The 57,671-nt window shown below is 61.7% G+C and carries 55 protein-coding genes and 1 tRNA gene (2 of these 56 running past the window's edge); 22 read left to right on the top strand and 34 right to left on the bottom strand.

The annotated features are described in order from the left end of the window. Positions 1-1,672: the 3' portion of a DEAD/DEAH box helicase gene (locus CJ178_RS23190; RefSeq protein ID WP_095888115.1), read on the top strand. 617 nt of this gene lie to the left of the window's left edge; the window shows 1,672 of its 2,289 coding nt (coding positions 618-2,289); its start codon lies off the left edge, out of view; it ends in the stop codon at positions 1,670-1,672. Here CJ178_RS23190 and CJ178_RS23185 read toward each other — a convergent pair whose 3' ends face one another. Genes CJ178_RS23185 through ssd form a run of 7 tightly spaced genes read right to left on the bottom strand, consistent with a single transcriptional unit; the run spans position 1,673 to position 6,302 of the window. Further along, complete coding sequence (locus CJ178_RS23185) at positions 1,673-2,023, bottom strand: Rv3654c family TadE-like protein (RefSeq protein WP_095887761.1); 351 nt, start codon at positions 2,021-2,023, stop codon at positions 1,673-1,675. Then, entirely contained in the window at positions 2,023-2,376 is a 354-nt protein-coding gene (locus CJ178_RS23180) for a TadE family type IV pilus minor pilin (RefSeq protein ID WP_045066572.1), read from the bottom strand. Before CJ178_RS23180 ends, CJ178_RS23185 begins: the two co-directional genes overlap by 1 nt. Then, entirely contained in the window at positions 2,376-2,576 is a 201-nt protein-coding gene (locus tag CJ178_RS23175) for a DUF4244 domain-containing protein (RefSeq protein ID WP_033235950.1), read from the bottom strand. Before CJ178_RS23175 ends, CJ178_RS23180 begins: the two co-directional genes overlap by 1 nt. Positions 2,577-2,636: 60 nt before the next feature. Next, positions 2,637-3,221, bottom strand: coding sequence for a type II secretion system F family protein (locus CJ178_RS23170; RefSeq protein WP_373557465.1), 585 nt, complete (start codon positions 3,219-3,221; stop codon positions 2,637-2,639). Continuing rightward, on the bottom strand, positions 3,218-4,006 hold the full coding sequence (locus CJ178_RS23165; protein ID WP_095887760.1) for a type II secretion system F family protein: 789 nt from the start codon (positions 4,004-4,006) through the stop codon (positions 3,218-3,220). Before CJ178_RS23165 ends, CJ178_RS23170 begins: the two co-directional genes overlap by 4 nt. Then, positions 4,003-5,205 (bottom strand): TadA family conjugal transfer-associated ATPase, encoded by a 1,203-nt coding sequence (locus tag CJ178_RS23160; protein WP_045066569.1) that lies wholly within the window; start codon positions 5,203-5,205, stop codon positions 4,003-4,005. Before CJ178_RS23160 ends, CJ178_RS23165 begins: the two co-directional genes overlap by 4 nt. Next, positions 5,202-6,302: a septum site-determining protein Ssd gene (ssd, locus tag CJ178_RS23155; protein ID WP_095888113.1), complete on the bottom strand. Its 1,101-nt coding sequence runs from the start codon at positions 6,300-6,302 to the stop codon at positions 5,202-5,204. The genes CJ178_RS23160 and ssd overlap by 4 nt, the downstream gene beginning before the upstream one ends. Before the next feature lie 335 nt (positions 6,303-6,637). On the opposite strand from ssd, the gene CJ178_RS23150 reads away from it, so the two are divergent. Further along, positions 6,638-7,456: an HAD-IB family hydrolase gene (locus tag CJ178_RS23150; protein ID WP_033235947.1), complete on the top strand. Its 819-nt coding sequence runs from the start codon at positions 6,638-6,640 to the stop codon at positions 7,454-7,456. 446 nt (positions 7,457-7,902) lie between these two features. Here the strand turns inward: CJ178_RS23150 and CJ178_RS23145 are convergent, their stop codons facing one another. The 5 genes from CJ178_RS23145 to CJ178_RS23125 form a co-directional block, all read right to left on the bottom strand. Further along, positions 7,903-8,655, bottom strand: a complete 753-nt coding sequence (locus tag CJ178_RS23145; RefSeq protein WP_033235946.1) for a hypothetical protein — start codon at positions 8,653-8,655, stop codon at positions 7,903-7,905. Between the two features lie 56 nt (positions 8,656-8,711). Further along, positions 8,712-10,436, bottom strand: a complete 1,725-nt coding sequence (locus CJ178_RS23140; RefSeq protein WP_095888112.1) for a dipeptide ABC transporter ATP-binding protein — start codon at positions 10,434-10,436, stop codon at positions 8,712-8,714. A 5-nt stretch (positions 10,437-10,441) separates the two neighbouring features. Continuing rightward, entirely contained in the window at positions 10,442-11,398 is a 957-nt protein-coding gene (locus CJ178_RS23135; protein WP_019746638.1) for an ABC transporter permease, read from the bottom strand. Continuing rightward, entirely contained in the window at positions 11,391-12,317 is a 927-nt protein-coding gene (locus CJ178_RS23130) for an ABC transporter permease (RefSeq protein WP_033235977.1), read from the bottom strand. The genes CJ178_RS23135 and CJ178_RS23130 overlap by 8 nt, the downstream gene beginning before the upstream one ends. 125 nt (positions 12,318-12,442) lie before the next feature. Then, the gene (locus tag CJ178_RS23125) at positions 12,443-14,059 is read right to left on the bottom strand and encodes a peptide ABC transporter substrate-binding protein (RefSeq protein WP_033235976.1); all 1,617 of its coding nucleotides are present in this window, start codon (positions 14,057-14,059) and stop codon (positions 12,443-12,445) included. A gap of 364 nt (positions 14,060-14,423) precedes the next feature. Between CJ178_RS23125 and acs the strand changes: the two genes are divergently transcribed. Then, positions 14,424-16,355: an acetate--CoA ligase gene (acs, locus tag CJ178_RS23120; protein WP_095887759.1), complete on the top strand. Its 1,932-nt coding sequence runs from the start codon at positions 14,424-14,426 to the stop codon at positions 16,353-16,355. Between the two features lie 68 nt (positions 16,356-16,423). Here the strand turns inward: acs and CJ178_RS23115 are convergent, their stop codons facing one another. After that, complete coding sequence (locus tag CJ178_RS23115; protein WP_033235943.1) at positions 16,424-17,809, bottom strand: MFS transporter; 1,386 nt, start codon at positions 17,807-17,809, stop codon at positions 16,424-16,426. A gap of 240 nt (positions 17,810-18,049) precedes the next feature. Between CJ178_RS23115 and nhaA the strand changes: the two genes are divergently transcribed. From nhaA to CJ178_RS23100, 3 genes are read left to right on the top strand one after another with little or no spacing between them, the layout of a single operon-like run. Further along, positions 18,050-19,285 carry a Na+/H+ antiporter NhaA gene (gene nhaA, locus CJ178_RS23110; protein WP_033235942.1) on the top strand — a complete coding sequence of 412 codons (1,236 nt, stop codon included), beginning with the start codon at positions 18,050-18,052 and terminating at the stop codon, positions 19,283-19,285. Next, positions 19,282-19,791, top strand: a complete 510-nt coding sequence (locus CJ178_RS23105) for a phage holin family protein (RefSeq protein ID WP_033235941.1) — start codon at positions 19,282-19,284, stop codon at positions 19,789-19,791. Before nhaA ends, CJ178_RS23105 begins: the two co-directional genes overlap by 4 nt. A 10-nt stretch (positions 19,792-19,801) precedes the next feature. After that, on the top strand, positions 19,802-20,734 hold the full coding sequence (locus CJ178_RS23100; RefSeq protein ID WP_095887758.1) for an alpha/beta fold hydrolase: 933 nt from the start codon (positions 19,802-19,804) through the stop codon (positions 20,732-20,734). Positions 20,735-20,738: 4 nt separating this feature from the next. Here the strand turns inward: CJ178_RS23100 and marP are convergent, their stop codons facing one another. Genes marP through nth form a run of 4 tightly spaced genes read right to left on the bottom strand, consistent with a single transcriptional unit; the run spans position 20,739 to position 24,077 of the window. Continuing rightward, on the bottom strand, positions 20,739-21,929 hold the full coding sequence (marP, locus tag CJ178_RS23095) for an acid resistance serine protease MarP (protein WP_033235939.1): 1,191 nt from the start codon (positions 21,927-21,929) through the stop codon (positions 20,739-20,741). Then, entirely contained in the window at positions 21,926-22,645 is a 720-nt protein-coding gene (locus CJ178_RS23090; protein WP_045066561.1) for an NUDIX hydrolase, read from the bottom strand. The genes marP and CJ178_RS23090 overlap by 4 nt, the downstream gene beginning before the upstream one ends. Further along, positions 22,642-23,295, bottom strand: coding sequence for a TlpA family protein disulfide reductase (locus tag CJ178_RS23085; RefSeq protein ID WP_095888111.1), 654 nt, complete (start codon positions 23,293-23,295; stop codon positions 22,642-22,644). Before CJ178_RS23085 ends, CJ178_RS23090 begins: the two co-directional genes overlap by 4 nt. Positions 23,296-23,300: 5 nt before the next feature. Next, the gene (gene nth / locus CJ178_RS23080) at positions 23,301-24,077 is read right to left on the bottom strand and encodes an endonuclease III (RefSeq protein ID WP_095887757.1); all 777 of its coding nucleotides are present in this window, start codon (positions 24,075-24,077) and stop codon (positions 23,301-23,303) included. An 80-nt stretch (positions 24,078-24,157) separates the two neighbouring features. Between nth and CJ178_RS23075 the strand changes: the two genes are divergently transcribed. From CJ178_RS23075 to CJ178_RS23060, 4 genes are all read left to right on the top strand, one after another. Beyond that, the gene (locus CJ178_RS23075; protein ID WP_033235936.1) at positions 24,158-24,421 is read left to right on the top strand and encodes a hypothetical protein; all 264 of its coding nucleotides are present in this window, start codon (positions 24,158-24,160) and stop codon (positions 24,419-24,421) included. Positions 24,422-24,701: 280 nt separating this feature from the next. Continuing rightward, complete coding sequence (locus CJ178_RS23070; protein ID WP_003943506.1) at positions 24,702-25,376, top strand: Crp/Fnr family transcriptional regulator; 675 nt, start codon at positions 24,702-24,704, stop codon at positions 25,374-25,376. 162 nt (positions 25,377-25,538) lie between these two features. Then, positions 25,539-26,816 carry a carboxylesterase family protein gene (locus CJ178_RS23065; protein ID WP_095887756.1) on the top strand — a complete coding sequence of 426 codons (1,278 nt, stop codon included), beginning with the start codon at positions 25,539-25,541 and terminating at the stop codon, positions 26,814-26,816. A gap of 37 nt (positions 26,817-26,853) precedes the next feature. Continuing rightward, entirely contained in the window at positions 26,854-27,780 is a 927-nt protein-coding gene (locus tag CJ178_RS23060; protein ID WP_033235933.1) for a LysR substrate-binding domain-containing protein, read from the top strand. A gap of 54 nt (positions 27,781-27,834) precedes the next feature. Here CJ178_RS23060 and CJ178_RS23055 read toward each other — a convergent pair whose 3' ends face one another. From CJ178_RS23055 to CJ178_RS32870, 9 genes are all read right to left on the bottom strand, one after another. Continuing rightward, a complete protein-coding gene (locus CJ178_RS23055) occupies positions 27,835-29,181 on the bottom strand; it encodes an MFS transporter (protein ID WP_033235932.1) in 1,347 nt (448 codons plus the stop codon). A 158-nt stretch (positions 29,182-29,339) separates the two neighbouring features. Then, positions 29,340-30,335: an amidohydrolase family protein gene (locus tag CJ178_RS23050; RefSeq protein ID WP_095887755.1), complete on the bottom strand. Its 996-nt coding sequence runs from the start codon at positions 30,333-30,335 to the stop codon at positions 29,340-29,342. A 3-nt stretch (positions 30,336-30,338) separates the two neighbouring features. Then, positions 30,339-30,860 (bottom strand): 3-hydroxyanthranilate 3,4-dioxygenase, encoded by a 522-nt coding sequence (locus CJ178_RS23045; RefSeq protein WP_095887754.1) that lies wholly within the window; start codon positions 30,858-30,860, stop codon positions 30,339-30,341. Beyond that, entirely contained in the window at positions 30,857-31,309 is a 453-nt protein-coding gene (locus CJ178_RS23040; protein ID WP_095887753.1) for a RidA family protein, read from the bottom strand. Before CJ178_RS23040 ends, CJ178_RS23045 begins: the two co-directional genes overlap by 4 nt. Then, positions 31,306-32,079 (bottom strand): 2-keto-4-pentenoate hydratase, encoded by a 774-nt coding sequence (locus CJ178_RS23035; protein ID WP_095888110.1) that lies wholly within the window; start codon positions 32,077-32,079, stop codon positions 31,306-31,308. Before CJ178_RS23035 ends, CJ178_RS23040 begins: the two co-directional genes overlap by 4 nt. Before the next feature lie 43 nt (positions 32,080-32,122). Further along, positions 32,123-33,598 carry a 2-hydroxymuconic semialdehyde dehydrogenase gene (locus CJ178_RS23030; RefSeq protein WP_095887752.1) on the bottom strand — a complete coding sequence of 492 codons (1,476 nt, stop codon included), beginning with the start codon at positions 33,596-33,598 and terminating at the stop codon, positions 32,123-32,125. A 97-nt stretch (positions 33,599-33,695) separates the two neighbouring features. Further along, a complete protein-coding gene (locus CJ178_RS23025) occupies positions 33,696-34,481 on the bottom strand; it encodes an MBL fold metallo-hydrolase (RefSeq protein WP_095887751.1) in 786 nt (261 codons plus the stop codon). Then, positions 34,481-34,951: a RidA family protein gene (locus CJ178_RS23020; protein ID WP_033235926.1), complete on the bottom strand. Its 471-nt coding sequence runs from the start codon at positions 34,949-34,951 to the stop codon at positions 34,481-34,483. Before CJ178_RS23020 ends, CJ178_RS23025 begins: the two co-directional genes overlap by 1 nt. Beyond that, positions 34,948-35,121: a hypothetical protein gene (locus CJ178_RS32870; RefSeq protein ID WP_092805866.1), complete on the bottom strand. Its 174-nt coding sequence runs from the start codon at positions 35,119-35,121 to the stop codon at positions 34,948-34,950. Before CJ178_RS32870 ends, CJ178_RS23020 begins: the two co-directional genes overlap by 4 nt. A 53-nt stretch (positions 35,122-35,174) precedes the next feature. Here CJ178_RS32870 and CJ178_RS23010 point away from each other — a divergent pair, with 53 nt between their 5' ends. Both CJ178_RS23010 and CJ178_RS23005 read left to right on the top strand, forming a co-directional pair. After that, the gene (locus CJ178_RS23010) at positions 35,175-36,191 is read left to right on the top strand and encodes an ArsA-related P-loop ATPase (RefSeq protein ID WP_095887750.1); all 1,017 of its coding nucleotides are present in this window, start codon (positions 35,175-35,177) and stop codon (positions 36,189-36,191) included. 35 nt (positions 36,192-36,226) lie between these two features. After that, on the top strand, positions 36,227-37,381 hold the full coding sequence (locus CJ178_RS23005) for an ArsA family ATPase (RefSeq protein ID WP_095888109.1): 1,155 nt from the start codon (positions 36,227-36,229) through the stop codon (positions 37,379-37,381). Between the two features lie 31 nt (positions 37,382-37,412). On the opposite strand, the gene CJ178_RS23000 is transcribed toward CJ178_RS23005, so the two are convergent. After that, a complete protein-coding gene (locus CJ178_RS23000; protein ID WP_033235923.1) occupies positions 37,413-37,739 on the bottom strand; it encodes a WhiB family transcriptional regulator in 327 nt (108 codons plus the stop codon). 300 nt (positions 37,740-38,039) lie between these two features. Between CJ178_RS23000 and CJ178_RS22995 the strand changes: the two genes are divergently transcribed. Continuing rightward, positions 38,040-40,382, top strand: a complete 2,343-nt coding sequence (locus CJ178_RS22995; RefSeq protein ID WP_033235922.1) for a penicillin-binding protein — start codon at positions 38,040-38,042, stop codon at positions 40,380-40,382. Positions 40,383-40,470: 88 nt separating this feature from the next. On the opposite strand, the gene CJ178_RS22990 is transcribed toward CJ178_RS22995, so the two are convergent. Next, a complete protein-coding gene (locus CJ178_RS22990) occupies positions 40,471-40,947 on the bottom strand; it encodes a GatB/YqeY domain-containing protein (RefSeq protein WP_033235921.1) in 477 nt (158 codons plus the stop codon). Positions 40,948-41,004: 57 nt separating this feature from the next. On the opposite strand from CJ178_RS22990, the gene CJ178_RS22985 reads away from it, so the two are divergent. Next, the gene (locus tag CJ178_RS22985; protein WP_033235920.1) at positions 41,005-41,973 is read left to right on the top strand and encodes a metallophosphoesterase; all 969 of its coding nucleotides are present in this window, start codon (positions 41,005-41,007) and stop codon (positions 41,971-41,973) included. A gap of 54 nt (positions 41,974-42,027) precedes the next feature. After that, positions 42,028-42,101: transfer RNA gene (locus CJ178_RS22980), tRNA-Pro, on the top strand. A gap of 229 nt (positions 42,102-42,330) precedes the next feature. On the opposite strand, the gene CJ178_RS22975 is transcribed toward CJ178_RS22980, so the two are convergent. Both CJ178_RS22975 and CJ178_RS22970 read right to left on the bottom strand, forming a co-directional pair. Beyond that, positions 42,331-42,738, bottom strand: coding sequence for a RidA family protein (locus tag CJ178_RS22975; protein ID WP_095887749.1), 408 nt, complete (start codon positions 42,736-42,738; stop codon positions 42,331-42,333). Between the two features lie 15 nt (positions 42,739-42,753). After that, positions 42,754-44,364 (bottom strand): phytoene desaturase family protein, encoded by a 1,611-nt coding sequence (locus tag CJ178_RS22970; protein WP_179300801.1) that lies wholly within the window; start codon positions 44,362-44,364, stop codon positions 42,754-42,756. Positions 44,365-45,126: 762 nt separating this feature from the next. Here CJ178_RS22970 and CJ178_RS22960 point away from each other — a divergent pair. From CJ178_RS22960 to CJ178_RS22945, 4 genes are all read left to right on the top strand, one after another. Next, positions 45,127-45,900 (top strand): cyclase family protein, encoded by a 774-nt coding sequence (locus tag CJ178_RS22960; protein WP_095887746.1) that lies wholly within the window; start codon positions 45,127-45,129, stop codon positions 45,898-45,900. A 10-nt stretch (positions 45,901-45,910) separates the two neighbouring features. Further along, positions 45,911-48,073 carry a thiamine pyrophosphate-dependent enzyme gene (locus CJ178_RS22955; protein WP_095887745.1) on the top strand — a complete coding sequence of 721 codons (2,163 nt, stop codon included), beginning with the start codon at positions 45,911-45,913 and terminating at the stop codon, positions 48,071-48,073. Next, the gene (locus CJ178_RS22950; RefSeq protein ID WP_095887744.1) at positions 48,073-49,713 is read left to right on the top strand and encodes an indolepyruvate oxidoreductase subunit beta family protein; all 1,641 of its coding nucleotides are present in this window, start codon (positions 48,073-48,075) and stop codon (positions 49,711-49,713) included. The genes CJ178_RS22955 and CJ178_RS22950 overlap by 1 nt, the downstream gene beginning before the upstream one ends. 74 nt (positions 49,714-49,787) lie before the next feature. Beyond that, entirely contained in the window at positions 49,788-50,111 is a 324-nt protein-coding gene (locus CJ178_RS22945) for a hypothetical protein (RefSeq protein WP_095887743.1), read from the top strand. Here the strand turns inward: CJ178_RS22945 and CJ178_RS22940 are convergent. After that, on the bottom strand, positions 50,092-51,405 hold the full coding sequence (locus CJ178_RS22940; RefSeq protein ID WP_179300800.1) for a wax ester/triacylglycerol synthase domain-containing protein: 1,314 nt from the start codon (positions 51,403-51,405) through the stop codon (positions 50,092-50,094). The two genes, CJ178_RS22945 and CJ178_RS22940, sit on opposite strands and share 20 nt — an antisense overlap. Positions 51,406-51,496: 91 nt before the next feature. Beyond that, positions 51,497-53,053 (bottom strand): acyl-CoA synthetase, encoded by a 1,557-nt coding sequence (locus CJ178_RS22935; RefSeq protein WP_095887741.1) that lies wholly within the window; start codon positions 53,051-53,053, stop codon positions 51,497-51,499. 168 nt (positions 53,054-53,221) lie between these two features. On the opposite strand from CJ178_RS22935, the gene CJ178_RS22930 reads away from it, so the two are divergent. Together CJ178_RS22930 and CJ178_RS22925 are read left to right on the top strand one after the other, a co-directional pair. Further along, entirely contained in the window at positions 53,222-54,253 is a 1,032-nt protein-coding gene (locus CJ178_RS22930; protein ID WP_095887740.1) for an ABC transporter substrate-binding protein, read from the top strand. Positions 54,254-54,331: 78 nt separating this feature from the next. Continuing rightward, positions 54,332-54,898, top strand: a complete 567-nt coding sequence (locus CJ178_RS22925; protein WP_095887739.1) for an AAA family ATPase — start codon at positions 54,332-54,334, stop codon at positions 54,896-54,898. A 36-nt stretch (positions 54,899-54,934) separates the two neighbouring features. Here CJ178_RS22925 and CJ178_RS22920 read toward each other — a convergent pair whose 3' ends face one another. Then, on the bottom strand, positions 54,935-55,369 hold the full coding sequence (locus CJ178_RS22920; protein ID WP_230590308.1) for a MarR family winged helix-turn-helix transcriptional regulator: 435 nt from the start codon (positions 55,367-55,369) through the stop codon (positions 54,935-54,937). Between the two features lie 162 nt (positions 55,370-55,531). Between CJ178_RS22920 and CJ178_RS22915 the strand changes: the two genes are divergently transcribed. Beyond that, entirely contained in the window at positions 55,532-57,148 is a 1,617-nt protein-coding gene (locus tag CJ178_RS22915; protein ID WP_095887738.1) for a DHA2 family efflux MFS transporter permease subunit, read from the top strand. Between the two features lie 25 nt (positions 57,149-57,173). Here CJ178_RS22915 and CJ178_RS22910 read toward each other — a convergent pair whose 3' ends face one another. Continuing rightward, positions 57,174-57,671, bottom strand: the final stretch of a protein-coding gene (locus CJ178_RS22910; RefSeq protein ID WP_257013329.1) for a cholesterol oxidase substrate-binding domain-containing protein. 1,248 nt of this gene lie beyond the right edge of the window; only the last 498 of its 1,746 coding nucleotides appear in the window; its start codon lies beyond the right edge, outside the window; it ends in the stop codon at positions 57,174-57,176.

The raw sequence follows: 57,671 nt of genomic DNA, 5'->3' as shown, positions 1-57,671 counted from the left end.
ACGCATCGCGGCCCGATACGGCGCCGAGCCCACGTTCATCCTGGCCAGCGCCACCACCGCAGACCCCGGAACAGCGGCTTCCCGGTTGATCGGGGCGCACTGCACCGAGGTCACCGACGACGGATCACCCCACGGGCCACGAACCGTCGCACTCTGGGAGCCTCCACTCGTGCCGGCACTCACCGGCGAGAACGGCAGTCCAGTCCGTCGCCCCGCCGGCGCCGAGGCCGCCCGGATCATGGCGGATCTGATGATCGAAGGCGCACGCACCCTCACCTTCGTACGCTCACGCCGGGGCGCGGAACTGACCGCCATGACCACCAAACGGCTACTCGCAGAAGTCGACACCGATCTGGCCGAACGAGTCGCCTCGTACCGCGCGGGATACCTCGCCGAAGACCGCCGCGAACTGGAAGCAGCACTTGCGGACGGCACTCTGCTTGGTGCGGCAACAACCAACGCGCTCGAACTGGGCGTGGACATCGCAGGGCTCGATGCCGTTGTCGTAGCTGGTTTCCCGGGGACCGTTGCCTCGTTCTGGCAACAGGCCGGACGCTCCGGTCGACGCGGCGAGGGGTCGCTGGTGGTCCTGATCGCCCGAGACGATCCCCTCGACACCTACCTTGTTCACCATCCTTCGGCCATCCTCGAGAAACCCGTCGAGGCAACCGTGACGGACCCCGGAAATCCCTACATCCTGGGACCACAATTGCTCTGCGCAGCAATGGAACTCCCACTCTCCGACGCCGAGGTCGACTCGTTCGGAGCCATCGACGTCCTCACCAAGCTCGCCGAAGAAGGCAAGATCCGGCGGCGCACCCACGGTTGGTTCATCACGGCAGACGCCAACCCCCACGGCTCACTGGACATCCGCGGCGGCATCGGCACCCAGGTAGCAATTGTCGACGGCGAATCCGGGCGGATGCTGGGAACCGTCGACACCGGACGGGCACCCGCCACCGTCCACCCCGGTGCGGTCCACATTCACCAGGGCGATGCGTACGTGGTGGACGAACTCGACCTCGAAGTCGGTCTGGCACTGGTCCATGCGGAAAATCCGGACTGGACCACCTCGGCGCGCGAAACCACCGAGATCATCATCACCGAACAACTCGAACACAAGAATTACGGCGACATCACCGTCGCACTCGTGCGCGTCGAAGTGACCCATCAGGTTGTCGGGTACCTCCGACGCCTCAACTCCGGCGAAGTCCTCGATTCCATCGAATTGGATATGCCCGCACATACGCTGGAGACCAGGGCCGTGATGTACACGGTCACACCGGAACTACTCGAATCCGTCGGCGTCTCACCCGAGCGGTTCCCCGGGGCGCTGCATGCGGCAGAGCATGCAGCGATCGGACTCCTGCCATTGGTCGCCATCTGCGACCGAGGCGACATCGGCGGAGTGTCGACGGCAATCCACGCCGACACCGGTCTGCCCACCGTGTTCGTCTACGACGGCCACGCCGGTGGCGCGGGATTTGCCGACCGGGGGCACAGTGAACTCTCACGCTGGCTTTCCGCAACCCGCGACGCAATTACCTCGTGCGAGTGCGCCAACGGTTGCCCATCGTGCGTCTACTCCCCCAAGTGCGGCAACGGAAACGATCCACTCGACAAGGACGGCGCCGTGAAGATTCTGACGGCCGTCATCGACACCATCAGCTGACTAGTCGACCGGGCCCGCGCGCGCCGACGCCTCCGCATCGCCGACCCCGAAGCGGGACAACAATACCGGCGCCCGCACCTGAACAATGACATCCCAGTCCTCGACAGTGCACTCCGCGAGCACTGTTCGCATCCGCGTCGCAACGTCGATTGCCGCGGCGCAGCCTGCCTCCGCGCCGCGCTCGAGCGCTCCGGCCCCCGCCAAGGCCGAGAGATCCGCAGACGACTGGGCGGTGTGACGAGCGGTGACCGCCGAACCCACGTGCAGCAGCCCACCCGTCACCGCGACGATCCCGGCCAGCACAATACACGAAAACACTGTTGCGATACCGTCGTCCGCCTGCAGAGTCATCAGTCCGCTCCGGGTTCCACGGCTGCGACTGCTTCTGCGGTGATGTCCAACATCGGCAGCAAAACACTGTCGGCGCTCACCACCGCCACGGCAAATCCGTCCACGATCTGCACGGAAATCCGGGCGTCGGATGGTGCGATTCGGCGCGACGTGGTGACCGCGTTGTCCCCATCACCGCGGGCAGTCAATCTCGCCGCCTCACGAGCAGCATCCACACACCGAACCTGCATCGTCACCGCCAGAACCGCGCCGACGCACAGCACCACCACAGTGATCATCGAGGCGAGCGCAATTGCTGCCTCGACCGTGACTGCACCGTCATCAGCCTCGCGGATGCTACTCGTGGACAACATCACACAGCCGTCTTGAGCGCTTTGTCGATAATCCCGGTGAGCGCCGTGACAATGGAATCCCCGGTGACCACCGAATAGAGAACCGCTCCGAATGCCGCGGCCGCAATGGTCCCGATTGCATATTCTGCCGTGGACATTCCGTCGTCCTCGGCGACGAGCAACGTCAACCTCGCTGACAACTTTCCCATCATTCCGAACATCGTTTTCCCCTCCTGTAAGACCACGACAGTTGTTCTGCCGCGGAAGAATCGTGGTTCTTCTCAGATAAGCCCGTCGCCGAGTACCGACGACGCCAATCCGATCACCACCGGCACTATCCCCAGCGCGAGAAACGCAGGCAGGAAACAGAGTCCGAGCGGACCACTGATCAGCACGCCCGCACGTTCGGCGGACGCGGCAGCAACATCCTCCGCGTCATCTCGACGGCGTTCTGCAAGTTCCGCCATCGAGACGGACAGCGACGTCCCCGACCGTGACGACCGGCGCGCCAGTCGGGCAAGTGATTCGGTGTCGGGATCCAACGCAGCTTCACCCCAGGCCACCTCCGGATCGGCGCCAAGGGTGAGCAGATCCGATACACGCCGCAAAGCGGCGTCCATCGGCGCCGGCGCAGTAGCGGCAACAGCCCCCACTGCTTCGGCAACCGGTAAACCGCCACGAAGGCATGCAGCTAGAAGGTCGAAACTTGCTGCGACTGCCAGAGGATCGCCGACCGGTGGCTCGTCCGGCAGAACTATATCCACGGCACTTCTGTCGAGCATTGTTGCCATGCGTGGCAGTGACATTCGCGTGTCCGGAACTATCCATAACGACAGCGCGATCGTCACTACTCCCAGCCAGATCACGAGGTAACCTTCGACGTGATCTTGTCGGTCCACAGGAGGCCGAGAGCTACCAACCCCGTTCCGACTACCAGCATCACTCCGCCGGCGCCACCCCCGAACAGCACCTGCAACGGCGCCGCCCCCATCAGCTCACCCAATCCGATGCCGAGGACCGGTAACCCTGCAAGCACCGTCGCGGTAGCTCGCGCGCCGGCCAGTCCAGCCTCGGTGCGCTGACGGAAACGGTTGCGACCCAACATATCCGTCCGCACAGCTCCTAGAAGTTCGGCCAGCGCCAGACCGTATCGTTCAGCGACAGACCACGCTGACGCAACACGCACCAACTCCCTGTCGACGAGCGAACCACCGGATCGGAATGCATCGGCTGCACTGCCACCCAACCGAGCTCGCGCCGAACCGCGACGGAATACTTCCCCCACAGCGCCCGAGCACTCCTCACCGGCAATGGAACACGCGGACGCCGGGTGCGCACCGATCCGCAACTCTGCAATCAGGACCTCCAATCCGGCAAGCAGCAACGCCAGTTCCGAGTCCCTTGCCAACGATGCCTTCGTCCGCCGAGCACGAAAGAGCGCAGTTCCCACTGCAATCGCGGCAGCGACCAATGCAGAGATACCTCCGAACAACGCACCCAGTACCAGTGGCAGTGCAGCGACAATCAACGTCCACGGCACGGTGAATGATGCCTTCCCCCGCGAATCTGCGAATTCGAGGAGCCTGGAACGCGAATTCACCGTCGGAGCAACCATCACCGACAGCGCGCACAGCAGCAATGTGGCGCTCATGCCGGCAGCCCGTCCCGATCACTGCGCCCGTCCCGATCACGGAGGCGCAGCATTCTTTCGAGTTGATCGCGCCCCGGACCAGCAGCCGGCCATGCCTGGTTGATGTGTACGAATCCGTCTGCGCCGCGGTTGATGACCCCGATCTGCTCGAGTCGCCGAGAACCGTCGGCGGAGCGATGCACGTGTAGAACCACCTGGACTGCGGCTGCAAGTTGACTGTGCAACGCATGTCGATCCATTCCTCCCAACGCGGCCAAGGCCTCCAACCGCGCCGGCACTTCCTCGGGCGAATTCGCGTGGATGGTGCCTGCCCCGCCGTCATGGCCCGTATTCAGGGCCGTCAGAAGGTCGATGACCTCGGCTCCCCGCACTTCGCCCACGACAATGCGGTCGGGTCGCATGCGCAACGCCTGTCGCACGAGATCACGTACCGCTACCTCGCCGACGCCCTCCACGTTCGGCGCGCGTGCGACCAGACGAACCACATGCGGATGTGGCGGCGCCAGCTCGGCCGCATCCTCGACGCAGATGATCCGTTCCCTGGGGTCGACCGCACCGAGCACAGCCGACAGCAATGTCGTTTTCCCCGCACCGGTGCCACCGATCACAAGAAAAGCCAAACGGCACATGATGATTCGATCAAGCAGCGCACGCGCCTCCGGTTCGATCGCCCCGCGAGCGCACAATGCGTCAAGACCTTGCGTTGCAGGTCTGAGCACCCGTAGCGACAAGCAGGTTCCCCCCTGTGCGACCGGCGCGAGAACAGCGTGCAACCTGACACCGAAATGCCCGTCGCCGACTCCGCGTAACCGGCCGTCGACCCACGGCTGTGCGTCGTCGAGTCGCCTTCCGGACGACAAGGCCAAACGCGCAGCAAGGCGTCGCACCGCTGCCTCGTCCGCAAATTTCACGCTCGTTCGTTCCAGTCCCACCCCACGATCGACCCACACCTGGTCCGGAGCAGTCACCAGGACATCCGCGACTCCTGGTTCATGCAACAAAGACTCGAGCGGCCCGGCGCCGGTCAGCTCGGTCTGGAGAATTCGCACGACCTCGAGCAGATCTGTATCACCGAGCACTCCGGCGGACTCAGCCCGAACGGCGTCGGCGACCGTCGCCGCTGTCGGCTCAGCGGCCGTCGACGCCGCCAACCGATCACGGACCCGATCGAGCAGTTCCGCCGTGACCAGACCACTCATGCTGCAGCACTCCAGGAACGTGATCCCGCCGCGAGTCCGTCCAGCACCGCGTCCGCTCCGAGGGTCAGCGCGCACTTGCGTCGTAATTCCAGCCCGCCGCGTTCGAGCATCGACCCGAGCGAGCGGTGTCCCCGGACAACTGCGATCAACGGCAACCCGAGCATGGTCGCAACATCGGCCCCGCGCAGACCACCCGGAGCCGGTCCGCGCACCAACAACCCGATATTCGAATTATGTTGCGCCGCCCACATTCCCACCTTCTCCGCAGCGACGCAGGCCGCCACCGTCGCGGGAACAACCATCACGACGGCATCCGACGCCTCCAAGACCGCCTCACCCTCCTGGCCGCGACAGCCGGAAACATCGCACACGACAAGACCGCTGGATCGTCGGCCGGCGTCGAGCACCGCCCCGAGCGCAGTGACCGAAGGACCACCGATCTCCCTGCGGCTGCACGAGAGCACCCGCAGGTGCTGCCCGCGAGCGGGCAGAGCATCACGAAGCGCATCCGCCGACAAACGCCCACCCTCAACCGTCAACGCCGCCCATCGCAACCCTGGAACATTTTCGACACCGAGCACGACGTCCGCGCCGCAACCAAGTGCGTCGACGTCGACAAGCATCGTCGGGATGCGACGGGCGGCGGACGCCAAGGCGATCGCCGCGGCGCTTACCGAGGCACCAGCTCCGCCACACGCGCCGACAACGGCAACAACTGTGCCCTCGCCACGGCTCACCGAGTGCTCGGCTAACACTGCAACCAGCGCATTCTCGTCCGCCGGCAGTGTGAATACCGCCTGGGCGCCGATCGAGGTCGCGTATTTCCACTCGTCGAGCGTCGGTTCGGACTCACCGACAAGGAAGACGCGTGAACGCCTCGGGTTGCGGCTCGAGCACGCCTTCGCGTGTGCAATGTCCAGCACCACCGCGGATGCCCTGTTCCATTGTTGGCGCGATACCGGTTGTGGCCCCTCGTCCGCCGACTGATCAACGGCAGCCACGACGCGCCGCACGCTGGCAAGAACCAGCGGATCTTCGACCAACACAAGGACATCCGCGTCGACATGCCCTGATTCCCCTGAAGCATTCGAGTTCATGAGCACGAGCCTGAGCGTTGTCGCCGGTAAAGAACAGATACCCGAATCGAGCTGTGGACAACTCGGGTTCTGTGGATAACTCTCACTTGACGAAGCCGAGTTGATGTACCCGAGAAAGTGGACAACCCCCGCCTGGGGGGAGGCGGGGGTTGTCTTGTCTGTTCAGCCCCGGGGGGTTGGGCTGAACACAGTCCGAGCAAGTCGAACTGCCGTAATCCTACACTGCAAATGTCCGGGAAATGCAAGCCTGAACAGCAGCGATTCGTAAGTGTCGCCGTTCATTTCCCGGTTGTGGTGACGCAACCGAACCGACTGTCGGACTATCCTCGGTAGCTGTGACCGACAAGCTTGGGAATGGACTGACAACCGGGCGGACTGCCGCTTTCTTCGACCTCGACAAAACCGTCATAGCCAAATCCAGCACGTTGGCTTTCAGCAGACCGTTCTTCGCGCAAGGATTGATCAACCGGCGCTCGGTTCTCAAGAGCAGCTACGCGCAGTTCCTGTTCCTGCTCTCGGGCGCCGATCACGATCAGATGGAGCGCTTGCGCGCACACATCACCGCGATGTGTGCCGGCTGGGATGTGGAACAGGTCAAGTCGATCGTCGCGGAGACTCTGCACGACATTGTCGACCCCCTCGTCTACGCCGAGGCCGCCGACTTGATTGCCGACCACAAGGTGCGCGGCCACGATGTCATCGTGGTGTCCGCGTCGGGCGAGGAGATCGTCGCTCCGATCGCCCGCGCACTGGGAGCAACGCACTCGGTCGCGACGTCGATGAAGGAAGAGGACGGGCACTACACGGGCGAGGTCGACTTCTACTGCTACGGCCCCGGCAAAGTGGAAGCCATGGAAAAACTCGCAGCCGAGTACGGATACGACCTCTCCGCGAGTTACGCCTATTCCGACTCGATCACCGACTTGCCGATGCTCGAGGCCGTCGGGCATCCGAGTGCCGTCAACCCCGACCGCGCGCTTCGCAAGGCAGCAGCCGGAAATGGTTGGCCCATACTGACTTTCTCGAATCCGGTCTCGCTTCGCGCTCGGCTGTCAGCACAGTCGGGCACCGCTGTGGCGACTACTGCAGCGCTCGGAATCGGAGCTGTGACAGCCGGTGTTGTGACGTTTGCACTACTTCGCCGAAAACGGTGAAACTTCAAGCACACAAACAAAAATTGATACTTGCTGTGAGCCGCAACACAGGGTACAAAGGAGTTACGGAAGAACGGAAGGCCAGGAACGGCTCAGAAGAGAAGGACCGTTTCCCCAACCCGGATTCCCAGCACGGGCACTAGGGCACCCACGCGGAGCACAAGCCACTATAAGGGCAGAAGTGTTGTGGGCCTGCGAGATTCGTTCAATTTGAGCGAGGACTCCGCACAAGTTGCGGGGACGACCTCAAAATGGCGATCCCTCGCCGAGGCCATCCACACAACCCACCGAGCACGCTTGGTAACGAGTAGTCCGTGCTAACGGGCGGCGAAGTCGATAATCGGCAGCGCCGCCCGTTTTGTGTGTGGAACGAGCCCCATGTGGAACGAGCCCGATGTGGAACCAGCCCGATGTGGGTTAGCTCGGACTCGCGGCGTCGGTGTGGGTTAGCTCGGACTCGCGGCGTCGGCAATCGACGTTGCCTCGCGAGCACCAGCTTCAAGCGCGCCGCAACACAGAATTACCCAACTCCCGACGCCTTCCGGACGACCGGAAGCAAATCCCGCGGCTCCATCGGCGTACGCCTGCGGCCTACGCAGCCAACTGACCTCAGGGACGCCGAGGTTGTGGGGATCCAAACCGGACGAGACTGCGACGAGTCGGGACGCGGCGCGCGCCACAATGCCGTCGGCGGTACCGAACGGACTCAGTGCCAACAATTCGCCGTGCACGACTGCCGCAAGAACCGGAGCCGGCGCTGACGTTCCACCCGTCACCAGTTGGGCGAGAGCGTCGAGACGCTCGCCGACGCCCGGATCCATGCGAGGTCGTCCCAGTTCGTCAGGATCCTCGACCAGATCTGCCGCCGCCAGTAGGTGCAACCTGGCCAAAGCCTGCAGCGGCGCCCGTTTCCATGTGGACTCCATCAGTGGCAGACCGTCACCGTCCAGCGCCTGCGCAACCCGCAGTGCGCCGGCAAGAATCGGATCACCGGCCATCCCCTCTGCCGGCAGCTCCGTCGACCCGCCCGCCAGAGACGCCGATGCCCGAGCGGCGCGGACTGCAGCTTCGGCAGCCGTCGTCGGCCATCCGCGTCGGTTGGTTTTGTGCCGATGCACCTCACCGAGTGCGTCGCGCGCGTGATCAGCGGCTGCGCGTACGCCTGGAAGATCGACGAGGGGCTGCAAGGGGTCCGTCACGATCAACGACGGTACCCTTGCAGCCCCTCTGTGGACTTGCCTACCTACCTGTTGCGTCAGCTTCCCAGCTTGATGGACCCACCGGGAATCGCGTCGAGCAACTTGCGTGTGTAGTCCTGCTGCGGATTGCCGAACACGTCGTCGATCGGCGCCGATTCGACGATCGAGCCACGCGACATCACCAACACGTTGTCCGCGATCTGACGAACCACGGCCAGGTCGTGCGTGATGAAGAGGTACGTCAACCCGAACTCTGCCTGCAGGTCGTTGAGCAGGGTCAAGATCTGATCCTGTACGAGCACGTCGAGAGCGGACACCGCCTCGTCGCAGATCACGACCTCCGGCTGCAAGGCCAACGCTCGCGCAATTGCGACGCGCTGACGCTGTCCACCGGACAACTCGTTCGGGAACCGTCGCATCACCGACTGGGGCAGACCGACCTTGTCGAGAAGTTCGCGGACGCGAGCCTCACGCTCGGCTTTGGTCCCGACCTTGTGGGTACGCAGCGGCTCTTCGATCGTGCGGTAGATCGAGTACATCGGGTCGAGCGTGCCGTAAGGGTTCTGGAAGATCGGCTGCACTCGGCGACGGAACGCAAAAGTTTCCTTCGCACCGAGTTCGGACACGTCCTGACCGTCGAAGACCACGTTGCCTGCAGTGGGCTCGAGCAAACCGAGAACCATCTGCGCGACCGTCGACTTACCGGAACCCGATTCGCCGACGATTGCCGTTGTGGTTCCGCGGCGGACCTTGAAGGACACGTCGTTCACAGCTGTGAAGTCGGTGGTCTTGCGGAAACCCTTGCGCAGCTTGAACACCTTGGTCAGATGATCGACAACAAGAACGTCGTCGGTCGCCTTGCCGAAGGACTCTGCCGTACTTTCCTCGGCCTTGACCGCTTCGGCGACCTCTTCCGCCTGTTCCCGAATCTCGGCGCGGGCCACCGACGAGCTGAGTCGCTTCGACGCCAACGACGGCGCAGCAGCGACCAGCTTCTGCGTGTACGGATGTTGCGGACGCTTCAGAATCTCCAGTGCCGGACCGGATTCGACGATCCGCCCCTTGCTCATCACGATCAGGTGCTCGGCGCGCTCGGCGGCCAAGCCCAGATCGTGGGTGATGAGCAGAACAGCGGTGCCGAGTTCCGTTGTCAGACCATCGAGGTGGTCGAGAATCTGACGCTGAACCGTGACGTCGAGCGCCGACGTCGGCTCGTCCGCGATCAGGAGCTTCGGACGAGCGGACAACCCGATCGCGATGAGGGCGCGCTGACGCATACCGCCCGAGAACTCGTGGGGGTACTGCCCCAGCCGGCTCTCGGCGTCAGCGAGGCCTGCCTCCTCGAGCAGTTCGGCGGCCCGAACCTTGGCTGCCTTGCCCTTGGCGATCCCGTTGGCGGCCAGTGCTTCCTCGATCTGGAAGCCCACTTTCCACACCGGGTTCAGATTCGACATCGGGTCCTGCGGAACCAAACCGATCTGGCTGCCCCGGATGTGGACGAAGTCCTTCTCCGAAGCCTTCGAGATGTCCTTGCCGTCGAAGATGATCTCGCCTGCCGTCACCTTGCCGGTGCCGGGAAGCAGATTGATGATCGAGTGCGCGGTAGTGGACTTACCCGAACCCGATTCGCCGACGATGGCGACCGTCTGACCCGGATAGACAGTCAGGCTGACACCTCGAACTGCCGGAACCGGACCGGAATTGGACTGGAACGACACCTCGAGATCACGAATCTCGAGCAGCGGAGTTTCCTCCGAGGTGAGAGTTTCCTTGGTGGTCATCGTGCTCACCGCTTCCGCGACTTGGGATCAAGGGCGTCGCGCAGCGCGTCACCCATCATGATGAATCCGAGGACGGTGATCGCCAAAGCCGTTGCCGGGTAGAACAGAATGGTCGATCCCTGACGCAGCGTCACCTGAGCGTTGCTGATGTCACCGCCCCACGAAACCTCGGTGGACGGGAGCCCGATACCGAGGAAGGACAGCGTCGCCTCGGCAACGATGTACGTGCCGAGCGAGATGGTGGCCACCACGATGATGGGAGCCAACGAGTTCGGGATGACGTGGCGAATCAGGGTCTTGAGCTTCGAGACACCCAACGCTTCCGAAGCCATGACGTAATCGTTGTTCTTCGCCGAAATCACCGCACCACGAGCAATTCTTGCCATCTGCGGCCAGCCGAAGAGCGCCAGGACGCCGACGACGGTCCAGATGGTGCGATCGGTGAACAGCTGCATCAGAACGATGGCAGCGAGGATCAGCGGGATACCGAAGAAGATGTCGGCGACACGGGAGAGAATCGAATCGGTCCAGCCTCCGTAGAACCCGGACAGTGCACCGAAGATCACTCCGATCACCAGCACCGACGCCGTGACGCCGACGCCCACGAGTACGGATGCGCGAGCACCGTAGATGGTGCGCGAGTAGACGTCACAGCCCTGACGATCGAAACCGAACCAGTGCCCTGAGGTCGGCCCCTGCATGCTGTAGGTCAGATCGCAGAACCGCGGATCGGTGCTCGTGAACAAGCTCGGAAACGCTGCGATGACGATGACCGCGAGGATGATGATCGTCGAGATGATGAACAGGGGACGCTTGCGCAGATCGCGCCACGCGTCGGTCCACATGCTCGTCGGCGCCTGATCGAGCTTGACGGCGTCCGTCTCCCCCGGTGCCGCAACTTCGGGCGGTGCCACGAAATGACTTTGCCGGACTGCACGTCCGGTCTTCACGGTCTCAGACATAGCGGATCCTCGGATCGAGCGCGGCGTACAAGAGGTCGACGAGCAGATTCGCGATCAGGTAGATCACGATCAGGATGGTGACAAACGAAACCACCGTCGGCGCTTCACCTCTGGTCACCGCCTGGTAGATCGTGCCGCCGACGCCGTTGATGTTGAAGATGCCCTCGGTGACGATGGCGCCGCCCATCAACGTCGCGAGGTCGGCACCCAGGAAGGTGACCACGGGGATCAGCGAGTTGCGCAACACGTGCACGCGAACCACTCGTCCGCGGGAAAGTCCCTTGGCGGTGGCTGTTCGCACGTAGTCGGCACTCAGGTTCTCCGCCACGGACGTTCGGGTAAGTCGCAGTACGTAGGCAAACGAGACCGAACCCAGAACCAGGGCGGGGAGCAGGAGATTCTTGAAGCTGGTGTTGCCACCGACCGTCGGCGGGACGATGCCCCATTTGACGCCGATGAAGAACTGAGCCAGGAAGCCGATCACGAAGATCGGGATGGCGATGAGAACGAGGCTGAACAGCAGGACGGTGCTGTCGAAGAATCCGCCCTTACGCAGGCCGGCGATGAGGCCGAAGCCGACACCGAAGACCGTCTCGACGATCAGTGCCATGAAGGCAAGTTTCATCGTGATCGGAAATGCCTGTGCCAGAACTTCACTGACAGGCCGTCCGGAGAACGACGTGCCGAAGTCCAGCGTGAAGATGCCCTTCAAGTACAGCAGGTACTGCTGATAGAAGGGGAGATCGAGGTGGTAGCGCTCCCGAAGCTGCTGTGCAACAGCCGGACTGAGCGCCTTGTCGCCCGCCAACGCGGCAATCGGATCACCGGGAAGCAAGAAGACCATGGCGTAGATCAGAAGAGTGGCCCCGAGAAAAACCGGGATCATTTGAAGCACTCGGCGACCGATGTACCAGAGCATCGGATCACCTCCTTGTCGATGATCGTGTACGTCAGCGGACAATCCGACGTGAACACGAGTTCGGGGCAGCAGGCAGAGCGCCTGCCGCCCCGAACTCACGTTTCAGATGCGGATCGTTCTACGCGTCAGTTCTTTTCGATGTCTTCGTAGACCGGAATACCATTCCAGCTGATGGTGACGTTGGAGACGTTCTCCGACCATCCACTCGCTGCGTTGCGGTACCACGTCGGAACTGCAGGCAGGTCCTTGAGCAGGACTTCCTGAGCCTGATCGAGCAGTTCCTGAGCCTTCGCCTGATCGGTCTGACCGGCCGATTCGCGCAGGAGGCGGTCGAACTCGGGGTTGGAGTAGTCACCGTCGTTGGAGCTGCCACCGGTCTGGTAGTTCTGCGCCAGGAAGCCGTACTGCTGCGGGTAGTCACCCTGCCAGCCGGCACGGAATGCACTCTGGATGGTGCGGTTGGTGGCTTCGGTACGGATCTGAGCAAAGGTGGGGTACTGCTTGCCCTTTGCGTCGATGCCGAGGGTGTTGCGGATGCTGTTCGACGTGGCGTCGACCCATTCCTGGTGTCCACCATCGGAGTTGTACGCGATCTCGAAGCTGCCCGACCACGGAGCAATTGCATCGGCCTTCGCCCAAGCAGCCTTGGCTGCCTCGGGATCGAACTTCACGTTGCCGTTTCCGGTCAGCGAGTCGTTCCAACCCTCGATTGCGGGACTGGTGAAGTCGAGCGCAGGCGTCCTGGTCTTGTTGTAGATCTGCTGCGTGATCTGATCGCGGTTGATCGCCATCGAGATCGCCTGACGGCGGAGCATGCCCTCTTCGCCGCTGAAGTGCGGCAGGCGCCCCGGGATCGTGACCAATTCGATGGTTGCCGACGGCTGGTTGACCGTGCGTCCGGGCAGGTCCGACTCGAAGGTCGTGACCGCGCTCGGCGGAACCTGGTCGAGAACATCGACATTGTTGGCCAGGAGATCGGTGTACGCCGTGTCGAGGCTGTTGTACATGATGAAGTCGACGCCGGCGTTCTTCGGCTTGCGGTTGCCGTTGTAATCCGGGTTCACGACCGTGTCGATACGGACGTTGTGCTGCCACGCACCCGTTCCGTCGAGCTTGTACGGACCGTTACCGATCGGATTCTCACCGAACGCGGTCATGTCCTGGTAAGCGACCTCAGGCAGCGGGTAGTACGCCGAGTGGCCGAGGCGGTCGGGGAACGCCGATTCGGGCTGCTTGAGTTCGATCGTGAAGGTGGAGTCGTCCACTACCTTCAGACCCGACATCGTCTGCGCCGTCGGGACCTCGGCTGCAACTTCGTCGAAGCCCTTGATCGGATCGAAGAACGAAGCCTGAATCTGAGCATTGGTGGAGAGAGCGCCGTAGTTCCACGCGTCGACGAACGACTTCGCGGTGACCGGGGTGCCGTCGGTGAAGGTCCAGCCCTCCTTGAGCTTGACGGTGAAGTTCTGACCATCCGTACTGTCGATGGACTCGGCCACCTCGTTCTCCGTACCACCAGCGGCGGTGTACGAAACGAGGCCGGCAAATACGGCGTCGACGACGCGGCCGCCCATGTTCTCGCCCGTGTTCGTAGGGATCAACGGGTTCTGGGGCTCGCCCGCCCAGGCGTTGACGACCCCGCTGGACGATCCGCCCGACGAATCGTCGGACGAACATGCCGTGATCAGCACTGCCGTCATTCCGAGCGCGACCGCACCGGTCGCTATGCGTGAGATACGCAAAGGAGTTCCTTCCACATCTAATAGACCCCGAGCATGCTCGTGGCCTGCCGACAGCCGTAACTGCCGGCGTCGTGTCGCCTACAACTGAAGATGAACGTAACTTCGAGTTGCGGTCGAATAATGGTTTGACAATAGACACATCAACCTCGAAGTGCGCACCGCACCCATTGTTGAAAATTTGGGGGTAATTCAATTCGGACACATTCATTCGTCGTCGGAAGCGACCACCCGTCGCATCGATTCGACCGATCGTCGCAGGACAACGAGTTGCAACGTGATGCAACGGTGCGTTTGCGCGAGCTTGTGACTACCCTCACACGGAGTCAGAAAAGTGTCGATCAATGTGGAAAGAAGGCCGTCAGCCATGACAAGCGCAGCCGAAACGGACGTCCCCCAGGCATATCCGCCGAGCGCAGAGTTCGCTGCGGCCGCCAACGCGGGACCGGAACTGCAGGCTGCCGCAGATACCGACCGCCTTGCTTTTTGGGCGAACCAGGCTGAGCGCCTTCACTGGCACCAGAAATGGACCGACGTCCTCGACTGGACCGACGCCCCCGTCGCCAAGTGGTTCGTCGGCGGACAGTTGAATGTCGCCTACAACTGCGTCGACCGCCACGTCCTCGCCGGCAACGGTGACCGCGTCGCCATTCACTTCGAAGGCGAACCGGGCGATTCCCGCGATCTGACCTACAACGACCTTCTCGCCGAAGTCAGCCGCGCCGCAAACACTTTCACCGACCTCGGCCTCGTCGCCGGCGACCGCGTCGCCATCTACATGCCGATGATCCCCGAAGCGATCGTCACCATGCTCGCCTGCGCCCGCCTCGGCCTGACCCATTCGGTCGTCTTCGCCGGATTCTCCGCCACCGCGCTGCGCTCACGCATCGACGACGCGCAAGCCAAACTTGTTGTCACCGTGGACGGTCAGTGGCGACGCGGCGCCGCAGCACCCATCAAAACAGCGGTCGACGAATCCGTCGCCGGAGCCGACTCCGTACAGAACGTGTTGGTAGTCAACCGAACCGGCATCGACGTCGAGTGGACGCCCGGTCGCGACCTGTGGTGGCACGAGACCGTCGCCCAGGCTTCACCCGAGCACGAGGCACAGCCGTTCGACGCCGAACATCCCCTGTTCATCCTCTACACCTCCGGCACCACCGGTAAGCCCAAGGGCATCATCCACACTTCCGGCGGCTACCTCACCCAAGCCTCCTACACCCATCACAACGTCTTCGATCACAAGCCAGGCAAGGACGTGTACTGGTGCACCGCCGACATCGGCTGGGTCACCGGACACTCCTACATCGTCTACGGACCCCTCTCCAACGGTGTCACCCAGGTCGTCTACGAAGGCACCCCCAACTCCCCGAACGAGCACCGCCACTTCGACATCATCGAAAAGTACGGCGTCTCCATCTACTACACCGCCCCCACCCTCGTGCGCACCTTCATGAAGTGGGGGCGCGAGATCCCCGACGCCCACGACTTGTCTTCGATCCGTTTGCTCGGATCTGTGGGCGAGCCCATCAACCCCGAAGCGTGGCGCTGGTTCCGCGACGTCATCGGCAGCAACAAGGCTCCCATCGTCGACACCTGGTGGCAGACCGAGACCGGCGCGATCATGATCTCCCCGCTGCCCGGTATCACCGCCACCAAGCCCGGATCCGCGATGGCGCCGCTACCGGGTATCTCCGCGAAGATCGTCGACGACGACGCCAAGCCCCTCGGCCCCGGCGGCAACGGATACCTCGTCCTCGACGAGCCGTGGCCGGCGATGCTCCGCGGCATCTGGGGCGACATGGAGCGTTACCGCGACACCTACTGGTCCCGCTACGCCGAAGAAGGCTGGTACTTCGCCGGTGACGGCGCCAAGTACGACGACGACGGCGCCCTCTGGGTCCTCGGCCGCGTCGACGACGTCATGAACGTCTCCGGTCACCGCATCTCCACCTCCGAGGTGGAATCGGCACTGGTGAACCATCACGGCGTCGCCGAAGCCGCCGTCGTCGGAGCCGCGGACGAGACCACCGGACAGGGCATCGTCGCGTTCGTCATCCTGCGCGAAGGCGTCGAAAACACGGGCGACATCCTCATCGCCGAGTTGAAGGCTCAGGTCTCCACCGACATCAGCCCCATCGCCAAGCCCCGTCAGATCACGATCGTGCCGGAACTGCCGAAAACCCGATCCGGCAAGATCATGCGCCGCCTCCTGCGCGACGTCGCCGAAGGCCGCGACCTCGGAGACACCTCAACCCTGGTCGACCCCAAGGTATTCGACGCAATACGCGGTAAGTAGGGCCTGCGGCCCCTGTGAGCCTTTCTGGTGGTCCCCGCTACCAGGAAGGCGCACAGGGGCGGAGCCCCCTACGCCCCTACATCATCGAGCGATTCGTCCTTCGTCTCACGCATGACGAGCAATGCAACAAACGTCAGAGCCGACGCGACGAGTAGGTAGATCCCGACCCAGCCGACGCCGTAGTGGTCGACCAGGTAGACCGCGATGAACGGCGCTACTGCCGCACCGAGGATGCTTGCGGTGTTGTAGGCGATACCGGAACCCGTGTACCGGACGTTGGTCGGGAACAGTTCCGGGAGAACAGCACTCATCGGTCCGAAGGTCAGGCCCATGAGGATCATGCCCACAACCAGGAAGGCCAGCATGCGACCGTCACTCATACCGTCGGTGTGCAGGAAGAGTCCGAATGTGAGGCCGAACAGCATCATTGTCGCGGTGATGACGAGCAGCGTGATCCGTCGACCGTAGCGGTCGGCCAGCCACCCGGACACCGGGACCGCAGCTGCGAAGAACACGACCGCAATGAGCTGCAGGACAAGGAAATCGGTGTACTTGAAGCCCGCTCCCGTACCGCCGTCCGCAGCGGTTTTGCCGATTCCGTAGCTCAGGACCCACGTGGTCATGAGGTAGAACAGCGTGTAGGTGGCGAGCATGACGAATGTGCCGATGATCAGCTGACGCCAGCTTGTCTTGAATACCTCGGCGAGGGGTGTCTTGACCTTCTCGCCGCGCTCGACGGCGCGCGCGAACACCGGCGTTTCTTCGAGCCGCAGACGCACGTACAGGCCGATCATCACCATGATTGCGCTGAGCAGGAACGGAATTCGCCAGCCCCACGAGAGGAACGCGCCATCGAGGTCCGGGTTGGCGCTGTCATGGTCCATCATCAACGAGATCGTCAGGAACAGTCCATTGGCAAGGAAGAAGCCGATGGGTGCGCCCAACTGTGGCCACATGGCCGCCCAGGCCCGTTTGCCTTCCTTCGCGGTTTCGGTGGCGAGCAGCGCTGCTCCGGACCATTCACCACCGAGGCCGAGGCCCTGACAGAAGCGCATCAGCGCGAGCAGCGCAGGGGCGAGCAACCCGACCTGTGAATAGGTCGGCAGCAGGCCGATGAGGAAGGTTGCGACGCCCATTGTCAGGAGCGAGCCGACGAGGGTCGCTTTACGTCCGACCCGGTCGCCGAAGTGACCGAACAGAATCGAGCCGAGCGGACGCGCCACGAATGCCAGACCGAATGTCGCCAGAGACGCGAGGAGCGCGGTGGTGTCGTTGCCTTTGGGGAAGAACAGAAGCGGGAAGACCGACACCGCGGCCGTTGCGTAAATGTAGAAATCGTAGAACTCGATCGACGTGCCGATCATGCTCGCGACAACGATTCGACGGCGAGGTACGCCGCCGACGGTTTCGCCGCCCGCCGGCGTCGGCGGGTTCTTACTCAGTGACGTGCTCACTCGTGATGCTCCTGCAGCTGTACGAACATTGCGGTATACGAACATTGCCCAATTGGTGGGATGAATCTCAGTCAGTAGGAATTGAACACCCTGCGCGTTTTCTCGCGCAAATTCGGGTTCTGGACCGAATCCGCGATAAAATTCCGTAAAGGTGAGCCGGGAAGTCTGGTCGGCACGTGATTCGTCGCGTCCACATGTCTGCAAACCGAACAAAGGCGTTGCTCCCGCGTGATCTCCACAATGCGTTCCGAACTGTCCCGATACCTACGCACCGAAACCGTTGGCGGCTCTATCCTGCTGATCGCCGCTGCCATTGCTCTGATCTGGGTGAACTCACCACTCGGCGACAGTTACATCGCGCTGCGCGACTTCCAGATCGGACCGTCTGCGCTGCACCTGAACCTCAGTCTCGGCACGTGGGCGCAGGACGGTCTGCTGGCCATTTTCTTCTTCGTGGCCGGCCTCGAGCTCAAGCGCGAACTGGTTGTCGGAGAGCTCTCCGATCGCAAAGCTGCAGCGCTTCCGATCATCGCAGCATGTGGCGGAGTTCTCGTTCCCGCGCTCATCGCGGCGTCGATCGGCTTCGGCACTCCGGGGATGGACAAGGGTTGGGCGATCCCCGTTGCCACCGACATCGCGTTTGCCCTCGGCATCCTCGCCCTGACCGGTTCCCGGATACCGGCCAGCGCCCGCGTGTTCCTACTCAGTCTTGCGGTAGTCGACGACCTCCTGGCCATCATCTTGATCGCGGTGCTCTTTACCGCGTCGATCGCGATGTTGTGGCTGCTCACCGCCGCTGCGGCGCTTGCGGTGTACGCCTACGCCCAACACAAACGCATCACGACGCCGTTCCTCTACGTGCCACTTGCCCTGCTCACCTGGTACTCGATGCACGAGGCCGGTATCCACGCCACTCTCGCCGGCGTCGCGCTCGGCCTGCTCACCCGAGTTGTCCGCGACAAGGACGAGGAATACGCCCCCGGCACCCGACTCGAACATCGCATCCAGCCGTACTCCGCCGGCTTCTGCGTTCCGGTGTTCGCACTGTTCGCGTCCGGCGTTCCCATCAACGCCGAGGTACTCGGCGACATCTTCACCGACCCCGTCGGGCAATCCGTCTTTGTCGGCCTCCTCGTCGGAAAAACTGTGGGAATCTTCGGAATTTCCCTGCTCGCGATCAAATTGGGCATAGCCACGAAGCCCAAGACACTCGAACGCAGAGACATGTTTGCCCTCTCAGTGCTCGGCGGCATCGGGTTCACCGTTAGCCTGCTTGTAGCAGACCTCGCACTGGACGGGGTCGGCGATGGCAGCGAGGCCGAAATAGCGAAGGCCGCAGTTCTCGTGACATCGTTGATAGCGTCGCTGATCGGATCAGCGCTGCTGTGGCGACGTGGACGGGTTCATGCGGCGCGAGCTGAAGCCAATGCCATAGCCACAGACGCGAGAGAACTACCTGGAGAGGTCGACAAGTGAGCGTGACCAACGGAGAGAGCCAACGCTTCACCGGAGATGGGGTGCCGAACACGGTGTCGTCCATTCCTCTCACCGACGTAGACGCCCGAACACCGGCTGAAGCCTCGATCGGCGCACTGGTCAGGGATGCGACGGCTCAGGTTTCGACACTGGTGCGTGCCGAAGTCGAGCTTGCCAAGGCCGAAGTCACCGGTGAGGTCAAGAAGGGGCTGCAGGGCAGCGTCTTCTTCATTCTGGCCTTCACTGTTCTGCTGTTCAGTTCATTCTTCTTCTTCTTTTTCCTGGCGGAATTGCTCAGCGTGTGGCTCGAGCGTTGGGCCGCTTTCCTGATCGTGTTCCTGATCATGGTGCTGACCACCGCAGTACTCGCACTTCTCGGTTATCTGCGGGTACGCAAGTTGCGGGCTCCCGAGAAGACAATCGAATCGCTCAGAGCCGCGAAGAGCGTCATTCCCGGCAGCCACGACGACACAAAGCCGTCGGTCGACTTCAACGCGCGCAGGTAACGAAGCAGCTGTGTCAGCCCCAGATCCATCCACCGTCAGATTCGACGGCCCCTGGATTCACCGGGACATTCATGCCAACGGCATCCGGTTTCACGTCGTCGAGGTCGGCGACGCTGATCCGGATGCTCCGTTGGTGGTTCTCCTGCACGGTTTTGCCGACATCTGGTGGTCATGGCGCCACCAGTTGACGGCACTGTCCACGCAGGGTTTCCGAGTGGTTGCCATTGATCTACGCGGCTACGGTGACTCCGACAAACCGCCCCGCGGATACGACGGTTGGACGCTGGCCGGCGACGTGGCCGGACTGATCCGGGCGATGGGATACGGCAAGGCCACGCTGATCGGTCACGCCGACGGCGGCCTGGTGTGCTGGGCAACCGCGATCCTGCACCCGCGACTGGTGCGGTCGATCGCTCTGGTGTCGTCGCCGCATCCGCACGCACTCAAACAATCAGTCCTCCGCGACCGCTATCAGCGCAAGGCACTCTTCCCGTCGTTCCTGGCGAATCAGCTTCCGTTCCGCCCGGAACGGAAGCTGATTGCCGACAACGGCGCCGAGGTGGAGCGTCTGGTGCGCTCCCGCTCGGGTCCTGCGTGGCCCGAGCAGGCCGAGTTCGGTGACGTTGTCTCCAAGTTACGTTCAGCGATCCGCATTCCGGGGGTCGCTCATTCGACGCTGGAGTACCAGCGGTGGGCGTTCCGAAGTCAGCTTCGCACCGAGGGGCGCCGGTTCATGCGTCTGATGGATCAGACACTGCACATTCCGATCCTGCAGATACACGGCGAACTCGACCCGTACATTCTCACGCGGACAATACGACGCGGTCGGCGTTGGGCGCCCGGCGAACAGTTGCACCCCGTCTCCGGAGTCGGTCATTACGCCCATTGGGAAGCCCCACAGCGCGTCAACGACGCGCTCCGGGACTTCCTGGCAGCCGACTAGCTACTCAGAGGATGCAGACGCCGGTGGAGACCGGCGTCGACGCGCTTTCCGCCATGGCGAGTTGGCGCGACACCTCATTGGCAGTGAGGACGAACCCGGTGTCGGTGTCGTCGATGGCGGCACCGAACACGACACCGAGCACCTCACCCTGATCGTTGACCATGGGCCCACCGGAATTGCCCTGTCGAATCGATCCACGAACGGTGTACACCTCACGCTGTGTGGTGCCGGCTTTGTAGATGTCAGGACCGTTGAGGTTCAGGATTTCGCGAACACGAGCCGCGCTGGCCGTGTACGGACCTCCACCCGGATATCCGAGCACCAGTGCGTTGTCCCCCGTTTGAGCGGGCTGAGCGGCAAACGGCAGAACCGGCGCCTCGAGTCCGGGCACCGCGAGGATCGCGATGTCGACGGCCGAGTCGAAGAGCACAACCTGGGCGGGTAGTGCACCTTGCATCGTGTCGACGGTGATGCTCTCGGTACCCGCCACGACGTGTGCGTTGGTCATGACACGCTCAGGCGCGACGATGAACCCGGAACCTTCGAGCGCGCGCTGGCAACTCGGCGCGACGCCGTTGATGCGCAGAACGCTCGGACGCAACTGCGCGGCCAGCGGGCTCGCCAGAACACTCGCGTCCGGCGCTTCCACTTCCGTGATGGGTGTGCGGCCGAACGGACCGATGACATCGGGCAATCCCGAGGTGTCGAGCAGCGCCGAGAATTCCGTCGGAATCTGCCGCAACCATTGCGGCGCGAGGTCGTCGACACCGGCCAACACGTTCGACCCTCGGACTGCTGCTGCGACGTTGGGCTGAGACGACGACGTCAGCGGAATTGCCAAAAGCCACGCGGCAACCACCACGGCAACTGCTTGAAGCCCTGCACCGATCACGCTGTCCACTGATCTTGCGGCCGGAGAATGCATACCGCTGCGCGCGGCTCGGCCCAGAACCATGCCGGCAACTTCGCCGATGATCACCAACACGACGATCAGTGAGATACCGGCGAGGATGCGCAGCTTGCCCTCGGTCACATGCACCAGAACATGCGGTGCCAGCAGAATTCCGGCGACAGCACCCAGAATCACACCGACAAAGGCCAACGCCGACGCCACCGCGCCCTGACGCCATCCCGATGTCGCGGCGATGAGAGCCACCACCACGATCGCAAGATCGACCCACCGCGAACCTGTCATCGGGGAACCGCCGAATCTTCGATGTCTTCGCCCAGTTCTGCGAGCGCTGTGTCCAGATCACGCACGTCGTGATGATCCCAGGGGATTTCCCAACCGGACACCTCGAAGAGTCCCGCCAGTATTCCGGCGGTGAAGCCCCACACGAGCATGCCGTCGGCCAAAAACGCCGGACCTTGGTATCCGGCCTGGTGACGCACCTGGAAGCGGTTGTCGGGGTCGAGCAGAGTGCGCAGCGGAACCCGCGCGACACGGCCGACCTCGCCGGAATCCTGGATGCCCACCGAGACAGGGTCTTCCCAATAAGCGATCACCGGGGTCACGTCGAATCCGGACGGCGGAATGAATATTTCGGGCAACGTCGCCAGCGGGAGCACCCCGCGCGGGTCGAGACCTGTTTCTTCCTGCGCCTCGCGCAGCGCTGTGCCGATCGGACCGTCGTCACCGTCGTCGGCGGCACCGCCGGGAAAAGCGACCTGTCCACTGTGCTGGCGCATAGTCGACGCGCGTTGTGTCAGTAGTACGTCAGCGTCGTCCGGCATCCCACCGAGGCACATGGGATCAGCCTCTCGGGATCCTCCGAAGAGGACGAGCACCGCGGCGGGCCTGGTGGTCGTCCCGCGCGGCGGGCGACGGTCGAGCACGGGGTTGAGTCGATGTGGATCAGTGGGTTGGGTGCTGGCTACAGCACGTAACCATTCGGGAACGGATGAGCTCATACGACAACTCCCAAATACTGCGCCGTGGCGGCAGCTATCTCATCCGCACTGCGGAACGGTTGAGGCAACACCTTCGCGACGGTTCCATCGGGACGAATGAGCACAGAGACCGGCAGCACAGGTGGCGCGCCGACGGCAATCTGCACCTTGCTCGAACCGTCCTGAACTCCGGGTAGTCGAACGGAATAGTCGATCAGTCGGGTCAAAGCGTTTTCCTGGTTCGGATCGGAATGCACGGTCAGCACAGTGATACTGTCCCCCGCGCGATCCGCAAATTCCTGCAAATGCGGCAGTTCTTCGGCGCATGGCGCGCACCAGTACGCCCACAAATTCAGCAGCGCGGGCTTACCTCCCAGCGCGGCAGCAAGATCGACCGAGCTTCCGTCTGCAACACAGTCGAGCGTGATCCCAGCGAGTGCGGCGCCGGCCGGAGCTTCGGCGGTAGGCGTCGGGCACGCTGTCAGTCCCGCTTGCCCACGAAGCTGATCGAGCGATTCGGACGACGGGGTGAACGTCGGCGGCCGATAGGCGGACGTCGAGGAACCGCCAGCCGAAACCGGGGTGTCATCTCCCCCTCGCGGCCAGATCGCAACAGCGAGCGCAACAACAACCGCAAGCACAACAAGGGACCACCGAGCAGCATTGGACATCTGGGTCACAACCCGGCCAGAGCGAGCAGATGCTCCGTCTCCGGGCCCTTCACCAGCGCAGCAGCTTCAATTTTGTCGGTAGGACCAAGGCCGTAGGACGGGCAGTCCTTGGCCAGAACGCACACTCCGCACGCCGGCTTACGCGCGTGACAGACGCGTCGTCCGTGGAAGATCACACGATGTGACAGCAGGGTCCATTCCTTACGTTCGATCAAAGCCCCGACAGCATGTTCGACCTTGACGGCATCTTCTTCCTCCGTCCACTTCCACCGACGCACCAAACGCCCGAAGTGGGTGTCGACGGTGATTCCCGGGACGTCGAACGCATTTCCCAGAACCACGTTGGCTGTCTTGCGACCGACTCCCGGCAACGTCACGAGGTCTGCAAGTTTGTTCGGCACTTCGCCGTCGTAACGCTCGAGCAGCGCCTGACCCAATCCGATCAGCGAGTTGGCCTTGTTCCGGTAGAAGCCCGTTGACCGGATGTACTCCTCGAGCTCGGTCCGGTCGGCTTCGGCGTAAGCCTTGGCGTCGGGATAACGGGCGAACAACGCCGGGGTGACCATATTGACGCGGACGTCGGTGCACTGTGCCGACAGAATGGTCGCCACCGTCAGCTCGAGGGGCGTCGTGAAGTCCAGTTCGCAGTACACATGTGGGAAGGCAACGGCTAGTTTCCGGTTCATCCGACGCGCGCGACGGACCAGCGCGAGATGGGATTCCTCGTCGCGAGCGCCGGCAGACCGGCGGGTCGCTGAGCGCTCGGTCGGGGTGGTCTGCACTCAGACAACTGTACGGATACTCCCCGACATGACATTTGGTCGTGTCGATTCCGAGATGTTGGCCGTGTTTACTCTCCTCTATGCAAGGACTCGCCGTGATTCTCTTCCCAGTGCTGTTGATGCTTTTCGCGCTGGCCATGGAACGGGTCGAACGGAGACTGCGTCGACTCTCGGTCAGGGAGAACGAGGTGGCGGAGTTCCTCGACCAGGCTGGTCCCGACGACGTCGCGTCGCTGGCGACCGATGGGTTCCCGCATGCGTTTGCCCGCTTCCACCTGCGCCGGAAGGGTCGACCGGCCATCGCTCCGCGGCAATCGGGCGCAGAAGAACTGCCCACTCGCTAAGGCGATCGAAGAGGCATACAAGGTAGTCAATTTTATTCGCCATCAGGATAATTTCGACGCTTTCGTGGCATCAATCACTCGTGCCGAGCGCGTGGGACGTAGACTTCGATGCCGTACCTGTTGTATTCAACACGGACTGTGTCTGACGCAGCGTCTCGCTCGCACGAGTGAAGGCCTGCGTCTGGGCGGTTCGTGCGTACAAACCAAGCACAACCGGGTACAAAGTTAGATAGCGCAAAAAATGACACCACAAACGAACAAATCCCAACAAGGAGCGCACGTGGACGACGTCCTGGCAAGAGCCGGCATCTTCCAAGGAGTCGAGCCCTCAGCGGTAGCGGCGCTGACCAAGCAGCTGCAACCCGTCGACTTCCCCCGTGGACATGTCATCTTCAACGAGGGTGAACCCGGTGACCGCCTGTACATCATCGTGTCCGGCAAGGTGAAGATCGGTCGACGCTCACCTGACGGTCGCGAGAACCTGCTGACGATCATGGGTCCGTCCGACATGTTCGGCGAACTGTCCATCTTCGACCCGGGTCCCCGCACCTCGACGGCCACCACCGTCACCGAGGTTCGTGCCGTGAGCATGGACCGCGACGCTCTCAAGGCTTGGATCCAGCAGCGCCCCGAAATCGCCGAGCAGCTGCTCCGCGTTCTCGCACGTCGCCTGCGTCGTACCAACAACACGCTCGCCGACCTGATCTTCACGGACGTTCCCGGCCGTGTCGCCAAGGCACTGCTGCAGCTCGCACAGCGCTTCGGCACCCAGGAAGGTGGCGCGCTGCGCGTCACTCACGACCTCACCCAGGAAGAGATCGCCCAGCTGGTCGGCGCTTCCCGTGAGACCGTCAACAAGGCTCTGGCCGACTTCGCTCATCGCGGATGGCTGCGCCTCGAAGGCAAGAGCGTCCTGATTTCGGATTCCGAGCGTCTCGCGCGTCGCGCACGCTAGTTCTACCGTCTCGACTCTTTCGGCCGCTCCCACATCGGTGGGGGCGGCCGAAGTCGTTTCCGACGCTCGGCGCGACGGGTATAGCGCGCAACCACATAGGCATTTGTGTCACGTGCGAGCGCTGGCATGCTCGTTGGAACAGCCACGACTCCAAGGGGATGCATGTCCGAGATAATCGCTTCCGCTGCTGCGGGGAAGTTCCGCGGCATCCGACGCGACGGTTCGTTGTATTTCGGCGCGATCCGCTACGCAACCGCGGCCAGATTCCAACGGCCCGAACCTGCCGCGTCTCATACCGGCATTCTCGACGCCACCATGCCAGGCACCGTGTTTCCTCAACCACCGTCGCGACTCGAGCGTGTCATGGGGGCGCCGCACCCCGAGCCTGAGCAGAGTGAGGACAGTTTCACCGTCACAGTCACGACGCCCTCGTTGTCCGGTAGCCGGCCCGTCATGGTGTGGCTGCACGGCGGTGGATACTCCAGCGGCGGAGGTTCACTGGCGTGGTACGACGGCGGCGCGTTGTCGGCCGAAGGCGATGTCGTGGTCGTATCGGTCAACTATCGCATAGGCGTACTCGGCTATCTCCTCCTCGAGGGCGTCAGCGAGGGCAACCTCGGCGTCCACGATCAGATCGCGGCCCTCGAGTGGGTACGCGAGAACATCGCGGGATTCGGTGGTGATCCCAATTCGATCACCGTGTTCGGCCAGTCCGCCGGCGCTCATTCCATCGTGAACCTGTTGAACAGTAATAACTCTCGGCCTTTGTTCCACCGGGCAATTCTGCAAAGCACCCCGCGGCTGGACCTCAACTTAACCAGGACCGCTGCGATCGAGAACGGCGAGACCTTTGCCCGACTGCTCGACGGCGATCCGAATACCGCTCCCCTCCCCCTAATCCTGGACGCCTTCCGCGCCACAGCCGTCGAGTTCGGCAGACGGTCTGAAAATGTTGTTCAGCCACCCTTTGCCCCGATATCCGACGTTGCACCACTTACCCGAAGCGCCGACAGTGGCGTGACAGAGGTTGTCATCGGATATACCCACGACGAGGGATCTGCCTTCGTTCGCGGGCTCCCCGGCGGCTCCATGGCCGACGAAACCACGTTGACGCAGAACATGTTTGCCGAGACGGTCGCAGAACTGGCCGATACCTTCACTCAGGCGGGTACCTCGGTCTACACCTACCGATTCGACTGGACACCTCCCGAGAACATCTTCGGTGCTACGCATTGCATCGAACTTCCGTTCATCCTCGGCACCGAAAAGTCTTGGCACGGTTCACCCATGCTGGGCATAGCCGACTGGACCACCGTCGACGAAATGGGTAGACGCATCCGCACGCTCTGGACTTCGTTTGCACATAACGGAAGTCCGGACAACGAGAACACCTGGAAGAAGTTCTCGCCCGACGAACCGATCGGAATCACCTTCACCTGAGCAACTTCGGGCGGCAATCCCCGCTAGGATTGCAGATATGGACATGCCCAAGCTCCTCGACGGGCGACTCAAACTTCGCCACCTGCTCCTGGTCGACGCCCTGAGCCGTCAGGGCAGCGTGGTCGGCGCCGCTGCCGCACTGCACATCACACAACCTGTGGCAACCCGCAGCCTCCACGACATCGAGTCCATCCTCGGCGTCTCCCTGTTCGATCGCGGCCCACGCGGCATCACCCCGACAATATTCGGCGAGGCCTTCACCACCCACGCTCGGGCGGTCATCGCTCAGCTCACCGAAGCGGGCCGACACGTCGTCGAATTGGCCGACGCACACCGCGGAACCGTCATCGTGGGAACACATCTCGCCGGTTCCAACGTCTTGCTGCCCGGCGCCATTGCGCGGCTGAAGGTTCAGCATCCGCTACTGACCGTGATCGTCCGCGAAGGCACTCCGGAGCAGTTACTCACCGACTTGGAGGCGGGTCGTATCGACCTCATCGTCGGCCGACTCACAGCACCGACAGACGACCGCGCCGTCAGACGCAATCTCTACGCCGAGTCAGTTGAACTTGTTACCCGCGTGGATCATCCACTGACCAACCGTGACGAGGTGCAGCTCGATGAACTCCGCGAGTTCCCCTGGATCCTGCCCGGTGTCGAAACGGTGCTCCGACGCGAACTCGAGGAGTTCTTCGCCAGGAACGGTCTCCCCTTACCCGAGAACCGGGTAGAGGCAACGTCTTTCCTCACGGTGCGACAGCTCTTGCTGGAAACCGACATGATCGCTGTCCTTCCGAGTCTGATTCATCGCGACGACACCCGCTTGACCACACTCCCGATCACCCTGGATCCCATCGGTCACAGCGTCGGTCTCACGTCGTCGGCGACGAGGACGTCCAGTCCGTCGGCACAGGCACTTATCGCGTCGTTGCGCAGTTTCGCGGAAGAACTCATGAACCAGTAAACGTTCGAAAGCCCGCTCCCGGAGCGGGAGCGGGCTTTCGAATATCGTTACACGTCAGGCGTTTTCTGCCACCCGCTGCTCTTCGTGCTGCAATCCCCGCGATGAGTCGGGCACCACCTTGAACAGCGCTATCGCGCCAACCAGACTGATCGAGCAGATCGACGCCAGGTACCACGTCACGCCCACAGATGATCCCGTGGCGTCCAGCAGAGCCGTCGCAATCATCGGAGCCAATCCGCCGCCCAGAATTGCACCACTCTGCAGAATCAACGACGAACCCGAGTATCGAACCTTGGCCGGGAACGTGTCGGCAATGATGCTTCCCTGGACACAATGAGTCACCGGAATGATCAGTCCCATTCCCAGGAACGCCACAACTGCAACGACCTTGTTCTCGGTGTTCAGCAGCGGGAAGAACGCGATGCACCACAACAGGATTGCGGCGGATCCTCCGATGAACATGTGCCGTCGACCGTACTTGTCGGCCACCTTGGTCCAGATCGGGATGGAAAGGAACCACAGGACCGCTGCCGCGGTGACACTGAGCACCAGGAATTGTTTGTCGTAGCCCAGATGTTGAGTTCCGTACGACAGAGTGAACACCATGAAGGCATATGCCACGGCGGAGTTCGCCAAACACGCGGCCAGCGTCAGTGACAACCGGGGGAACCCGACCTTGAGCGACTCACGCAGCGGGAACCGGACTATCTCGCCCTTCTCCATGATCCCGGCAAACGAGGGCGATTCGGTAACCCGCAACCGGATCACCAGACCGATCGCCACCAGAACGAAGCTGAGCAGGAACGGTATGCGCCAACCCCACGATTGGAAGGCCGAGTCCGACATCAATGCACTGGTGGTCAGGAAGATGCCATTGGCCAGAACAAGTCCGGCTGGGGTGCCCATCTGCGGGAAACCCGCATACAGGTTCTTCTGCCCGGCTGGCGCGTGCTCCATCGACATCAGCGTGGCACCGGCGCCCTCACCGCCGAGGCCGATGCCCTGGACAACTCTCATCGCCACCAGAAGTACCGGCGCCCAGAAACCGATGGAATCGTAATTCGGAATGAGTCCGATCAGTGTGGACCCGACTCCCATCATCACCAGAGACACCACAAGCGTCGCCTTGCGACCGATCCGGTCACCGAAGTGCCCGAACACCAAGCCGCCGACGGGCCTGGCGATGAACCCGACCGCAAAGGTGCTGAAGGCTGCGAGGGTGCCGGCGGTCGGACTCAGACTCGGGAAGAACTGCTTGTTGAAGATCAGCGCTGCGGCTGTTCCGTAAAGAAAGAAGTCGTACCATTCGAGGGTTGTGCCGGCGAGGGTTGCCATGGCAACCCGGCTGCGGGCAGCTTTCTCCGGCAACGGCTTTCCGTCACTGGTTACGCTTGTGGTCATCGCGGATACCTATCGATTGGATGAGTGGCAGTACGGTACGGTGAAATCTGTTTTTGCCGAGCATGTTTCAAAGGTTGTCTGAATTATGCTCATTAGAGACATGACTCACAAATGCCGAAATCACCGTGCGGCATACCGGAAATGGTATAGCTGAAGGATCAGCCGATCCCCAAGAAGCGTTCCGCATTTCCCCGCGAGATCAGTTGGCGTGCAGTCTCGTCCAAGAACTCACTCTTGCGCACCACCTCACCTACCGGTCGCTCGCCGAGGGGATACGGGTAATCGCTTCCCACCATCACCCGGTCAACGCCCACGGTGTCCACCAGTAGTCGCAGTGCACGTTCGTCGAAGACGACAGAATCCACGTAGAACCGGCCCAGATAGTGCGACGGCGGGAATTCCGATGTACCGATGATGTCGTTGCGACCGTGCCAGGCGTTTTCCATCCGGCCGAGCCAGAATGCAAAAGATCCGCCGCCGTGGGCAAATCCGATCTTGAGTCGGTCGTCGATCTTGTCGAACACGCCGCCGAGAATCAGCGCGAGTATCGACAGATGCGTTTCTGCGGGCATTGCGGTGAGCCACTGCGCCATCCACCGATCCAGGCGCGGCGAGGACGCCATGTCCCACGGGTGCACGAAGACCGGAACATCCAGTGACGCGCAGTGCTGCAGGAATGTCACGACTCCTTCGCTGTCGAGATCGAGGTCGCCGACGTGATTGCCGATCTCGACGCCTCGGTGCCCGTTGGCGATGCATCGTTCGAGTTCGCGGCACGCAGCATCGGTGTCCTGCAACGGAACCTGACAGAACGGGATGAGACGATCTTTTGCCGGTTCGACGATCTCGAGCGCCAGGTCGTTGAAAATCCGAGAGATACGACTGGCCTGCTCGCCTGTTCGGCCGTAGTTGAAGAATGCCGGAGTCGGCGAGACGACCTGGGTATGGATACCGTCGGCATCCATGTCACGCAGGCGCACCTCGGCGTCCCAGGCGTCGGACTGGATCCGTCGGAACTCCTTGGTGCCCATCATGATCATGGCTTCGGTTTCCGACTCCACTTTCAGCCACGGCGCGTCCGGGCCGGCATCAGCCGTGAGATCAGGCCACCCGTTGGGTACGTAGTGGGTGTGAATGTCGATCATGTTGTTCATCGCTCAACCCTTGCCGGGATGGAGCGTGCCGCAGTTGTCACATGTGCGGGCGTCTTCACTCTCGTAGAAGGTGACGAAGACGGGCGGAAGGTCGGCCACGATGTCGCGTACCTGAAGTTCGACTTCGTAGATCTTGTGATTGCACTCCAGGCAGTACCACTGGAAGTGCTCCAATGTTCCTTCCTGTCTCACTCTTTCGATCACCAGGCCGATCGATCCTGCGGTGGGGCGCTGCGGTGAATGCGGCAGGTTTCCCGGCAGCAACCAGCTCTCGCCCTCGCGGATGTCGACCCGCACCGGTCCGTCTTCGGTCATGACGTTGACGTGGATATCGCCCTCGACCTGGTAGAACCACTCCTCGTACGGGTCGAGGTGGTAGTCGGTCCGTTGGTTGGGCCCACCGACAACCTGCACGATGAAGTCGTCTCCGAGTGCCATCGTCTGGTTGTTGACGGGTGGTTGCAGCAGGTGACGGTTGTCGTCGATCCATTTCTTGAAGTCGATGACGGGAGGAATGGTGGTCATGATGCGTTCTCCGTGTTCTCGATTGACAGCCGTCTGGAGGCGGGCACGTAGGCCACACCGGATATCTCGATAAGCAAGTGCGGATGCGGCAATTGATGAACTGCCACTGTGGTTCTCGTCGGTCCGTTTTCGTCGAATAGTTCGGCGTAGACCTCGTTGTATCCGCCGAAGTCGTTCATCGACACCAGGTATGACGTGACCTGAACCAGATCACGCAGTTCACCACCCACCTCGGCGAGGATCGCCGCGATGTTCTCGATGACTGCGCGTGTCTGCGCCCGAATGTCGAGCGCCGTGGTGCCCATCTCGTCGACTTCGACGCCCACAAACGTATTGTCGGGTCGACGTGAACTGGTACCGGAGACGTAGACGAAGTCACCTACCACCTTGACGTGCGGGAACTTTCCGCGCGGCTTTGCCATCTTCTCGATGACCTGCGCCCCACTCATCGCCGCACACCCTTCACCGAGACGGTACCCAGTCCGTCGATGCTGCACTGTGCGACTCCCTCGTCGAGTCGCACGGCAGCAGTCGCTGCGCCGGCCAGAATCACGTAGCCGGCCCGGAGCGGAATGTGCCGACGGCGGGCGATATCCACCAAGGCATGCAACGCGCGCACGGGATCTCCGAGGATTGCTGCCGTCGAACCGGTAACCGTTTCGCCGCCTACCTCCATGCGCACCACCAAGTTCGCGGCACTGCGCATCGACTGCCACGGGCCGATGACATATCCAGCGGCACTGGTGTTGTCGGCGACAACGTCGGTGTAGGTGAAGCGGAAGTCGCGGTAGCGCGAATCGATGATCTCCATCGCCGGAGCAACCGAGTCGACGCAGGATTCTATGTCCATGCTCGGGTCGTCGAGATCGACGTCCTTCGACAGCCGGTACGCAACTTCGGGTTCGATCTTGGGGTGGATGAACGTCGATAGTTCCAGGTCACCGCCGTCCGTCACCGCCATCGCGTCGGTCAACTGCCCGACGATCACTTCGGAGACACCCATCTGCACCATCTTCGCTTGGCTGGTGAAGCCGAGCTTGATGCCCACCACCGATTCGCCACGGGCAGTGCGTCGTTCGATGAGTTCGTTCTGAATCCGGTAGGCGTCGTCGATGTCGATAGTGTGATCGTCGGCGAGGCTCGGAGTGTCGGTACGGCTCTGCGCAGCGTCGTCGAGCCGACGCGCGAGCGCGGATACGGTGTCTTCTGGGGCTGTCATCACGCCTCGCTCATTTCTCTGGAACTTCCTGCGGTTTCGATGTTCACAGTTGCACACACACATTTGTCGGTTCGGTGTAGAAGTGCAGCGAGGACTCGCCACCCTCACGTCCGATACCGGACAGGCCCATGCCGCCGAAGGGAGACCGCAGTTCACGGGTGAACCACGTGTTGACCCAGGAGATTCCGACGTTCATCTTCTGGGCGACGCGGTGTCCGCGACGCAGGTCGTTGGTCCACACGGAGGCCGCCAAGCCGTACTCGGTGTCGTTTGCCAAGGCGATCGCTTCTGCCTCGGTATCGAACGGGATGAGTGCTGCGACGGGTCCGAAGATCTCCTCGCGCACTACGCGATTCTTGTTGGTCAAGCCAGTCCACAGGGTGGGTTCGATCCACGATCCACCGGACAGATCCTGTCCGAGATCCGGAATTCCGCCACCGGTAAGCACTTTCGCGCCCTCCTGCTCGGCGATCTCGAAGTAGTCGACAACCTTCTTCCGGTGTGCCTGCGAGATGAGCGGGCCTGTCGTCGTCGCAGTGAGCGTCGGGTCACCCAGACGCAATCCTGCTGCCCGCTCGACAAGTCCACCGGCGATGTCGTCGAAAATGCTGCGGTGCACGTACACCCGTTCGGTGCACAGGCAGACCTGGCCTGTGTTGGTGAACACCGATTTGGTCAGACCCGTCAGCGCTTCGTCGATGTCGACGTCGTCGAACACGATCGCGGCGTTCTTTCCGCCGAGCTCGAACGAGACCGGACGCACCCGTGGTGCAACGGTTTTCATGACGTGCGAGCCGGTTGCCGAAGATCCGGTGAAGGTGACACCGTCAATACCGGGGTGGGTGGTGAGGAACTCGCCCGCAGAATTCGCACCGAATCCGTGCACGACGTTGTAGACGCCGGCAGGCAGGCCGACTTCTTCGAGCACCTCGGCCAGCAACGACGCCGTCGCCGGCGTCTCTTCGGAAGGCTTGACCACCACGGAGTTTCCGCACGCCAGCGCGGGCGCCACCTTCCAGGTCAGGAGAAGCAGTGGCAGGTTCCACGGCACGATGACGGCGACCACACCGAGCGGCTTGCGGATCGCGTAGTTCAGCGCCTGCTTTCCGCCGGCCAGATCCGTGACAAACGATTCCTGCCCCGCTGCGGCGACGATGTCGGCAAACGTACGGAAGTTCGTGAGGGCGCGAGCAACGTCGAGTTCGCGCGCCTGCGTGATCGGCTTGCCCGTATCCGCCATTTCCGCGGCGACAAATTCCTCGAATCGCTCCTCGATCCGGTCGGCGGCGCGTCGCAGCAGCGCCGTCCGCTCTCGGACCGGCGTATCGGCCCAACCGTTGTCCAGAGCACGTCTGGCAGAGGTCACAGCCCGATCGACCAGGGCCTTGTCGGCCTCATGGACCTTGGCAAGAACACGGCCGGTTGCGGGGTCTACCTGGTCGAAGCTCGACGACGCGTCGGGTTCGACATAGGAGCCATCCACGTAGTTGCGGATCCATCCGTCGCATTGTGAGGTCATGGACTAACTATTGGCCCCGAACCCATATCAAACAAATGCAAAAACTGCCGCCAGCTATACCTCAATTGGCATAACAGGCGGCAGTCCACTGCACGGTTCAACGACGCAGATATGCCAACTGCACGTTGACCGATTTTTCTGCCACCGGCCAGAGTTTCGGATCGACATCCGAATAGACGTGCTCGACCACGTCGCGTACCGACGCGGAATCGCCGAGCGAGACCAATGCCGCTCGCACCTGATCGAGCCGTTCTTCGCGATGCGCGAGGTAGTGCTTCGAAATCTCCTGCAGGTCAGGCAATTCCGGGCCATGCCCAGGCAGAACGGTTCGCCCGTCACCGAGTTCGATGAGCGCACGCAGCGATGCGAGGTAGTCCCCCAGATCACCGTCCGAATCATCGAGAACCGTTGTGCCACGGCCGAGTATCGTGTCACCCGTCAGCACACTGCCCTCGTTCTCGATGACGATCGAGACGGAGTCCGCGGTATGACCAGGAGTTGCCACGATACGCAGGCGCAGCCCGGCAACCTCGATGAGTTCACCGTCGACAAGCGTCGTACCGCTGCCGCGCAGAAACTCGGGAGAAACGGAACGCACTGGCGCCGAAGTCAATTCGTGAAAACGGCTCACTCCGCCCGTGTGATCGAAGTGCCGATGCGTGATCAGGACCAACGCCACCGCGCCGACTCCGGCCACTCGCTGCAGATGTTCTTCGTCGTTGTCACCGGGATCGACGACTACATACTGGTCACTGCCCGGCGCTCGCAGAATCCAGGTGTTGGTACCGTCGAGCGTCATCATGCCCGGGTTGTTCTCGAGCATGACCGACGCGATGTCGGTGACGCGGCGAAGCTGCGCGTATGCGGGATGAACCGTTGTCATCAGCGAACTTCTACGATCAGTTCCACCTCGACAGCGGAGCCGAGGGGAAGTTCTGCAACACCGACAGCGGAGCGAGCGTGAATGCCTGCGTCGCCGAAGACCTCGACGAGGAATTCGGACGCGCCGTTGATCACGCCGGGCTGACCGGTGAAGCCTTGCGCGGAGGCGACAAATCCGACGACCTTGACCACACGAACCAGGTTGTCGATGCCAACCAGAGCGTTGATCGCGGCAAGAGCGTTGAGCGCGCAGACACGCGCGGCAGCCTTTGCGTCAGCATCCGACGCGTCCGCGCCTAGCTTGCCCGTCAGCGACAGCTTTCCGTCGACAAAAGGCAACTGGCCCGAGGTGTAGACGTGATCGCCACTACGAACCGCAGGGACATAGGCAGCGACCGGCGCCGCAACCGCGGGCAGTTCGATGCCGAGTTCCGCGAGACGCGCTGACCAGGTCTGTGTTGTTTCGGTCACGCGCCTGCAACCTTCGGACGCTTGAGGTATGCGACGTGCTGTTCGCCCGACGCGCTCGGAAGAACCGTCACCAGCTCCCAACCGTCGACGCCCCAATTATCGAGGATGGCCTTCGGGTTGTGGACCAGCAACGGAGTAACGGTGTATTCCCAGGAAGTCAATTCACTCATGCGGTGAGCCTATCCCGCGCACATCTTCGGCCCCAGACTTATAGGCTCGCGGTGTGGTTGCATCCCAAGATGAGCTGAGCAAGAGCTGGCCGGAGTCCGCATCGAAGGCCCGCCTGCATTTTGTGTCGGGAAAAGGCGGGACCGGTAAGTCGACGGTAGCCGCCGCCTTGGCGCTCGCGTTAGCCGAAGGCGGCCGACGCGTTCTGCTGGTGGAAGTGGAGGGCCGCCAGGGAATTGCGCAGCTCTTCGACGTGCCACCGCTGCCCCCGCAGGAGACGAAAGTCGCAGCTGCCGAAGGTGGCGGTGAGGTGATGGCGTTGGCCGTCGATATCGAGACGGCTTTCCTCGAGTACTTGGAGATGTTCTACAACCTGGGCTTCGCCGGCCGCGCGATGCGCAAGTTCGGCGCCATCGAGTTCGCCACGACCATTGCACCTGGCCTGCGTGACGTACTGCTCACCGGCAAGATCAAGGAGTGCGTCATCCGCACCGATCGGACCGGGAAGCGGGTGTACGACGCCGTTGTCGTCGACGCCCCGCCGACGGGCCGGATCGGCAGTTTCCTCGACGTCACGAAGGCTATGGCCGATCTCGCCAAAGGTGGGCCGGTGCATTCGCAGAGTGAGGGCGTCGTGCGACTGCTGCACTCGCCGGAAACAGTGGTGCATCTGGTGGCGCTACTCGAGGCACTGCCCGTGCAGGAAACCGCGGATGCCGCCTTGGAATTGGCGCGCGACGAGCTCAATCTCGGCGCGATCATCGTCAACCGCACCAGCCCGAAGTTCCTGCCGGAGGGCACTCTGGCGGGTGCTGCGGCCGGAAAGATCGATGCCGCGTCCATTCGGTCCACGCTCACGGATGTCGGCCTCGAACTGTCGGACGACGACTTCGCCGGATTGCTGACGGAAACCATCGAGCACGCGTCTGTTCTCGAAGCGCAGGAATCCAGTGCGGAGAAACTGCAGGAGATCGACGGCGCCCGACTGCACTTGCCTACTCTGGCCGACGGCGTCGATCTGGGTGGCCTCTACGAACTGGCCGAATACCTCATGGAACAGGGTGTCCGATGACCGAAACCACCGAAAACGCGGTCCCTGACAATGTCATGGTCGGCAGTTCCAGAACCGGACGCCGCAGTGCTCCGGTGCTCGACATCTCGGCGATCATCAACGATCCGACCGCACGAATTGTGGTGTGTTGCGGCGCGGGCGGCGTCGGCAAGACCACCACGGCGGCATCGCTGGCGTTGCGCGCGGCCGAGCAGGGCCGACGCGTCGTCGTTCTCACGATCGATCCGGCGAGACGGCTGGCTCAGGCTCTGGGCGTCGCGGAACTCGACAACACACCGCAACCAGTGAAACTCGGTCCGGAAGCAACGGGCGAGTTGCACGCGATGATGCTCAACATGCGTCGCACGTTCGACGAGATGGTACTCGAGCACTCCAGCCCCGAGAAGGCTCAGCAGATCCTCGCGAACCCCTTCTATCAAACCGTTGCCACATCGTTCTCCGGCACTCAGGAATACATGGCGATGGAGAAGCTGGGACAGCTCGCGTCGAACGACAAGTGGGACCTGGTGATCGTGGATACGCCGCCGTCCCGGAACGCACTCGATTTCCTGGACGCTCCGCAGCGACTGGGAACCTTCCTCGACGGCCGGATGATCCGGTTGCTCTCAGCTCCGGGGCGGGGTTTGACCAAGCTTGTTGCCGGCGCCATGGGATTGGCACTCAAGGGTGTGTCGACGATCGTCGGAAGCGCGATGCTCGCTGACGCGTCGGCGTTTGTTCAGTCGCTCGATTCGATGTTCGGCGGCTTCCGTGAGCGCGCAACCAAGACGTACGAACTCCTGCGTCAGCCAGGCACCCATTTTCTGGTGATCGCTGCTGCGGAACCTGACGCGTTGCGGGAAGCGGCGTTTTTCGTGGACCGCCTGGCCGGAGATTCGATGCCGCTAGCCGGGTTGGTGTTGAACCGAACACATCCGACTCTGACCGCACTGCCGGCTGATCACGCGGCAACGGCCGCGGACAAACTCGCAGCCAAGGAGAATCCGACCGACGCAGAGGCACTGACGGAGGCGGTGCTTCGCATTCATGCTCACCGCGCAGCAATCGCCAAACGTGAGGTGGCGCTGCTGAGCCGGTTTACCGCAGCTCATCCGAGGGTGCCGCTGATCGGCGTTCCGTCACTGCCGTTCGAGGTGTCAGACCTCGAGGCACTGCGCGCCGTGGGCGATCAGCTCACTCGGAAGGGCTAGATCAGGAAAGGCTAGACCAGAAAAAGCTAGGTCAGACAGCAGTTGACTGCTGGTGGCGTCGATCCTCGAAGAATTCGGACCACGAGTCGACGTCGGGGTGCTGCTTGAGGAGAGCGCGTCGCTGGCGTTCGGTCATCCCGCCCCACACTCCGAATTCGACGCGGTTGTCGAGAGCGTCGGCGCCGCACTGCATCAGGACCGGGCAGTGTCGGCAGATTGTTGCTGCCTTACGTTGCGCGGCACCTCGAACGAAAAGCTGATCCGGATCTACTTCGCGGCACCGCGCCTGTGTTACCCAGGCGATGCGAGCCTCTGCTTGTTCGACATCCAAACGGCTACTCGGGGTGGCTGTGTACATTCTCTGGTCCCCTCTACAAAGTATGTCCGTCGCCTCGAGGGCGAGCAGCACAACATCTCTGCTTCCGTCGCGGGATATCACGACGAAAGCTGAGACACATTCGTGATCGAGTGTTATGTCAATCACACCGTTCACACAATTTAGGTAAAGAAACGCCCAGACGCAAGACGGGCGTCCACCTTTTTTGGTACGGCAGTACAAACCGGGTGTTCAGGACGTTTTATTCGGCACGAATTCTTCGCGTGCCACGTCCATGGGGTGCGCACACGTACTCTGTAGATCGTGTCGATTGCAAAAACAGTGGCGAAGCTCGCCGGAAGCTCTGCCTTGGCCGGTGTCCTCGTTGCCGGAGTGATGTTTCCGCTGGCAGGCGGACTCGGATTCGCATCCAATCGAGCCGCGGACACGGTCGACAACGTTTCAGCGGAGTTGGTCGACGGCACGGTCCCCGCGGTATCGACGATGGTCGATTCGGCGGGCAATCCCATCGCCTGGCTGTACGAGCAGCGCCGGTTCGAAGTCCCGAGCGACCAGATCTCGAACAACATGAAGTTGGCGATCGTCTCCATCGAGGACCGTCGATTCCCCGATCACAAGGGAGTGGACTGGCAGGGAACGCTGCGCGCCTTCCTGACCAACACCACCTCCGGTGAGGTCCAGCAAGGTGCGTCGACGCTCGATCAGCAGTACGTGAAGAACTACCAACTGTTGGTCGTCGCAAAAACCGATGCCGAGCGCCGCGCCGCGATCGAGACCACTCCGGCTCGCAAGATCCGCGAAATCCGGATGGCGCTCACCCTGGACAAGGAACTCACGAAGGACGAGATCCTCACCCGCTACCTGAACCTGGTGCCGTTCGGTAACGGTTCCTTCGGAATCCAGGATGCCGCTCAGACGTACTTCGGCATCGACGCCAAAGACTTGAGCGTTCCGCAGTCCGCGATGCTCGCCGGCATGGTTCAGTCGAGTTCGGCCTTGAACCCGTACACCAACGTCGAAGGTGTCACCGAGCGCCGCAACACCGTGCTCGACACCATGATCACCAACATTTCCGACCGGGCCAACGAGTTCCGGGCGGCCAAAGACGAACCGTTGGGTGTTCTACCCACCCCAAATACGCTCCCGCGCGGATGCATCGCGGCCGGTGACCGCGGATTCTTCTGCGACTACGCACTCAAATACCTCTCGGACGCCGGGATCAGTCGCGAGCAGATCAATGAGGGCGGCTACCTCATCAAAACCACGCTCGACCCGGCGGTGCAGGCATCCACCAAGGCTGGTCTCAATGCAAACGCCAAGGCGGACCTCGACGGCATCGCCAACGTCATGAGCGTGATTCGGCCCGGCCAGGACTCGCACAAGGTCGTGGCGATGGCCAGCAGCCGCACGTACGGTCTCGACGCCGACGCCAGCGAAACCGTCCTGGCTCAGCCGTATTCACTGTCCGGTGACGGTGCAGGCTCGGTGTTCAAGGTCTTCACGACCGCCGCCGCCATGGAGAAGGGCCTCGGCATCGACGCGATGCTCGAGGTTCCCCGCCGCTTCGACGCCAAGGGCTTCGGTAGTGGCGGCGCCGCGGGATGTCCGGTGTCCACGTACTGCGTCGAGAACGTCGGTAACTATCCGGCGACGATGTCGGTGACGGATGCTCTCGCGCAGTCGCCCAACACCGCGTTCGTGAAGCTCATCGCAGCAACCGGTGTGACGCCGACAGTCGATATGGCCGTGCGTCTCGGCCTGCGTTCGTATGCCGAGCCCAATACATCGGGCTTCGACGATCGCAGCATGGCCGACTTCCAGAAGGAACAGAATCTCGGCTCGTTCACGCTCGGCCCGACCTGGATCAATCCGCTCGAACTGTCGAACGTCGCGGCAACATTGGCGTCGCACGGCAAGTGGTGCCCGCCCAGTCCGATCGATTCCGTCGTCGACCGCAACGGCAAGCCGGTGACGGTCACGGAACAGGGCTGCGAGCAGGTAGTCGAGCCCGGATTGGCCGATACCCTCGCCAATGCGCTCAGCCGCGACGACGTGGGTGCAGGTACATCTGCGGGTGCCGCAGGCAGCGCTGGATGGTCTCTGCCGATGTCCGGTAAGACCGGTACCACGGAGACCCACAAGTCTTCGGCGTTCCTCGGCTTCACGAACAATCTGGCCGCGGCCGTCTACATCTTCGGCGACTCCCCGACTCCGGGTGAGATCTGCTCGACTCCGCTTCGCCCGTGCTACAGCGGAAACCTGTACGGCGGTACCGAACCGGCTCGGAGCTGGTTCGCCGCGATGATGCCCGTTGCCAACAATTTCGGTCCGACGGCGCTTCCGCCGATCGACCAGAAGTACGCACGTGGCTCGCAGAACGGACAGGTTCCCGAGGTTGTCGGATTGAGCCAGTCCGCTGCCACGTCCCGCCTGCAGGAGTCGGGATTCACCGTCAACGCGGTGACGTCCGCATCGGGCGCGCGTGCCGGAACTGTCACCGGCGCGTCTCCGTCGGGCTCGGCGATACCGGGTTCCACCATCACGATCTACATCAGTGACGGGTCGGTACGCGCACCGGCGGCACCGGCGGCACCGGACGGCTCACCTGCTCCGGCCTCACCGGCACCCGATTCCCCGGCACCCGGAGCGCCACAACCGCGCTAGCATCCACACGAAAGAACGGCCGCACCCTCACACGAGGTTGCGGCCGTTCTCTTTTGTCGGTGGAGCTGACAAGCGCTGTCGGTGACGCCTACAGGCGAGACTTCACGGCAGCGGAGATACGCGCGCCATCAGCCTTACCCTTGGCCAAAGCACTGGCGGCCTTGATGACCTGACCCATCTGACGCATACCCGGACGCTCGCCGAGCTCCTCGGCTACCTGCGCCATCGCAGTGTCGACGACGTCGACAAGTTCTGCGTCGGTCAACGGCGTCGGCAGGTACTCGTCGATGATCTGCGCTTCGGCGCGCTCTTTCGCGGCAAGTTCACCACGGCCGTTCTCGGTGTAGATTTCGGCGGATTCCCCGCGCTTCTTCGATTCCTTGGCAAGAACCTTGATGATTTCTTCGTCGGTGAGGACTCGCGCTTCCTTACCGGCAACCTCTTCGGTCTGAACTGCTGCGATGAGCATCCGGAGGGTGCCGGTGCGAAGCGGATCCTTGGCCTTCATGGATGCGACCATGTCGGAACGGAGTTTGTCTTTGAGCGTTGCTGTCGTGTCGGACATGGGGGAAACGCTACGCGCACGCCCCGCCTCCCGTCCCCTTAGTTATATCCTTGACTGGTGTCTGACCAGTTCCGCACCAACCTGACCCGCACCGCACTTGGTGCCGCGGGCGTCGCTGCACTCGGAATCGGGTACGCATCCGGCATCGAACGCAATGCTTTTACGTTGCGCGAGGTGACGATGCCCGTACTCGAGCCGGGGTCGTCGTCGTTGCGGGTTCTCCACCTCAGCGATCTGCATATGATGCCTAACCAGCGATTGAAGCAGAACTGGTTGCGTGAGCTCGAAAGCCTCGACCCGGATCTCGTGGTGAACACCGGCGACAACCTGTCGCACCAGCGCAGTGTCCCCGCAGTTGTCCAGGCACTGGGCGACCTGCTCGCACGCCCCGGTCTATTCGTGTTCGGCAGCAACGACTACTTCGCTCCGAAGCCGAAGAACCCGTTGAGCTACCTCTTCGACAAGAAGAAGCGCATCACGGGCGATCCGCTGCCGTGGGGAGACCTGCGGGCTGCATTTACCGAACGTGGTTGGCTCGACGTGACGCATGTACGACGCGAACTCGAGGTGTCTGGCATCAAGATCGCGACGGCCGGCGTCGACGATCCGCATCTCAAGCGCGATCGTTACGACACCATCGCGGGCCCGCCCAATCCCCTGGCTCAGCTCAAGCTCGGTTTGACGCACTCCCCCGAACCCCGGGTGTTGGATCGGTTCGCCGAGGACGGCTACGACCTTGTTCTCGCCGGCCATACACACGGCGGGCAGCTGTGCCTGCCGTTCTACGGCGCGCTTGTCACCAACTGCGAGTTGGACCGCTCCCGCGTGAAGGGCCCGTCCAAGTGGGGTGCTCACACACAGCTTCACGTGTCTGCCGGCATCGGAACCTCGCCGTGGGCTCCGGTACGTTTCTGCTGCCGCCCCGAGGCAACCCTGTTGACGTTGGTGCCGTCTACCGGCCGCGAACCGGAGCACTCCACCGAGCGCGGTTCCGCTCACTCAGCTGCGCCGGTTTTACGCAACTGACCTGCGGATTTAATGCCTGCCGACTTCGTGCTGTAAGCTAACCGAGGTTCGACACGGGGTGTGGCGCAGCTTGGTAGCGCGCTTCGTTCGGGACGAAGAGGTCGTGGGTTCAAATCCCGCCACCCCGACAGTGAAGAACAGCAATCGAGGCCCTTCCGCTCATGCGGGAGGGCCTCGATTGCGTCTTACCCATAGTTGTCGAGGTCATAGTTGCCGAGGCAACGAACCGCCCGAACTCCGGAATGCTTCGGCGAGCACGTGATGCTTGGAACACAAGCTGTGACACCCGGGCAGCGAGATACAACCCAGCCGACTTGACCGAGAATCTAGTTGACGGCTGGGTTGTATCTCAAAAGATCATCGGGACACAGGAAGATGAACGGTAACTTCGATCTCGACAAGCAAACCTTCGATCGCCAATCCTGTTACACCCAAAATGGTTTGGGCTGGATGACGCGTCGAACCCTGGATCTCTTCGATCGCTGCGGTGATGATCGCGAATTCTGTCGGACGCGAGGTGTAGACGGTGCGCCGGACGACATCGTCCCAGGAGGCGCCTATTGAGAGCAATGCTGTTTCGACATTCCTCATACTCGCTCGCGTCTGTTCCGCGAGGTCTCCCGGTCCGATGACACTGAAATCCGGCGCAAGCGCGGTTTGTCCAGCGATGTAGGCGATTTCACCGACCGGTGCGATTGCAATGTGACTGAACCCCGGTGCGGGATGCAGTTCGGGCGGGTTGATCAAACGAACCTGTGTCGACATTGTTTGGATTTCCAATCATCGTGAGCGTCGGAACGCTCGTTTTGAAGGGTGAGTGTCTCGCAGCAGCCTTTCTGCGGCGAGCGGGCCTGATACGCAATTGACGCCCGCACCGGGCCAGGTGCCTGCACCGGCAATGAACAGACCGTTGACGGGCGTCGCATAGCGGTTCAGACTCCAGGACGGGCGGAATCCGAATAGTTGCTGCTGGTGATGGCTCCCACTGACGGAATCGCCACCGACCAGATTCGGATTGACGCGTTCGAGATCGACCGGACTGAAGGCCACTTGCGCGAGTATTTGTTCCCGGAAACCTGGCGCATATCGCTCGATCTTGTCAATTATTCTCTCCGCAAAGATATCTCGCGCCTCATCCCAAGATATCTCACTCAGATCGCCTCCCGCGTCCCCGAGAATTTCACTGGGAACGGCACGCACCTCCAGCCATGCGGTGTGCTGATTGGGATTTGGGACGCGACTCGGGTCGATCACACTGGGCTGACCGACGACTACCAGGGGTTCGTCGGGAAGTATCCCGGCAACAGCCTGCTGGTACGTCCTTGCGAGATCATCGACGTATGGCGCCAGGTGGACGTAACACACGTCGGAAAGCTCCTGGTCCAGCCACGGAATCGGTCCTTTCAACGCGAGATGGATCATGAACGTGCCAGGCCCGAAACCATAGGTCCGAGCAGCCTCCGCCATCTTCGACGGCACGGATTGCTTGCTCAGCAACGAGTTGACCAAATTGGGGAGCGGCGTCGTGGTGAGAATCCCGCGTTGCGCTCGAATGACCTCCCCGTTCGACAACTGAACACCGGTTGCTTTGCGACCGTCCGTCAGGATCTGAACGACCTCGGCGCCAACGCGAACTTCGCCACCGCGCACTTCGATCATCCTTGCCATCGCGGCGGGAAGTTTGCCTGCACCCCCCTTGACAATGGACATGCCACTACGCATGTTTCCGTACAGCTCGAGCAACGGAAACAGCGCTCCCGAAGCAATATCCGGCGCGAAGTCCAAGTGCATACCCCACGCGGCCGCAAGTGATTTCGCTTCCGGCGTGGTGAAATATCGATCACCGAAGCTACGCGTCGAAGACAGAACCAACTGCAGGAGTTGGGTGGGTGGGGTTGTGGCCCTGACCTTCCACAATCCTCTCAATGCGGACGTGATCGATTTGGAAGGCAGCGGATTGGAGTAGACCGGAAAGTAAACCTGCGTGAAGTCGTCGTACAGCTGACCGAGTCGTTGCCAACCCTCGGCGTCCGCCGACGAATGGGCACGCCACATCTTCAGAGTGTCACCTTCGTCAGTGCTCACCTTTAGACTCGTTCCATCAGGGAAAGCGGACGCATACGGGTGCGCAGACACGACGAACTCGAGCCCGTTCTCCTGCAACTCGACACGGTGTTTCTCGTAAAAAGCTGACCCGACAAAAAGATTCATACTCATTGCGTACAAATCGTGAACGAAACCGGGCAATGTTGCCTCGGCGCTGACAACCGCGCCACCGACGTGGTCGGCTTTCTCCAGCACCAAGACGGTCAGTCCCTCACACGCGAGCGAGGTGGCCGCTGCAAGACCTTGCGGTCCCGACCCGATCACAATGACATCGACGTCTGACAATTGACCACTCCTGCTACTTATGTCGTGGATGAGCGGGATACCAGAAGCTCGCTCATTTTGTTGTTCGGCAGCTGTGAACGCCCCCTGCCCCAGAACACTCATTGTGCACTACCGATGCACAATGTGCATTAAAATTGCATGATCCGATTTTAGTTTCGGGCAATACGCACGAAACCGGCAATGCGGGGGCGAGGGCAGCACGAGAAGTGCCGTCGTGGGATGGTTGCTGCGCGAAAATAGTTGATGGAGAGAATCTTTGGTGAGCACACCACCTCGATCCACCTCCCGATATAGCTTACTCTTGACGATGATAATAGAAGCGATATACAGTGCCTGCAATAACTGGAGACGCTCGATTCCACGGATGTGCAGGAACTCGCGGATCTGCTGGAAATTCCGGTGAGTTCGGCGATCGGCCTCGGCGCGATCCTAAAGTTGTTTCCTTGCAACAAGTTAAGAATGTCGCGCTCAATTCGGCAGATGAACGGGGTTGATATTCCCGCAACGGGGAACTGGGATCGCAAAGTTCGGAGTGCACAAGGTCCGAAACAGAGCCGGCACGTCAAGCTTCACCTACCTCGACAACGATCCCGCAGATCGCACACGCCGCCTTGCTCGATCGCAATCTCGTCAGGTTGCCCTCGAACTGACACACCAGGAAGCGAGGATTCACCTTTTTGAGCCGGCCGCGGTGCTGGTTCCAGTCATCTCGCCGCTTGCAGAATTGCGTGCGGCGTCAGCCGAATTTTCTCGAGGAGTGACATGCCTTTAATCACGGACTTTCTGACCGCAATCGCCAACGAGCGCATCGAACTGATCGACCTGACCGCTCCGCTGACCGAGACGACCCCCGTGTTGGCCTTACCGGAGCCGTTCAAGAACACCCAGAGTTTTCGACTCGAATTGATCAGCCGCTACGACGAGAACGGTCCCGGGTGGTACTGGAACGACATCCACACCGGGGAGCACACCGGCACCCATGTCGACGCACCCAACCATTGGATCACAGGTAAAGACGGACTGGACATTTCGCAAGTTCCATTACGATCCTTGATCGCTCCGGCGGTCGTCCTCGACGTCACGGACCGGGTTGTCGACGACCCGGACTTCTTGCTCGATATCGCTGATGTCGAAGAATGGCAGCGCACGAATGGCCCCCTGCCAGAGGGTGGTTGGTTGTTGTATCGCACCGGATGGTCGAGCCGGTCCGAGAGCAGCGGCGAGTTCCTCAATGCGGATGAGTCCGGAATGCACTCGCCGGGATTCACCGCCGATTGTGCACGTTGGCTTGCCGAAGAGACCGACCTCGTAGGTGTGGGCGTGGAGACGGTAGGTACCGACGCAGGCCAGGCGACCGCACTGGATCCGGCGTTTCCTTGCCATCATCACCTACTCGGGGCGGGCAAGCTGGGCCTGACACAACTGCAGAACCTGAATCGGCTGCCCGCAAAAGGTTTTGCTCTAGCCGTGCTGCCGTTGCCCATCGTAGGCGGATCTGGAAGTCCAGCTCGCGTTGTCGCCCTAGTCGAGAAGTAAGGAAGCTGCCGTGGCTGAACGCTCTTTCGCCAGCGAAGTCCAACAACTGCGCAACGGCGCCGGCTCCACTTTGCACGTCGAAGGCATCCTCGCAGTGACCAAGGCGTTGCTTCAATCGGGGGTGGCCTATGTCGGCGGCTACCAGGGCGCACCGATCTCGCATCTGATGGATGTCCTCGGCGACGCTCACGAGATCCTCGATGAACTCGACGTCTATTTCGAGAACAGTGCTTCGGAAGCAACCGCGGCCGCGATGTTGGCAGCATCCGTCCACTATCCCCTCCGTGGTGCTGTGACATTCAAGTCCACGGTCGGTTTGAACGTTGCCTCGGACGCGCTGGCGAACCTCGCCAGCGGCGGAGTCCTCGGTGGCGCGCTGGTCATCCTCGGCGAGGATTACGGCGAAGGCTCGAGCATCATGCAGGAACGCTCGCACGCATTCGCCATGAAGTCGCAGATGTGGTTGCTCGATCCTCGGCCCAACGTCTCGGCGATTGTCGATGCCGTCGAGACCGGTTTCGAACTGTCCGAAGCAAGCAACACTCCCGTGATGCTCGATCTGCGCCTCCGCTCATGCCACCTGCACGGGGCATTCAAAGCAAAGGACAACAAGCGCCCTCCGATGACGGTTACCGACGCGCTCGAGAATCCACTGCGAGATGTCAACCGGGTCGTGTTGCCGCCTGCCAGCTTCCTGCATGAGAAGGAAAAGATAGCCGAACGATGGCCCGCTGCGATCAAGTTCATCAAGGATCGCGGACTCAACGAAGTCTTCGGAAACGACCTCGCAGACATCGGCATCATCGTGCAAGGGGGTCTGTACAACACGCTGAACCGGTCGATGGAGCTACTCGGCTGCTCCGACGCGTTCGGGCGCACTCAGGTACCGACATACGTCATGAATGTCACGTACCCGGTCGTCGATGACGAGATCATCGACTTCTGTCGGGGCAAACGTGCCGTTCTCCTGCTCGAGGAGGGCCAGCCGGATTACATCGAACAGAATCTGAGCGCAATCCTGCGCCGCGCAGACATTCCTACCGCGCTTCACGGAAAGGACATGCTCACGCTCGCAGGCGAATACACTTCCGCAGTCGTGACCACCGGTGTCAATGAGTTCCTTCAGAAATATCTGCCTGAGGTCGTCGAACACCAGCCATCCCTGCTGCGCGACTCCGATGATCCGACTAGCCCATCAGCTCCGCGAGTATCGCCCGACGTCATCCAGCCTCGACCGCCTGGCTTGTGCACGGGCTGCCCCGAGCGCCCTATCTTCAGTGGATTGAAGCTCGCAGAACAGGAAACCGGGAAGCATCACATCAGCGCCGATATCGGCTGCCATCTGTTCGCGGTCAACGCGCCGTTCGACCTCGGAGCAACCACAATGGGGTACGGCCTCGGTGCTGCGGGGGCCTCCGCATTGAACTCCAAACACACCGATCGGCGCAGCATTTCCATAATGGGTGACGGCGGATTCTGGCACAACGGGCTGACCAGCGGTGTCGGGAACGCAGTGTTCAACAAAACTGATCAGGTCCACCTCATCGTCGACAATGCCTACGCTGCTGCGACCGGTGGGCAGGACGTGCTGTCCTCGCAAGCCGAACTCCCTACTCGATCCACTCAGCACGCCATCGAGAAGGCTGTCCGCGGTATCGGCGTCAAGTGGGCGCGCACGATCAAGAACACATATGACGTCAGCAAAGTGCGCGACACGTTCATCGAGGCCCTCACCACGGAAGAAGCCGGACCCAAGGTGCTCGTCATGCAGAGCGAGTGCCAACTCAATGCGCAACGCCGCGTCAAGCGCGACCGAACCAAGGCACTTGCCGACGGTAAAAGAGTGGTACGGGAACGTTTCGGGGTCGACCCCGAAACCTGTACCGGCGACCATGCCTGCATCCGGATCTCCGGCTGCCCATCGCTCACCATCGCACCTAACCCGGACCCGATGCGTACAGATCCGATCGCCGAGGTTCTCGACAGCTGTGTCGGTTGCGGAGTGTGCGGGGCCAATGCGCACGCTGCGGTGTTGTGCCCGTCTTTTTACAGGACTGACGTCATCGACAACCCCACTCGGCAGGAACGACTTCTCGTGTCCGTCCGCGCGTGGTGGATCAAGATCGCATCTCGCGGCATCGAGCGCCGCGCAACAACATTCGAGGTCGCATAATGTCCAACTGGTACACCGGTCAACGAGCGCTCACCCTGGCCATCGTTGCGCTCGGCGGTGAAGGTGGTGGCGTGCTCGCCGACTGGATCGTCGCAGTCGCCGAGCAAGCCGGCCACTACGCACAGAGCACTTCCGTGGCCGGGGTTGCTCAGCGTACCGGGGCCACGGTCTACTACGTCGAGATCTACCCGCCCGGCGACGAGCCGGATCCGTCGTTGTCAGGAGAAGCACGACTAGAGCCCGTGCTGAGTCTGTTTCCGACCCCCGGCGAGGTCGATGTGCTCATAGCATCCGAACTGATGGAATGCGGGCGAGCCGTCCAACGTGGATTCGTCACCCCCGATCGGACGACACTGATCACCTCCACCAATCGCGTGTATTCCATCGACGAAAAGATGGCTTTGGGTGATGGGCGCGCGGACAGTTCCGAACTCGTGGCTGCAGCACAGCGAGCCTCGAAACGACTGATTGCAGCCGACTTCATGGCGATGGCGGAACAAAGCCGCAGCGTGATCAGTGCTGCGTTGTTCGGCGCACTCGCCGGATCCGGAACCCTCCCGTTCACCAGGGATCAGTTCGAGGCGCCGATTCATGCTTTCGGGAAGGGCGTCGAATCATCTCTCGCGGCATTCTCCGCGGGCTATGACGCTGCCACACAGAAAGTTCCAAGCGCCCGCAAGTCCAAAACGGTCCCAATTTCTATCGGACTGCGTCCGGTGTCGGTAGAGGAACGAAAGGAGAAGGAAGAAGCCCAGCGCAACACGATCGCTGCTGACGATCCCGCCGCTCTCGTTGGGCCCGCACTACGATCACTCGCTGAGCGCACCCGTGACCTACCACCCGCCGCTCGCTCGATGATCCTGCACGGCCTGGTCCGGACAGCGGTCTATCAGGACCAGGCGTACGCCGAGCACTACCTGTCGCGGGTCACACAGTTCGCAAAGATTGAACCCGACAAAACGGGGGCGGCTCGTCTGACCACTGAGGCAGCTCGGCATATCGCGTTGTGGATGTGTTATCAAGACACCATTCACGTCGCTATGCAGAAGACTCGGCAGTCGCGAATGGAACGTATCCGGGCGGAGGCGCGGGTCGAGCCGAAGCAGCTGGTTCAGGTTCGTGAATATCTCCATCCACAGGTGGACGAGATCACCGACACCATGCCGTCACGACTCGGTGCCCGCATGCATCGATCAAAGCCTTTTCAGCGTTTGGTGGGTGCGGTCACCCACAAGGGAATAGTCCTGAACACCAGTTCTGTGCACGGTTACACAATGCTGAGCACCCTGGCGCGGTTGCGACCGCTGCGCCCGCGTTCGTTGCGGTTTGTCCGCGAACAGGCAGCGATCGACATATGGATCGAGCAAGCCCTGGCTACGGCGGCTATCGACCCCGATTTGGCTCGCGAGATTGTCGAGTGTCAGCGGGTTCTGAAGGGCTACGGCGCAACCTATGAGCACGGGGGCGAGAGTTTCGCCGCATTGATGTCCGCTTCGAACGCGTTAGTCGGTTCGGCCAACGCGGCTCCTCTAGTGGCGGAACTACGGTCGGCCGCTCTCGCTGATGAAGACGGCGCCCGGTTGCGGGCCAAACTGGCAACCATGAACGTCGGCGTCGACACTCCCAGCGGAGCAGTGTGATCGAGACATTCCCTCTACCGAGAACAGCGCGATGGCGAATCCGGTGCGATAGGCGATGAAGATAAGGTGATTTCATGGCTTCCGAACCAGACTTCGCGCACAACGACATGGCGAGCCGTAGCCGACGCGAGAAGGCAGTCGGTCTCGCCAAGTTCGCCTGGGATCGCGGAATCAGCAGCGCCGAGCTACTCGACATGCCCGACGATCGACTGCGCAAACTCGCGCGTGCGGCCGACGCGAATCCTCCGAGCACGCGGGAGACCTGGACCCTCGCAGCCGGTCTCATCGACGAGAAGGATCAGTGGGCAGCGGCGCATCCTGATCGCGCCGAGGCGCAGCGCACGCACGCCGACGAGAAGATCATGTGGGTGAAGAAGCCTATCGAGCCGTGGCTTTAGCACTTCGTTCCTCGAGGCACGCCAGGACGCGGGCCGCGTTCTTCTCCAGGACAGCCGCGTAGATATCGATGTCACCGCTGTCCGGGGTTCCGCTGAGTACCGAGATCGCAAGAACGTCACCCACCGAGTAGATCCCGTGATTGAACGGACTCCGCGGCGACACGTACGGAAATGACGCAGTCGACACGATCTTCGACGTGCCGAGAGTCATGACGGCCGGTCCACGATTGACGCTGCTCGCTACAGTTCCCAGTTTCGGATCCGCCGACAATTCAGGTTTGACCGCAATAGCCGGAAGTTCGTATTGCAGTGCACGTACGGCCCGATATGCGTCAGGATATTCCGCTTTGCCGTGGTTGTTGTTTGTGGTGATCACGGCAAGACGTTCCGCAATATCTTGTTTGTCCATCGCCAAATCGACGTGATAGCAACCCATGTGATTTTGTCCGCGCACCTCTGCCCCTGCGGGGGCGCCGGACATCACCTGCATCGAGCGTGGACTCTTGTCACCAAAATATTCTTCCAGTGACAACGAGATGATCGTCTGTGCGATAGCCGTCACTGTCACGCCTGGCCACTTTTTCTTGGCTTCTCGAATCGCCACCAGATCGAGCATGATCGCGGAAGCCGAACGCTTACCCGTAAAGGTCACGGCACCACCACCGGAATCCGGTGCGTCGTATTTCCGGGTTTCCGGCAGAGCACGAAATGCGCGGACATACCGGCGCGGAGTTCCGAGGAGTCCTTTGACGGACGACCACCACGGGTTCGGCGCCGTGAGTTCCGGAATGAAGTCGGGTAAATGCTTCGACGAGAACAGGTCGTGAACAATCGCGTTGTACACATGCCCGTCACCTAATGCGTGCGAGCCCTTGAGGATCACCACCGTTGCTTCACCCTGCACCCCTGGGGCATCACGAACACCTCGAACAACGTGCAATCGCCACAGACATTCGTAGGGATCGACGATCCGTGCGGCAATGTCGGCGAAGTATTCGAAAACACCTTTCCACGAGGATATTTCGACATTGTCTTCGACATGCTTGGTGATATCGAAAGGTTCGGTGTCGATCCAATAGGGAAACCCGAACCCGCCGGGAACTGTGGTCACGGTCCACCGCAATTGTGGGATCCTCGACGCGCGTGCACCGAGAAACTCGAGTAGTTCCTTCTTGTCGAGCGGAGTCGAGCTACCCGAATCGAACAGGAAAATCGTCAGGACATCCGTAGAGCGAGTTTCCATATTTGCCGGAATCAATTCGAAATCCACTGAAGTCAGCTGTTTGGCAGGCACGACTAATCTCCGATCCAGCATTATCGAAACAAAGCGGGCATGCAAAGGGTAAACAACCACTACCCGCTTCGCGAAATGCTCGCCCGATCGTTTACACCCCGGCGACGGTTTCCTTTGCCCAACGGTAATCCGCTTTTCCGCTCGGTGAGCGAAGGATCGCCGGAACAAGAACGATCGAACGGGGAATCTTGTACCCCGCCACATGAATCCGGCAGTGCTCAGTCAGGGCGTCTGGTTCCACATCTTCGAACCCAGGCCTGATCTGGACAACCGCAGCCACTTTTTCACCGAAGCGCGCGTCGGGTGCACCCGCCACGAGGGCGTCGAAAACCGCTGGGTGAGTCTTGAGTGCCTGTTCCACCTCTTCGGGATACACCTTCTCTCCGCCCGAGTTGATGCACATGGAACCGCGTCCGAGCAGCACGATCGTGCCGTCCACTTCCATCGTTCCCATATCGCCCAGGACTGCCATCCGTACACCGTCGACAACGGGGAACGTCGCGGCTGATTTCTCCGGATCGTCGAAGTAGGCCAGTGGCACATGCCCCGCTCGTGCGATGTAGCCGACGGTATCCGATCCCGGTTCGATCCGACGGAATTCCTCGTCGACCAGAATCATGTTGGGGTTGGACCGAATTCGCTTCGTTCCGTCCTCGCCGAATTCGACGACGCCGTCGTTACCGGATTCGGAGGCACCGAACGCATCTTTGATCACCAGCCCGGGAATTCGAGACTTCAACTCTTCCTTGAGGTTCGGCGAGAACAGCGCGCCGCCGGATCCGATCAGTTTCAACGAAGAGATGTCGTACTTACCGTCAGCCGCGGCGATCGCATCGGCGATCGGACGAGCGATCGCGTCGCCTACAACAGTGATGCCGGTGATCTTCTCGGCCTCGACGAGCCTGAGCACGTCGAGGGGGTCGAAGCTCCGGGTCAGGACTCGCGGCGCTCCCATCAGAAAGGCAGTGAGCAGCGAGTAGATGGCAGCACCATGCATGAGCGGTGGAATAAGCAGCAGCACAGTGGGATTGGTATTCGCAATCGCCGCATCGACCACTTCTTCGAGACTACGACGCGGCGGTCCGCTGAGGTTGGCTCCGGACAGAGCAGCGAAGAAGAAGTCTTCGTGCCGCCAGACAACCCCCTTGGGCATCCCCGTAGTTCCGCCGGTGTAGATGATGAAATGATCATCGTCTGAGCGAGTCTCGAAATCCCGGACGTCGGACGCTGCGGCCAGTGCAGTTTCGTACTCGTCGCCGACGATGAGAACGTGGTCGATCTCGGGGCACTGCGGTACAACGCCCAATGCAATCTCCGCGAATTCGTCCTCGACCAGTAATGCCACCATCTTCGAGTTGGTATAGACGTACGCAAGTTCGACGTCGGTGTAGCGGAAGTTGACGTTGATCGGAACGGCCCTGATCTTCATGCAGGCCAGTAGCGCTTCCACATATTCAACGCAGTTCCTCATGTGGATTCCGACGTGCTGCCCCGGTTTGACGCCGACGGACTGAAGGTGGTGCGCCAATCGGTTGGACCGTAGTTCGAGTTCCCGATAAGTGAGGCGCCTTTCCTCGAGAATCAGCGGTGTTCGATCGGGAATCGCATCGGCAACGGCCTCGAACAGATCGGCAACGTTCAGGGTCATCGGGTTCCTCACGTGTCTTCGCTCACAATTGGCAGGTCTTTCGCGAAGCTAACACTTTTACCGAGTCGCCGAATGCAAAATGCGGAGTAGGTTCCGTTAGTCGGAATCAGCAATGTTCGCCCCGAGACCAGCTAAAAGTGCCCAATGCCACAAGCGTAGCCTTGCCTAATGCTCACTCGTACTTCATTCCGGACCCGCACATCGGTCCGGATCGCCATGGTTGCGCTGGCGACAGTATTTGCAGCAACAGCCTGTGGAACTTCCGACGCCGGAAGTAACGCCAACGGAAACACCGACGTCGCGACCGGCGGCAAGCTGTTCAGCACCGCCGACACGGAAACCGCGAAGCTCGGTAGTGACTCCGCTCCCGGCGAGTTCCCGCGCACCGTCACACATGCACTGGGCGAGGTCACACTCGAGACGAAGCCGACCCGCGTCGTCGTCCTGGACAGCGGAGAGTTGGACGAAGTCCTCTCACTCGGCATCACCCCGGTCGGTATCGCCAGCCCGGAAAGCGCAGCCGGCCAGCCGTCGTACCTCGCCGACAAGTTGGTGGGCGTCCCCGATGTCGGCACCACCAACAATCTCAACCTCGAAGCCATCACCGCACTGAAGCCCGATCTGATCCTGGGCAGCAAACTGCGCCAGGACAAGCTGTACCCGCAGCTGTCCGCGATCGCGCCGACGGTCTTCAGCATCCGTCCCGGATTCCCGTGGAAGGAGAACTTCCTCCTTGCCGGTGACGCGCTGGGCGAAGAGACGAAGGCCGAGCAGATCCTCAACGACTACCAGACCCATGCCGACGAGGTCCGCGCATCGATCGACGGTTCCCCGACCATCTCGCTGGTCCGCTTCATGTCCGGCAAGCTGCGTCTGTACGGAAACCTGTCCTTCATCGGCGTCATTCTGAAGGACGTCGGACTCCCCCGCCCGGCAATCCAGGACATCGACGAACTGGCCGTCGAGGTCAGCCCGGAAACGATCACCCAAGCCGAGGGCGATCAGATCTTCTACTCCAGCTACGGAAGTCCCGCTGACACCGGTCAAACCACCGTCACCGCCGGCCCCTTGTGGGCAACGATGGACGCCGTCAAGGACGGTCGCGCCAGCGAAGTCAGCGACGAAACCTGGTTCCTGGGTCTCGGCCCGACAGGCGCCAACTTGGTTCTCGAGGACCTGCAGGCCAAGCTCGGAAAGTAGTTACGACAGAAGACGGCGAGGGGAATTGCTATTTCCCTCGCCGTTTTTTTTGATTCGGCCGATGGCTACAGTGTTCTCGTGCCTCTTCTCGGTCCAGAAGATCGCTTGCCCGGATGCCCAAAGCGCATTCTCGTAGCGGGAACATCCGGTTCCGGAAAAACGACCTTGGCCTCCCGAATTGGAACGCTTCTCGGCATCGAACACGTCGAGATCGACGGTCTCTATCACGGCCCGAACTGGACACCGCGAGAGCAATTCCTGTTCGACGTCACAACATTCAGTTCGGCGCCGCGGTGGGTGACGGAATGGCAGTACCGGTCCGTTCGCGATCTACTCGCCGATGAAGCGGATCTTCTTGTGTGGCTGGACCTGTCGCGCTGCACCGTGATGCGCCAGGTTATCGTTCGGACGGTACAGAGGCGGCTGGGGCGAAAAGTCTTGTGGAACGGCAATATCGAGCCACCACTACACACGTTCTTCTCCGACCGAGATCACATCGTTCGCTGGGCCTGGAACACGCACCGTACGAGTGCACTCCGGATCGCGGCACTGCGAGATCGGCGACCGGACCTCACGATTGTCTGCCTACGGACCCATGCCGACATCGAACGGTGGATCGCGGGACCGCTGCAAACTAGGGCGTGAACCGGTCGACTCTCCGGAGTCGAGCGGCATTTTTGTTCAGCGATTGTCTTGCTCGAGGTGTTCGTTCATCGTCGAGTGCAGGTCGACGAGAAATTCCTCGAATCGACTGAGCAGTTCAGGCGGGTATTTCTCCATCATGGCGTCGAGTCGTACGGCGAGTGGTCCGAAGAACTCGTCAGCCAGGTCCTGCACATGCGCACTGCTGTGCAGCGTGACCACTCGACGGTCTGCATTCTCGCGGGTCCGGACGATATGTCCCGCCTTTTCCAGGCGGTTGAGCAACGCGGTAGTGGCGCCCGACGTCAGTGAGATCCGCTCTCCAAGACGTGCGGGTGAGAGCGGCGCACCTTTCTCCTCAGCCGCGGTGATTTCCATCAGAGCAGTTGCGTCGGTGGAATGCAGACCAAGCCACGACGCGAATCGATGGCTGAATTCGGTGAACGTCGCACCGTACGCGCGGAATTCATCCATCAGCCGCTCCCGCTCCACGGAGATGTCGCGCGGTGCTTCCACCTCGGTGATCCCACCTTTCCTGTGCCAGACGGCGGCCGGTCGAGCCCAGCGCGCACATTGACAACTTACCGTCCCAAATATACCTTCATCGTGAAGTTACTTCACAATGGAGGTTTATTCATGAACATCTCACCCACCACCCGCAAGTGGTTGGGCCTGATCGCCATTGCACTCGGCGTGGCACTGATCGTCGTCGACACCACCATCGTCAACGTCATAGTCCCCTCGATCATCGAAGATCTCGGAATCAATTCCGTTCAGGCTCAATGGATCCAAGAGTCCTATGCAATCGTGTTCGCGGCACTCCTGCTTCTGGTCGGCAGAGTTGCCGACCTGGTCGGCGCCCGTCGCGTCTTCATCGCCGGTGTCGTCGTGTTCGGCGCAACGAGCCTGCTGGCCGGACTGGCACCGAACGGCGGCCTGCTCATCCTGGCGCGATTCCTGCAGGGCGCCGGCGCGGCCATGATCCTGCCCACCTCACTGTCGCTTCTGAACGCGATGTTCACCGGCAAAGCCCGCGGCCAGGCATTCGCAGTGTGGGGTTCCACCATCGGTGCAGCTTCCGCCCTCGGCCCATTGCTCGGCGGCTGGCTTGCCGAACACGCTTCGTGGCGTTGGGCATTCGGGATCAACATTCCGCTTGCTGCGCTCATTCTCGTCGGCGCAGTGCTGTTCATCGCTCCCTCGCCGCGCACCACTGGGCGCATCGACGCCACCGGAGCGGCACTGTCCATCGCCGGCCTGGGCATGCTGGCCTTCGGCCTCGTCGAGGGACGTACGTACGGGTGGCTGACCACGAAGCAGCCCTTCGAACTGTTCGGCCTGTCATGGTCCAGCGGACCGTCCCCGGTTCTGATCGCGCTAGTTCTCGCCGTCATCTCGCTCGGCGCATTCGCCTACCGGCAAACCATGCTCACCCGTAGTGACGATCCGTCGCGGGCACTGATGGACGTGCGGTTGTTCTCCATCTCGTCGTTCCGCAACGGCAACATCGCGACGCTGATCATCGGACTCGGTGAGTTCGGAATCGTTGCGGTGCTTCCACTCTGGCTTCAGTTCACGCTTGGATACAGCGCACTCCAAGCCGGACTCGCCCTGGTCCCCATTGCCATCGGCAGCTTTGTCGCCAGTGGCGCCAGTTTCGGACTGGCATCGAAGGTCTCGCCGTTGGGCTTGGTCCGTATCGGCCTGGCTCTCGAAGCGCTCGGCCTCGCTGGTCTCGGATTCATCGCTGCGACAGACAGCCCCTGGTGGACCATTGCCGCAGTGCTGTTCTTCTACGGCATCGGCGTCGGATTCGCGACGGCGCAGGTAACCAACGTCGTGCTCGAGGAAATTCCCGAACAGAGCGCCGGTCAAGGCTCCGGCATTCAGAGTGCGTTCCGCCAACTCGGATCCGCACTGGGTATCGCCATCCTCACCACGGTCTTCTTCAGCACTCTCAATTCCACTCTGAACAACGACCTCACCGAATCCGGTGTCGACCAAGCTCAGGCCGATCAGTTGACGCGGGCGGTCACCGACAGCGCCGGCGCGGCCATCGACTCGCTGGCCGGCTCGCCGAGCACTGCCTTCGTTGCCGACGCAGCCCAATCCGCAATGACACATGGCATCACACTCGGCGGATACCTTGCGGCCGGATTTGTTGTAGTTGGCCTGATCGCCACGGCACTCATCCCGAACAAGCCGTTCTCGTCACCCGAGCAGGAAACGAAGGCAGCAGCGGACGTCGGCTGACGCAGAAAAACTTGCACGGTGAGACTCAGACAGACGGCATGAACCGGTCGATGAAGGTGTTGCTGAAGACTCGGTGCGGATCGAATTTGTCGAAGGTCGCGAGGGCGGCGTCCCAATTTCCGTCACCGCCCGCCCGGAAGGTGGCAGGGATTGTGCGCGTGAGGAATTCGTCGTCCTGATAGGCGGCGTCGTTGGTGAATGCCCAACCCTTCGACCATTCGGGCCGGAAGGTGGCGTAATCACCGGAGTAGTTCGCGACCATCCACCGTTCCATATCCCGAAGGAACGCCGGCAAACCCGGAGTTCCGGGAATGGACACCACATTCATCCAGATGGCGGTGTCCCAGTCGTCGCGATCCGACCGCGGCCGCACCGCCGATAGATCCGGCACGCCGGCACTGTCCACCAGGACTTCGCCGTTGTCGTCGACGCCGCACAGGCGCACTTCGAAGGGCATGTTCACGGGATACTGCCCCATCGATGCGAGGTGCGTCATCCGCTCGTTCAACCACGTTGTCATCTC

The organism is Rhodococcus sp. ACPA4 (assembly GCF_002300185.1).
GTDB classification, from domain to species: domain Bacteria; phylum Actinomycetota; class Actinomycetes; order Mycobacteriales; family Mycobacteriaceae; genus Rhodococcus_F; species Rhodococcus_F globerula.
The sequence above is the reverse complement of the archived record's forward strand: the minus strand, read 5'-3'. Positions and strand labels throughout refer to the sequence as shown.

Bases quoted from the DNA above. Each gene is read 5' to 3' on its own strand.
- CJ178_RS22915 (WP_095887738.1), top strand. From the start codon at position 55,532: ATGAACATCTCACCCACCACCCGCAAGTGGTTGGGCCTGATCGCCATT.
- CJ178_RS22990 (WP_033235921.1), bottom strand. From the start codon at position 40,947: ATGTCCGACACGACAGCAACGCTCAAAGACAAACTCCGTTCCGACATG.
- CJ178_RS22975 (WP_095887749.1), bottom strand. From the start codon at position 42,738: ATGTCGACACAGGTTCGTTTGATCAACCCGCCCGAACTGCATCCCGCA.
- CJ178_RS22950 (WP_095887744.1), top strand. From the start codon at position 48,073: ATGTCCAACTGGTACACCGGTCAACGAGCGCTCACCCTGGCCATCGTT.
- CJ178_RS23160 (WP_045066569.1), bottom strand. From the start codon at position 5,205: ATGAGTGGTCTGGTCACGGCGGAACTGCTCGATCGGGTCCGTGATCGG.
- CJ178_RS23085 (WP_095888111.1), bottom strand. From the start codon at position 23,295: ATGTCCAATGCTGCTCGGTGGTCCCTTGTTGTGCTTGCGGTTGTTGTT.
- CJ178_RS22930 (WP_095887740.1), top strand. From the start codon at position 53,222: ATGCTCACTCGTACTTCATTCCGGACCCGCACATCGGTCCGGATCGCC.
- CJ178_RS23175 (WP_033235950.1), bottom strand. From the start codon at position 2,576: ATGTTCGGAATGATGGGAAAGTTGTCAGCGAGGTTGACGTTGCTCGTC.
- marP (WP_033235939.1), bottom strand. From the start codon at position 21,929: ATGACAGGTTCGCGGTGGGTCGATCTTGCGATCGTGGTGGTGGCTCTC.
- CJ178_RS23185 (WP_095887761.1), bottom strand. From the start codon at position 2,023: ATGACTCTGCAGGCGGACGACGGTATCGCAACAGTGTTTTCGTGTATT.
- CJ178_RS23050 (WP_095887755.1), bottom strand. From the start codon at position 30,335: ATGAACAACATGATCGACATTCACACCCACTACGTACCCAACGGGTGG.
- ssd (WP_095888113.1), bottom strand. From the start codon at position 6,302: ATGAACTCGAATGCTTCAGGGGAATCAGGGCATGTCGACGCGGATGTC.
- CJ178_RS23000 (WP_033235923.1), bottom strand. From the start codon at position 37,739: ATGTACACAGCCACCCCGAGTAGCCGTTTGGATGTCGAACAAGCAGAG.
- CJ178_RS23140 (WP_095888112.1), bottom strand. From the start codon at position 10,436: ATGACCACCAAGGAAACTCTCACCTCGGAGGAAACTCCGCTGCTCGAG.
- CJ178_RS32870 (WP_092805866.1), bottom strand. From the start codon at position 35,121: ATGAGTGAATTGACTTCCTGGGAATACACCGTTACTCCGTTGCTGGTC.
- CJ178_RS22935 (WP_095887741.1), bottom strand. From the start codon at position 53,053: ATGACCCTGAACGTTGCCGATCTGTTCGAGGCCGTTGCCGATGCGATT.
- CJ178_RS23065 (WP_095887756.1), top strand. From the start codon at position 25,539: ATGTCCGAGATAATCGCTTCCGCTGCTGCGGGGAAGTTCCGCGGCATC.
- CJ178_RS22945 (WP_095887743.1), top strand. From the start codon at position 49,788: ATGGCTTCCGAACCAGACTTCGCGCACAACGACATGGCGAGCCGTAGC.
- CJ178_RS23180 (WP_045066572.1), bottom strand. From the start codon at position 2,376: ATGTTGTCCACGAGTAGCATCCGCGAGGCTGATGACGGTGCAGTCACG.
- nhaA (WP_033235942.1), top strand. From the start codon at position 18,050: ATGCGTTCCGAACTGTCCCGATACCTACGCACCGAAACCGTTGGCGGC.
- CJ178_RS23035 (WP_095888110.1), bottom strand. From the start codon at position 32,079: ATGACAGCCCCAGAAGACACCGTATCCGCGCTCGCGCGTCGGCTCGAC.
- CJ178_RS23040 (WP_095887753.1), bottom strand. From the start codon at position 31,309: ATGAGTGGGGCGCAGGTCATCGAGAAGATGGCAAAGCCGCGCGGAAAG.
- CJ178_RS23060 (WP_033235933.1), top strand. From the start codon at position 26,854: ATGGACATGCCCAAGCTCCTCGACGGGCGACTCAAACTTCGCCACCTG.
- CJ178_RS23130 (WP_033235977.1), bottom strand. From the start codon at position 12,317: ATGCTCTGGTACATCGGTCGCCGAGTGCTTCAAATGATCCCGGTTTTT.
- CJ178_RS23030 (WP_095887752.1), bottom strand. From the start codon at position 33,598: ATGACCTCACAATGCGACGGATGGATCCGCAACTACGTGGATGGCTCC.
- CJ178_RS22960 (WP_095887746.1), top strand. From the start codon at position 45,127: ATGCCTTTAATCACGGACTTTCTGACCGCAATCGCCAACGAGCGCATC.
- CJ178_RS23090 (WP_045066561.1), bottom strand. From the start codon at position 22,645: ATGAGCTCATCCGTTCCCGAATGGTTACGTGCTGTAGCCAGCACCCAA.
- CJ178_RS23045 (WP_095887754.1), bottom strand. From the start codon at position 30,860: ATGACCACCATTCCTCCCGTCATCGACTTCAAGAAATGGATCGACGAC.
- CJ178_RS23005 (WP_095888109.1), top strand. From the start codon at position 36,227: ATGGTCGGCAGTTCCAGAACCGGACGCCGCAGTGCTCCGGTGCTCGAC.
- CJ178_RS23165 (WP_095887760.1), bottom strand. From the start codon at position 4,006: ATGAGCGCCACATTGCTGCTGTGCGCGCTGTCGGTGATGGTTGCTCCG.
- CJ178_RS23135 (WP_019746638.1), bottom strand. From the start codon at position 11,398: ATGTCTGAGACCGTGAAGACCGGACGTGCAGTCCGGCAAAGTCATTTC.
- CJ178_RS23025 (WP_095887751.1), bottom strand. From the start codon at position 34,481: ATGACAACGGTTCATCCCGCATACGCGCAGCTTCGCCGCGTCACCGAC.
- CJ178_RS23055 (WP_033235932.1), bottom strand. From the start codon at position 29,181: ATGACCACAAGCGTAACCAGTGACGGAAAGCCGTTGCCGGAGAAAGCT.
- acs (WP_095887759.1), top strand. From the start codon at position 14,424: ATGACAAGCGCAGCCGAAACGGACGTCCCCCAGGCATATCCGCCGAGC.
- CJ178_RS23075 (WP_033235936.1), top strand. From the start codon at position 24,158: ATGCAAGGACTCGCCGTGATTCTCTTCCCAGTGCTGTTGATGCTTTTC.
- CJ178_RS22920 (WP_230590308.1), bottom strand. From the start codon at position 55,369: ATGGATGAATTCCGCGCGTACGGTGCGACGTTCACCGAATTCAGCCAT.